General features: G+C 52.5%; 52 protein-coding genes and 1 pseudogene (2 of these 53 cut by a window edge). 43 read left to right on the plus strand and 10 right to left on the minus strand.

What is annotated here, in order from left to right:
• The 9 genes from NST96_RS07825 to nrdJ all read left to right on the plus strand — a co-directional run.
• On the plus strand, positions 1-2500 hold the 3' portion of the coding sequence (locus NST96_RS07825) for a DNA polymerase III subunit alpha (RefSeq protein WP_031932233.1). 929 nt of this gene lie to the left of the window's left edge; 2500 of the gene's 3429 nt are visible here — the last part of the coding sequence; its start codon lies beyond the left edge, outside the window; it ends in the stop codon at positions 2498-2500.
• A gap of 156 nt (positions 2501-2656) precedes the next feature.
• On the plus strand, positions 2657-3901 hold the full coding sequence (locus NST96_RS07830; RefSeq protein ID WP_003388007.1) for a malic enzyme-like NAD(P)-binding protein: 1245 nt from the start codon (positions 2657-2659) through the stop codon (positions 3899-3901).
• 91 nt (positions 3902-3992) lie between these two features.
• Positions 3993-4664: a FadR/GntR family transcriptional regulator gene (locus tag NST96_RS07835; protein WP_003388006.1), complete on the plus strand. Its 672-nt coding sequence runs from the start codon at positions 3993-3995 to the stop codon at positions 4662-4664.
• Positions 4665-4749: 85 nt separating this feature from the next.
• On the plus strand, positions 4750-4932 hold the full coding sequence (locus NST96_RS07840) for a hypothetical protein (protein ID WP_024983172.1): 183 nt from the start codon (positions 4750-4752) through the stop codon (positions 4930-4932).
• 21 nt (positions 4933-4953) lie between these two features.
• On the plus strand, positions 4954-5862 hold the full coding sequence (accD, locus tag NST96_RS07845; protein ID WP_003388003.1) for an acetyl-CoA carboxylase, carboxyltransferase subunit beta: 909 nt from the start codon (positions 4954-4956) through the stop codon (positions 5860-5862).
• Between the two features lie 2 nt (positions 5863-5864).
• Entirely contained in the window at positions 5865-6821 is a 957-nt protein-coding gene (accA, locus tag NST96_RS07850; RefSeq protein WP_024983173.1) for an acetyl-CoA carboxylase carboxyl transferase subunit alpha, read from the plus strand.
• Between the two features lie 220 nt (positions 6822-7041).
• Positions 7042-8001 carry a 6-phosphofructokinase gene (gene pfkA / locus NST96_RS07855; RefSeq protein WP_251237812.1) on the plus strand — a complete coding sequence of 320 codons (960 nt, stop codon included), beginning with the start codon at positions 7042-7044 and terminating at the stop codon, positions 7999-8001.
• Between the two features lie 31 nt (positions 8002-8032).
• Entirely contained in the window at positions 8033-9787 is a 1755-nt protein-coding gene (gene pyk / locus NST96_RS07860; RefSeq protein ID WP_003387999.1) for a pyruvate kinase, read from the plus strand.
• A gap of 459 nt (positions 9788-10246) precedes the next feature.
• A complete protein-coding gene (gene nrdJ / locus NST96_RS07865) occupies positions 10247-12502 on the plus strand; it encodes a ribonucleoside-triphosphate reductase, adenosylcobalamin-dependent (protein ID WP_003387997.1) in 2256 nt (751 codons plus the stop codon).
• A gap of 63 nt (positions 12503-12565) precedes the next feature.
• Here the strand turns inward: nrdJ and NST96_RS07870 are convergent, their stop codons facing one another.
• Together NST96_RS07870 and NST96_RS07875 are read right to left on the minus strand one after the other, a co-directional pair.
• Positions 12566-13054 carry an NUDIX hydrolase gene (locus NST96_RS07870; RefSeq protein ID WP_031932235.1) on the minus strand — a complete coding sequence of 163 codons (489 nt, stop codon included), beginning with the start codon at positions 13052-13054 and terminating at the stop codon, positions 12566-12568.
• A gap of 51 nt (positions 13055-13105) precedes the next feature.
• Positions 13106-13342: pseudogene (locus NST96_RS07875) on the minus strand (NIPSNAP family protein); the annotation flags it as partial.
• A gap of 194 nt (positions 13343-13536) precedes the next feature.
• Here NST96_RS07875 and NST96_RS07880 point away from each other — a divergent pair.
• Positions 13537-13968: a thioesterase family protein gene (locus NST96_RS07880; RefSeq protein WP_003387995.1), complete on the plus strand. Its 432-nt coding sequence runs from the start codon at positions 13537-13539 to the stop codon at positions 13966-13968.
• A gap of 2 nt (positions 13969-13970) precedes the next feature.
• Complete coding sequence (locus NST96_RS07885) at positions 13971-14369, plus strand: FxsA family protein (protein WP_003387993.1); 399 nt, start codon at positions 13971-13973, stop codon at positions 14367-14369.
• A 135-nt stretch (positions 14370-14504) separates the two neighbouring features.
• Here NST96_RS07885 and NST96_RS07890 read toward each other — a convergent pair.
• Positions 14505-15835, minus strand: a protein-coding gene (locus tag NST96_RS07890; protein ID WP_122958896.1) for an IS1182 family transposase whose coding sequence is annotated in 2 segments (ribosomal slippage) — positions 14505-15295 and positions 15295-15835 — 1332 coding nt in all. Because the reading frame shifts where the segments join, the coding sequence is not laid out codon by codon here.
• Between the two features lie 164 nt (positions 15836-15999).
• Positions 16000-17130 carry a sporulation integral membrane protein YtvI gene (gene ytvI, locus NST96_RS07895; protein WP_003387992.1) on the minus strand — a complete coding sequence of 377 codons (1131 nt, stop codon included), beginning with the start codon at positions 17128-17130 and terminating at the stop codon, positions 16000-16002.
• 422 nt (positions 17131-17552) lie between these two features.
• Here ytvI and citZ point away from each other — a divergent pair, with 422 nt between their 5' ends.
• From citZ to NST96_RS07975, 16 genes are all read left to right on the plus strand, one after another.
• Positions 17553-18665 carry a citrate synthase gene (citZ, locus tag NST96_RS07900; protein ID WP_003387990.1) on the plus strand — a complete coding sequence of 371 codons (1113 nt, stop codon included), beginning with the start codon at positions 17553-17555 and terminating at the stop codon, positions 18663-18665.
• A 152-nt stretch (positions 18666-18817) separates the two neighbouring features.
• Positions 18818-20101 carry an NADP-dependent isocitrate dehydrogenase gene (gene icd / locus NST96_RS07905; protein WP_003387989.1) on the plus strand — a complete coding sequence of 428 codons (1284 nt, stop codon included), beginning with the start codon at positions 18818-18820 and terminating at the stop codon, positions 20099-20101.
• A gap of 78 nt (positions 20102-20179) precedes the next feature.
• On the plus strand, positions 20180-21118 hold the full coding sequence (gene mdh / locus NST96_RS07910; RefSeq protein ID WP_003387988.1) for a malate dehydrogenase: 939 nt from the start codon (positions 20180-20182) through the stop codon (positions 21116-21118).
• 504 nt (positions 21119-21622) lie between these two features.
• Positions 21623-22318 carry a response regulator transcription factor gene (locus tag NST96_RS07915; protein ID WP_003387987.1) on the plus strand — a complete coding sequence of 232 codons (696 nt, stop codon included), beginning with the start codon at positions 21623-21625 and terminating at the stop codon, positions 22316-22318.
• Between the two features lie 16 nt (positions 22319-22334).
• Complete coding sequence (locus tag NST96_RS07920) at positions 22335-24098, plus strand: ATP-binding protein (RefSeq protein WP_024983175.1); 1764 nt, start codon at positions 22335-22337, stop codon at positions 24096-24098.
• A 102-nt stretch (positions 24099-24200) separates the two neighbouring features.
• Positions 24201-24857, plus strand: a complete 657-nt coding sequence (gene phoU / locus NST96_RS07925; protein WP_003387985.1) for a phosphate signaling complex protein PhoU — start codon at positions 24201-24203, stop codon at positions 24855-24857.
• 174 nt (positions 24858-25031) lie between these two features.
• The gene (locus NST96_RS07930) at positions 25032-26120 is read left to right on the plus strand and encodes a hypothetical protein (protein ID WP_122958643.1); all 1089 of its coding nucleotides are present in this window, start codon (positions 25032-25034) and stop codon (positions 26118-26120) included.
• Positions 26121-26228: 108 nt separating this feature from the next.
• On the plus strand, positions 26229-27185 hold the full coding sequence (locus NST96_RS07935; RefSeq protein WP_342405949.1) for a VanW family protein: 957 nt from the start codon (positions 26229-26231) through the stop codon (positions 27183-27185).
• 177 nt (positions 27186-27362) lie between these two features.
• Positions 27363-27788: a MarR family transcriptional regulator gene (locus NST96_RS07940; protein ID WP_003387981.1), complete on the plus strand. Its 426-nt coding sequence runs from the start codon at positions 27363-27365 to the stop codon at positions 27786-27788.
• A gap of 9 nt (positions 27789-27797) precedes the next feature.
• A complete protein-coding gene (locus NST96_RS07945; protein WP_024983178.1) occupies positions 27798-28457 on the plus strand; it encodes an efflux RND transporter periplasmic adaptor subunit in 660 nt (219 codons plus the stop codon).
• A gap of 4 nt (positions 28458-28461) precedes the next feature.
• Complete coding sequence (locus NST96_RS07950; RefSeq protein WP_024983179.1) at positions 28462-29694, plus strand: efflux RND transporter periplasmic adaptor subunit; 1233 nt, start codon at positions 28462-28464, stop codon at positions 29692-29694.
• Between the two features lie 14 nt (positions 29695-29708).
• Entirely contained in the window at positions 29709-31286 is a 1578-nt protein-coding gene (locus NST96_RS07955) for a DHA2 family efflux MFS transporter permease subunit (RefSeq protein WP_340701193.1), read from the plus strand.
• 178 nt (positions 31287-31464) lie between these two features.
• The gene (locus NST96_RS07960; protein ID WP_342405952.1) at positions 31465-32031 is read left to right on the plus strand and encodes a PadR family transcriptional regulator; all 567 of its coding nucleotides are present in this window, start codon (positions 31465-31467) and stop codon (positions 32029-32031) included.
• A gap of 75 nt (positions 32032-32106) precedes the next feature.
• Positions 32107-33309 carry a macrolide family glycosyltransferase gene (locus tag NST96_RS07965; RefSeq protein ID WP_338462050.1) on the plus strand — a complete coding sequence of 401 codons (1203 nt, stop codon included), beginning with the start codon at positions 32107-32109 and terminating at the stop codon, positions 33307-33309.
• A gap of 194 nt (positions 33310-33503) precedes the next feature.
• Positions 33504-34574 carry a branched-chain amino acid aminotransferase gene (locus NST96_RS07970; RefSeq protein WP_003387973.1) on the plus strand — a complete coding sequence of 357 codons (1071 nt, stop codon included), beginning with the start codon at positions 33504-33506 and terminating at the stop codon, positions 34572-34574.
• A gap of 176 nt (positions 34575-34750) precedes the next feature.
• Positions 34751-35245 (plus strand): metallophosphoesterase family protein, encoded by a 495-nt coding sequence (locus NST96_RS07975; RefSeq protein WP_003387972.1) that lies wholly within the window; start codon positions 34751-34753, stop codon positions 35243-35245.
• 15 nt (positions 35246-35260) lie between these two features.
• On the opposite strand, the gene NST96_RS07980 is transcribed toward NST96_RS07975, so the two are convergent.
• The gene (locus tag NST96_RS07980; RefSeq protein WP_155807931.1) at positions 35261-35401 is read right to left on the minus strand and encodes a hypothetical protein; all 141 of its coding nucleotides are present in this window, start codon (positions 35399-35401) and stop codon (positions 35261-35263) included.
• Positions 35364-36308 (minus strand): DMT family transporter, encoded by a 945-nt coding sequence (locus NST96_RS07985; RefSeq protein WP_003387971.1) that lies wholly within the window; start codon positions 36306-36308, stop codon positions 35364-35366. The genes NST96_RS07980 and NST96_RS07985 overlap by 38 nt, the downstream gene beginning before the upstream one ends.
• A gap of 125 nt (positions 36309-36433) precedes the next feature.
• Here NST96_RS07985 and NST96_RS07990 point away from each other — a divergent pair, with 125 nt between their 5' ends.
• A complete protein-coding gene (locus tag NST96_RS07990; protein ID WP_003387970.1) occupies positions 36434-37180 on the plus strand; it encodes an N-acetylmuramoyl-L-alanine amidase in 747 nt (248 codons plus the stop codon).
• Here NST96_RS07990 and NST96_RS07995 read toward each other — a convergent pair.
• Positions 37157-37990: a divergent polysaccharide deacetylase family protein gene (locus tag NST96_RS07995; RefSeq protein WP_342405958.1), complete on the minus strand. Its 834-nt coding sequence runs from the start codon at positions 37988-37990 to the stop codon at positions 37157-37159. The genes NST96_RS07990 and NST96_RS07995 overlap by 24 nt on opposite strands.
• A gap of 147 nt (positions 37991-38137) precedes the next feature.
• On the opposite strand from NST96_RS07995, the gene polA reads away from it, so the two are divergent.
• From polA to argH, 9 genes are all read left to right on the plus strand, one after another.
• Positions 38138-40786 (plus strand): DNA polymerase I, encoded by a 2649-nt coding sequence (gene polA / locus NST96_RS08000; RefSeq protein ID WP_003387968.1) that lies wholly within the window; start codon positions 38138-38140, stop codon positions 40784-40786.
• Positions 40787-40951: 165 nt separating this feature from the next.
• A complete protein-coding gene (mutM, locus tag NST96_RS08005; RefSeq protein ID WP_003387967.1) occupies positions 40952-41821 on the plus strand; it encodes a DNA-formamidopyrimidine glycosylase in 870 nt (289 codons plus the stop codon).
• A gap of 4 nt (positions 41822-41825) precedes the next feature.
• Entirely contained in the window at positions 41826-42428 is a 603-nt protein-coding gene (coaE, locus tag NST96_RS08010; RefSeq protein WP_003387965.1) for a dephospho-CoA kinase, read from the plus strand.
• Complete coding sequence (locus tag NST96_RS08015) at positions 42425-42988, plus strand: lytic transglycosylase domain-containing protein (RefSeq protein WP_003387964.1); 564 nt, start codon at positions 42425-42427, stop codon at positions 42986-42988. Before coaE ends, NST96_RS08015 begins: the two co-directional genes overlap by 4 nt.
• Positions 42989-43110: 122 nt before the next feature.
• Entirely contained in the window at positions 43111-44406 is a 1296-nt protein-coding gene (locus NST96_RS08020) for a hypothetical protein (protein ID WP_003387963.1), read from the plus strand.
• 229 nt (positions 44407-44635) lie between these two features.
• On the plus strand, positions 44636-45463 hold the full coding sequence (locus tag NST96_RS08025) for a transporter substrate-binding domain-containing protein (RefSeq protein ID WP_003387962.1): 828 nt from the start codon (positions 44636-44638) through the stop codon (positions 45461-45463).
• Positions 45464-45559: 96 nt separating this feature from the next.
• On the plus strand, positions 45560-46219 hold the full coding sequence (locus tag NST96_RS08030) for an amino acid ABC transporter permease (protein ID WP_003387961.1): 660 nt from the start codon (positions 45560-45562) through the stop codon (positions 46217-46219).
• A gap of 29 nt (positions 46220-46248) precedes the next feature.
• Positions 46249-46977 carry an amino acid ABC transporter ATP-binding protein gene (locus NST96_RS08035; RefSeq protein ID WP_024983183.1) on the plus strand — a complete coding sequence of 243 codons (729 nt, stop codon included), beginning with the start codon at positions 46249-46251 and terminating at the stop codon, positions 46975-46977.
• Positions 46978-47005: 28 nt separating this feature from the next.
• Entirely contained in the window at positions 47006-48424 is a 1419-nt protein-coding gene (gene argH / locus NST96_RS08040) for an argininosuccinate lyase (protein ID WP_024983184.1), read from the plus strand.
• Positions 48425-48698: 274 nt separating this feature from the next.
• Here argH and NST96_RS08045 read toward each other — a convergent pair whose 3' ends face one another.
• Positions 48699-49139, minus strand: coding sequence for a VOC family protein (locus NST96_RS08045; protein ID WP_024983185.1), 441 nt, complete (start codon positions 49137-49139; stop codon positions 48699-48701).
• 470 nt (positions 49140-49609) lie between these two features.
• On the opposite strand from NST96_RS08045, the gene NST96_RS08050 reads away from it, so the two are divergent.
• The 3 genes from NST96_RS08050 to NST96_RS08060 all read left to right on the plus strand — a co-directional run bounded on the left by NST96_RS08050 (position 49610) and on the right by NST96_RS08060 (position 52637).
• Positions 49610-50404 carry a transposase gene (locus tag NST96_RS08050; RefSeq protein ID WP_251873633.1) on the plus strand — a complete coding sequence of 265 codons (795 nt, stop codon included), beginning with the start codon at positions 49610-49612 and terminating at the stop codon, positions 50402-50404.
• A 1-nt stretch (position 50405) separates the two neighbouring features.
• Positions 50406-50969: a transposase gene (locus NST96_RS08055; RefSeq protein WP_171506468.1), complete on the plus strand. Its 564-nt coding sequence runs from the start codon at positions 50406-50408 to the stop codon at positions 50967-50969.
• Positions 50970-51590: 621 nt separating this feature from the next.
• Entirely contained in the window at positions 51591-52637 is a 1047-nt protein-coding gene (locus tag NST96_RS08060) for a glyceraldehyde-3-phosphate dehydrogenase (RefSeq protein WP_003387957.1), read from the plus strand.
• A 206-nt stretch (positions 52638-52843) separates the two neighbouring features.
• Here the strand turns inward: NST96_RS08060 and NST96_RS08065 are convergent, their stop codons facing one another.
• Positions 52844-53974 (minus strand): HD-GYP domain-containing protein, encoded by a 1131-nt coding sequence (locus tag NST96_RS08065; protein WP_003387956.1) that lies wholly within the window; start codon positions 53972-53974, stop codon positions 52844-52846.
• 136 nt (positions 53975-54110) lie between these two features.
• On the opposite strand from NST96_RS08065, the gene nrdR reads away from it, so the two are divergent.
• From nrdR to dnaI, 3 genes are all read left to right on the plus strand, one after another.
• The gene (nrdR, locus tag NST96_RS08070) at positions 54111-54584 is read left to right on the plus strand and encodes a transcriptional regulator NrdR (RefSeq protein WP_024983186.1); all 474 of its coding nucleotides are present in this window, start codon (positions 54111-54113) and stop codon (positions 54582-54584) included.
• A 228-nt stretch (positions 54585-54812) separates the two neighbouring features.
• Complete coding sequence (locus NST96_RS08075) at positions 54813-56291, plus strand: DnaD domain protein (protein WP_003387954.1); 1479 nt, start codon at positions 54813-54815, stop codon at positions 56289-56291.
• Between the two features lie 8 nt (positions 56292-56299).
• Complete coding sequence (gene dnaI, locus NST96_RS08080; RefSeq protein ID WP_003387953.1) at positions 56300-57241, plus strand: primosomal protein DnaI; 942 nt, start codon at positions 56300-56302, stop codon at positions 57239-57241.
• On the opposite strand, the gene NST96_RS08085 is transcribed toward dnaI, so the two are convergent.
• Positions 57242-57671, minus strand: partial view of a YdcF family protein gene (locus tag NST96_RS08085; RefSeq protein WP_051925436.1) — the 3' portion only. It continues 182 nt past the right edge of the window; only the last 430 of its 612 coding nucleotides appear in the window; its start codon lies beyond the right edge, outside the window; the stop codon is at positions 57242-57244. It abuts the gene before it with no gap.

The raw sequence follows: 57671 nt of genomic DNA on the forward strand, positions 1-57671 counted from the left end.
GACGATGACGGATGAAATCCGCGAACGGCTCGATCATGAGCTGTCCATCATTACCCGCACAGGCTTTACGGACTACTTTCTGATCGTGTGGGACTTCATGCGTTTTGCTCATGAAGCAGGAATCGCGACGGGACCGGGAAGGGGATCGGCGGCGGGCAGTCTGGTCGCCTACGCCCTCAAGATCACGAATGTCGACCCGATTGCGTTCAACCTCTTGTTTGAGCGGTTTCTCAATCCCGAGCGGGTCACGATGCCTGATATCGACATCGATTTTTCCGTGGAGCGGCGGGATGAAGTGATCCACTATGTAGCGGACAAATACGGACGTGACCGCGTTGCCCAGATCATTACCTTTGGAACGATGGCCGCCCGTGCAGCGGTCCGCGACACAGGCAGGGCGCTGGGCATGTCGCTGGCACTGGTAGACCGCGTGGCGAAAATGATCCCGCAGTCGCCGGGAATGACGATCGACAAAGCGTTCCAGCTCAATCCGGACCTCGGCAAGCTGTGTGCGGAAAATATCCAGGCACGCCAGTTGATCGAGACGGCCAAGGGAGTAGAGGGGCTGCCGCGTCACGCCTCCACGCATGCGGCGGGAGTGGTTATTGCCCCTGAACCGTTGACTGCGTATGTCCCGCTGCAGACAGGCAGTGAAGGCTTGGCCCTGACACAGTTTCCGATGGAGGATTTGGAGGAAATCGGGCTGTTGAAAATGGATTTTCTCGGCCTGCGCAACCTTACCATTATTCAGGAAGCGCTTCGGCATTTGCGCCAGGCTGGCGTAGACGTGGACCTGGAGAACATTCCGCCGGACGATCCGAAGACATTCCAGATGCTCAGCCGCGGAGAGACGACCGGTGTCTTTCAGTTGGAGTCGACCGGCTTTCGCAATGTTTTGCGGGACCTGAAGCCGACCGGACTCGATGACATCATCGCCGTACTGGCACTGTACCGTCCGGGGCCGATGGAGATTATCCCGCAGTACATCCGGGCCAAACACAAAGAGAGCTCCGTTCAGTATGCTCATCCCGATCTGGAGCCGATTCTGAGGGAAACGCATGGCTTCATGATCTACCAGGAGCAGATCATGCAGATTTCCTCCCGACTGGCTGGCTTTAGTCTGGGCGAAGCGGATATACTGCGGCGCGCCGTGGGCAAGAAAAAGCGGGAGCTGTTAAACGAGCAGCGGGAAAAGTTCGTCGCCGGCTGTATCCGCCAAGGCTACGGGGAGAAGCTTGGCCACGAGATTTACGATTTGATCGTCCGTTTTGCCGATTACGGATTCAATAAAGCCCATTCCGTCGCCTATGCGATGATTGCCTATCACATGGCCTATCTCAAGGCCAACTATCCGCTCGCGTTCATGGCTGCCCTCCTTTCGCTGTCCATCGGCAGCCAGACGAGAATTGCGGAGTACACGGAGGAGGCGCGCCGCCTGCATTTGCAGGTATTGCCGCCTGATGTAAATGAAAGCGAGGCTTACTTTACGGTTAGCCGCGATGCCATCCGCTTTGGCCTTGCAGCCGTCAAGAACGTCGGCTACGGAGCGATTGAATCGATTGTGCGGGAGCGGGCAAAACGGCCGTACCGCGACTTGTTTGACTTCTGTGCCCGGGTGGACGGACGACTGGTCAACAGGAGGGTCGTCGAATCATTGATCCTTTGCGGCGCGCTGGACTCGCTGCCGGGACACCGGAGCCAGTTGATGGTGCTCCTGGACGAGGCGATGGGCAAGGCGACAAGCAAGCGAAGCGAACGGGATGCCGACCAGCTCAACCTGTTTGCCGGAGACAGCGAAGCGGATTCCCTCCGTCAGCCGTCGGAATATCCGGAGGTGCCGCCTTTTTCCAGCAGCCAGCAGCTGAAGGAGGAGCGCGATCTGCTCGGCGTCTATCTGTCCGGCCATCCGCTGGATCAGTATTCGCATCTCTTCAACCGGCCAGAGGTGCACGCCGTATCGGCTCTGTCCGAATGTTCCCGGGAGCAGACCGTCAAGATCGTCGGCATGATTACGGAGGAAAAGCGCATCCAGACCAAAAAAGGGGAGCCGATGGCGTTTCTCATGCTAGAGGACAAGACAGCCCAGGTGGAGACCGTTGTCTTTCCAAAGGTGTATGCCAAATACGCGGAGCTGTTGAAAAAAGAGCAGGTCGTCGTAGCAGAGGCGCGGATCGATCATCAGGACGACATCGTGAAGCTGATTGCCAACCGCTTTTGGGATGCCGCCTCGCTGCCCAAGCCATCCATGGAACCCGTGTTGTTTGTCAAAATATCGGCAGAGCAGGAGCATGATTCGACGCTTCACAGCCTGCAGCGCCTTTTTGTCGAAAAAAGAGGTACGATTCCCGTCGTTCTGTACTACGAGGGGAAAAGACGGACAATTCGCCTTCCGGATGCCATTCGGGTAGAGGTGGACGAGTCATTTTTGGAGCAAGCGCGAGAAATTGTGGGACGTGACAGCGTAATTCAAAAAGAATTGCCCGTAAACGGGGGAGGATGACCAAAGTCCTCCCTTTTTTGCCGATTTCGAGAGGTTTACAGGAGAAACGGTTTTGCTATAATGAGAACATAATTTAAAAAAGTGGTCTGACCACTAAGCGCAGGTTCAGTATAGATAGCCCAAACATACATACAAATGAAGAATGGAGTGGTACTTGTGTCCAATTTACGAGAGGAAGCACTGGAACTTCACAGAAAACATCAGGGGAAACTGGAGGCTGTAACCAAGGTGCCGGTGCGCAATGCGCACGATCTGAGCCTGGCATATTCCCCAGGTGTTGCCGAGCCTTGCAAGGAGATTTTCGACGACCCGGCGAAAGTATACGAGTACACCATGAAGGGAAACCTCGTAGCCGTTGTCAGCGACGGTACAGCCGTACTCGGACTGGGCAATATCGGACCTGAGGCCGCTATGCCGGTTATGGAGGGCAAGGCGGTCCTGTTCAAGTCGTTCGCAGGCGTTGACGCGTTCCCGATCTGCCTGAATACAACCGACGTGGACAAAATCGTCGAAACTGTAAAAATGCTGGAGCCGACCTTTGGCGGGGTAAACCTGGAAGACATCGCGGCGCCTGCCTGCTTCGAGGTAGAAGAGCGCCTGAAGCGCGAGACCAATATCCCGATCTTCCACGATGACCAGCACGGTACGGCAATCGTTACTGCTGCCGGTCTGATCAATGCCCTGCGCGTTGTCGGCAAAAAGCTGGAAGAAATCCGTGTCGTAGCCAACGGGGCCGGGGCAGCGGGGATCGCCATCATCAAGCTTCTGTTGTCCATGGGCGTGAAGGAAGTCATCATGTGCGACACCAAAGGCATCGTGTACGAAGGCCGTACGTTCGGCATGAACCCGATCAAGGAAGAAATGGCGAAGATCACCAACCGCCAAAAGCTGGAAGGAAATCTGGCTGATGCGATGAAGGGCGCTGACGTATTCATCGGCGTTTCGGTAGCCGGCGCTGTCACGCCGGAAATGGTGAAATCGATGAACCGCGACGCGATCATCTTCGCGATGGCAAACCCGACTCCCGAGATCATGCCGGAAGAGGCGAAAGCGGCTGGGGCGGCTGTCGTCGGTACGGGCCGTTCCGACTTCCCGAACCAGGTAAACAACGTACTCGCATTCCCGGGCATTTTCCGCGGCGCGCTCGATACGCGCGCAACAGCAATCAACGAAGAGATGAAGCTGGCAGCCGTTTACGCCATCGCCGACCTCATCTCGGCCGAAGAGCTGTCTGCGGACAAGGTAATTCCGGCTCCGTTTGACCCGCGCGTGGCTCCACAGGTAGCTGCGGCCGTGGCAAAAGCGGCGATGGAGACAGGCGTAGCTCGCCTTTCCGTCGATCCGGAGGCGATCCGCCAAAAAACGGCGGCGCTGACAGCCATTTCCTATCAAAAAGCGTAAATTGCGGACGTCATGTGACTAACACCCTCCGGGACAAAGCGATCCTTGGAGGGTGCTTCACCGAAGGCAATCGGGGAGGAGGAGCGAAAGGATGCTTGATTCGCTACAGGAGAGAAAGGTATACGAAGGCATTCTCCTGCAAATCCATCAGATCGTTCAAGAAAAAAATTTGCGTCCTGGTGACAAGCTGCCCTCCGAGCGGGAGCTGTCCGAGCAGCTGGGTGCCGGCCGTTCGTCTGTACGCGAAGCGCTGCGGGCATTGGAACTGCTTGGCCTGATCGAAACCCGCAGGGGAGAAGGCACCTTTTTAAAGCATTACCGTCACAACCGCCTGATTGATATTCTCGGCTTTTTTATCCTCCGGGATTACAAAACGAAAAAAGATTTGATTGAGATGCGCCAGGTCCTGGAGCTGGATGCGGTTCGGATGGCTTGCCGCCGGGCTACCGCGAAGCACTTTGAAGAAATGGAGCGGATCCTCGCTGCGGCAGAGGAGCGGATCGAACAGGGAGAAATTCCGACTGAAGAGGATTACCAGTTCCACCGCGTTATCTGCCGCTCCAGCCGCAATTCCATCCTCCACCGGATTTGGGCGCCGCTTGTGGAATACAGCGATTCTGTCCGCAGTGAATCGCTCTCCCGTGAAGGACGGGCCAGATCAGCAGTAAACGAGCATCGTCAGATCATGGAAGCGATACGAGCAGGAGACGAGGAGCAGGCTGTAGAACGGATGAGAAAGCATCTGGAAAACTCCAAGCTCTGACTTCTCCCGGCCCGATTTGCGGCAGTTGCTGGGGCTGTGATATGATGATGCAGACCTGTATTGGACGATCAAGGAGGAAGCCACCATGTGGACGGTCATCTATATCGCTCCCAGCGAAAAAATCGCGGAACGGATACAGCAACGATTGACAGATGAAGGATTCCTGGTAAAGGTTCGCGAGGCGAAGGTCTCCAAACAGTACGAGATTCTCGTCCCCGGGAGCGAGGTACACGAAGTCCAGGAAGTACTCGGCACGATCCTTCACTGAAGGGAAAGGTGAGGTGTAACTGTGCTTAAGGATCTCTTTGGTAAAAAGCGCAAATTTGCTACAGTCCCCTCGGAAACAATATCGCGTGGAACTCCCCAGGCTGACGGCGCTGTCGAAGCCGTCACAAAAGGCAAGGAAGTTCCCGAGGGACTGATGAATAAGTGTCCGCATTGCGGAACGATTCACTACTCCAAGGACCTGGAGAAGAATCTCCGCGTTTGCAAGGGATGCCAGTTCCATTTTTCGATGTCGGCGCCGGAGCGCATTGCGGCATTGCTTGACGACGGCGTGCTGACCGAAGAATTCGACACGGATTTGGTGACAGCCAACCCGCTTGGCTTCCCAGGCTACCTGGAAAAAGTGGAAAAGGATATGGAAGCGACGAATCTGAAAGAGGCGATCATGACAGGCGAAGGGCTTCTGGATGGGCAGCGCGTCATTATCGGCGTAATGGATTCGCGTTTTCGCATGGCCAGCATGGGCTCGGTCGTCGGTGAAAAAATTACGAGGGCGATCGAACAGGCTGCAGAGCGCAAGCTCCCCTTTATCCTTTTTTCGGCTTCAGGCGGTGCGCGGATGCAGGAAGGCGTGCTCAGTCTGATGCAGATGGCGAAAACAAGCGCGGCATTGGCAAAGCTGGACCGGGAACGCCAGTTGTTCGTGTCTGTCCTGACCAACCCTACTTACGGGGGTGTCTCTGCCAGCTTTGCTTCCCTTGGCGATTACAATATTGCCGAGCCTGGAGCGATGATTGGCTTTGCCGGCAGACGCGTAATTGAGCAGACAATCCGTCAGGAGCTGCCAAAAGACTTTCAAACAGCCGAGTTCTTGCTGAATCACGGGCAACTCGATATGGTTGTGCATCGCAAGGACATGCGCTCGACGCTATCCAAGCTCGTTGAGATGCACACGATTCGGGAGGGAGTATAAAGATGGCGAACGAACTTCCCTTTGAAAAACCATTGGTGGAGTTGCAGGATAAAATCAAGGAATTGCGCAGGTTCACCGAAGAAAAAGGGATTGATTTTTCCGAAGAAGTAGCGCGGTTGGAGCAGAAGGCCAAGGATTTGGCCGAACAGATCTACGGAAGCCTGACGCCGTGGCAGCGCGTACAGCTCGCCCGTCACCCGGAGCGACCCACCACATTGGACTACATTGATCATATTTTTACTGATTTTCTGGAAGTGCACGGTGATCGTTTATTCGGAGACGACCTGGCGATTGTCGGGGGCATTGCCAAGCTGGACGGACGTCCGGTTACCATTGTCGGGCACCAAAAAGGCAAAGATACAAAGGACAACATCAAGCGCAATTTCGGTATGGCCCATCCCGAAGGCTACCGCAAAGCGCTCCGCATCATGCAGCAGGCCGACAAATTTGGCCGTCCGATCATCTGCTTCATCAACACCTCGGGGGCGTATCCGGGGAAAGCGGCGGAGGAGCGGGGGCAAAGCGAAGCGATTGCCCGCAACCTGTTGGAGATGGCGAGATTTCGCGTGCCGATCATCTGTGTCGTGATCGGTGAAGGCGGCAGCGGCGGAGCTTTGGCGATCGGAGTGGGGAACCGCGTCTATATGCTGGAGAATTCCTATTACTCCGTGATCGCACCGGAAAGCGCGGCGGCCATTCTGTGGAGAGATGCCAGTCTGGCGATGCGCGCGGCGGAAACGATGAAGATCACGGCTCCCGATCTGAAGGAGCTGGGAGTTATCGAGGACATCATCGAGGAGCCGTTTGGCGGCGCTCACCGCGATGTGATGCTGCAAGCTTCTCTCGTCAAGGCCAAGCTGCTGGAAGGGCTGAAACAGCTAGAACAGCTCAGTCCAGAAGAATTGATACAGGATCGTTACGAGAAATTTAAACAGATCGGTTCTTACGCCTCCCTCTAAAATGGGGGGCGCTTTTTGCTTTTTTCTGTCGATAAAATCTGATACAATCGTATTCGTAACCGGGACTTGTCAGATCTTTCTAAAAGTATAGCACATTGCTCCCGTGAGTGTAACAGATATGTCCTTGTGACTAATACAGCGTGTAAGAAAGGGAATATCGTACATACTGTTTTGGTTTCAAGGCATCCTAATGACGGAAAGAATGGATGAGGTGGTTTCCATGCAGAAAATTGCAGTTTTAACCAGCGGCGGGGATGCACCCGGCATGAACGCAGCCGTGCGCGCAGCAGTCAGGCGAGCCGCGTACCACGGGATTCAAATGTATGGCGTGTATCATGGCTACGAGGGTTTGATGTATGGCGATATACAGGAAATGACGCTGGGCTCGGTCGGTGATATCATCCACCGCGGCGGAACCATCCTCTATTCAGCGCGAAGTGAAGAATTCAAGACCGAAGTCGGGCAGCAAAAAGCGGTGGATCAACTGAACAGACGCGGAATCGAAGGATTGATCGTCATTGGCGGTGACGGTTCCTTCCGGGGGGCCCAGAAAATGTCCGAAAAGGGTGTCAGGACAATCGGTATTCCCGGCACAATCGACAACGATATCCCTTGCACGGACTTCACCATCGGTTTTGATACCGCATTGAATACAGTTGTCGAAGCCATTGACAAGATCAGGGACACAGCCACATCGCATGAGCGTACCTACATCATTGAAGTGATGGGCAGGGATGCCGGAGATATTGCCCTGTGGGCAGGTCTCGCAGCCGGGGCGGAGTCTATTTTGATCCCAGAAGCGGAGAATGATATCGAGGATATCGTAGAGCGGCTCGAATCGGGACACCGCCGCGGGAAAAAACATACGATCATCATCGTGGCAGAAGGCGTAGGCAGCGCGAATTATTACGCTGACGAGATCAAAAGGCTGACCGGCCTGGAGACGCGTGTAACCGTGCTTGGCCATATTCAGCGGGGAGGCTCGCCGACTGCATTTGACCGGATGCTCGCCAGCCGAATGGGAGCTGCAGCGGTCGATCTGCTGATCGAAGGAAAACGGGACCGCATGGTAGGCATTCGCAACAATGCGATCGTCGACGTCGATTTCCAGGAAGCACTTTCACAAAAGCATCAGCTTGACTTATCCATCTATCAATTGGCACGTACGCTCTCCATTTAATCGGGAGCACATAGCTTAGGAGGGACTTCTTGTGTTACGTAAAGCAAAAATCGTTTGTACCATTGGACCTGCCAGCGAATCAGTCGAGACGCTGAAAAAACTGATTCACGCAGGAATGAACGTAGCTCGGCTAAATTTTTCCCACGGCTCGCATGAAGAGCACGCCGCGCGCATCGTGAATATTCGCCGTGCGTGCGAGGAGACAGGCAAACAGGTAGCGATCCTGCTGGATACCAAAGGGCCGGAGATTCGGACAGGCACACTCGGTGTAGACTCTGTCGAGCTGGTCGAAGGGAATCGGATGATCCTGACGACAGAGGAAGTGGCAGGCACAGCCGAACGCGTCTCCATTACATATGCGGAGCTTCCCCGCGACGTAAAGGCTGGAGACACGATCCTGATCGACGACGGCTTGATCGGACTTTTTGTAGAAAAAGTAGAAGGCAACGAAATTGTGTGCGAGATCAAAAACGGCGGTACACTGAAGAGCAAAAAGGGTGTCAATGTGCCCGGCGTCAAGATCAATCTGCCGGGCATTACGGAGAAGGACGCACAGGATATTGTGTTCGGCATCGAGCAAGGCGTAGATTTTATCGCAGCTTCGTTTGTCCGCAAGGCATCGGACATTCTGGAAATCCGCGAGATTTTGGAGCGTCATCATGCCAAAATCGACATCATCGCCAAGATCGAGAACCAGGAAGGCGTAGACAATGTCGATGAAATTCTCGCTGTTGCCGACGGCTTGATGGTGGCGCGCGGCGACCTTGGCGTCGAGATTCCGGCAGAAGAAGTGCCGCTCGTACAGAAACAGCTGATCAAGAAATGCAACGATCTGGGGAAACCGGTGATTACCGCTACCCAAATGCTCGATTCCATGCAGCGGAACCCGCGTCCGACAAGGGCCGAGGCAAGCGATGTGGCGAACGCCATCTTTGACGGCACCGACGCGATCATGCTCTCCGGCGAAACGGCAGCAGGGAAGTATCCGGTCGAGTCTGTGGAGACGATGAACCGGATCGCGGTCAGAGCGGAACAAGAGCTGAACTACCGGGAAATTCTGTTTGCTCACGCGGTGCAAAAACAGGTGACGATCACGGACGCCATCAGCCAGGCGGTGTCAAATGCGGCGCTGGATCTGGACGCGGCAGCGGTGATTACGGCTACCGAAAGCGGACACACTGCCCGAATGGTGTCCAAATATCGTCCGAAGGCCCCGATCGTGGCGGTCACTCCGCATGAGAGCGTCATGCGCCGACTGGCCCTGGTCAACGGTGTGTATCCGGTGCTCGGAACAGTAGCCAATACAACGGATGAGATGCTGGAGCTGTCCGTGCAGAAATCACTGGAGGCCGGCTTCGTTCGCCACGGCGATTTGGTCGTGATTACGGCAGGCGTTCCGGTACGGGAGGTCGGAACCACCAATCTGATGAAAATCCACGTAATTGGCGACATTGTAGCGAAAGGGCAGGGAATCGGCCGCAAAATCGTGAGTGGCAAGGTTGTCGTTGCCCGTTCGGCTGCTGAAGCATTGGAAAAGACCGAAGCGGGGAGCGTTCTCGTGATGATCGGGACAGACTCCGATATGGTGCCTGCATTTGAAAAAGCGGGGGCAGTTATTACGGAAGAGGGAGGACTAACGTCCCATGCCGCAATCGTCGGGTTGAACCTCAACGTACCGGTCATCGTAGGCGTCAAAAAGGTTACGGACTTGCTGAAAGACGGTCAAACCGTGACTGTTGATGCAGAGCGTGGCCACATTTACACCGGACATGCACGCGTACTGTAGGAACTAGGCAAAAGTGTTTTCCATATAATGGGGAGAGGGTGCCGATATGTACCCTCTCTTTGTCGTGCTTGTTGTCTATCTTCCGCTGGTAGTCTATAGGAGAAAAGTATGGTTTGTTCGAGGCGGGAGTGAGTATTTTGTGTCGCACGCTTGTCCAATTAGGAATATGTTCCTATCGGACGAGGGGTGCCAATCACAATTTTATCTGGTAAAATTGGATTTTCGCCTGCTCTTGATCGTCTGTCAGCAAAAGCTTGTCAAGTCCTGTTTTTTGCGGAAAACACAATATATTGTGTTGTCGAAAAATCTTTCGCACAATATATAGAAAAATCTATTGTGTTTTTGGGGGAAACATAGTTAACTAGAAAGAGAGATTGCAAGACAAGATGTGGGCACAAGCGCGTAGCTACGGACAGGTACATCGGACGTAGTTTGGCTATATCAGAAGGAGGAACCGAAATGCTGGCAACAGAAACAAGAACCCGTTTTCTGCGGGATGATTTCCTGAATCAATACCCGGATTTTCCGTTACATATGAACCCGTTGGGGCAATTTGTCTACTATCGCACCTACTCCCGGTTTATCCCTGAGCTCGGCAGACGCGAGACGTGGAAAGAAACCTGCCGTCGTTCGATCGACTACAATATGAAGCTGGCTTACCAGCATATGATTAAAATCGGACTCACCCCTGATCTGCGTGAATTGGAGACAGAGGCCGAGGGTCTGTTTGACAACATGTTCAACCTGAAGCAATTCCTGTCCGGACGCACACTTTGGGTTGGCGGCGCGGAAAATGGCGTAGCCGATCTGTATCCGCTGGCCAATTTCAACTGCTCCTTCCTGAACATCAAATCCTGGGAAGATTTGTGCGACCTCTTTTACCTGCTGCTGGTGGGAACAGGAGTGGGCTTCAAGTGCACAAAGCAAATGGCTGAAGGCTTGGCTCCGATCCGGACGAATGTCACTCTGCTTTCTTCCGAGTACAAGCCGCTGCCGATGCATCAGCGACTGGAGCGCTCCGAGCTGAAGGTGCTGGGGAACGGATACGCCAAAATTTACGTTGGCGACAGCAAGGAAGGCTGGGTCGAATCGCTCCGCCACTATCTGCATATTTTGACCGACCCTGCATATGAGCAAATTCATACTGTCAAGATTTCCTATAACAGCGTACGGCCAAAAGGCGAGCGCCTGAAGCGTTTTGGCGGAACTGCCAGCGGCCATGAACCGCTTCGCGAAATGTTCGAAGGCATCGACAAGGTGCTGAAAAACCAGATTGACGCTTCCCTTGATCCGATCGAAGTCGACGAGAAAGGCTACGGCAAGATTCGCCCGATCCACGTCCTCGATATCGGCAATCTGATCGGCGCAAACGTCGTTGTGGGCGGCGTTCGCCGTACGGCAGAGATCTTCCTGTTCGACCACGATGACTATGAGTGCCTGTTTGCCAAATACGGCATCAACGGCTTCTGGACAGAGCAGCAGATCGCCCATCACCAAAAAGTGGGAGAGCTGCTCGGCGACAAAAAGCCTTCCTGGTTTGACAACATCCAAAAGGTGGGCGACGGCCGTTTCGGTCTGGATCACCGCCGCATGTCCAACAACTCGATCGCGTTCAACCAAATGCCGAGCCGCGAGTTCCTGCATCTCGTATTCACGATGATGCAGCTGGAGGGCGAACCGGGCTTCGTCAATCTGGAGGAAGCCAACCGCCGCCGTCCGAATGCGGAAGGCCTCAATCCTTGCGCCGAAATCCTGCTGGACTCTTACGGCGTGTGCAACCTGACGACTGTCAACCTGGTCCAATTTGTAAAAGAGAGTCCGGACGGCTCCAAATACCTCGATCTGGACGGACTTCTGGATGCACAGCGCAAATCGGCACGTGCCGGCCTGCGCATGACTCTGGTGACGCTCGAATTGCCTCACTGGGATGTCGTTCAACAGCGCGACAGACTGCTGGGAACCTCTCTGACAGGCGTCAAGGATGCGATCGCATCGCTGGGATATACGGAGGAACAAGAAGTCGAGCTGCTCCGCCTGCTCGGCAATGCAGCCCGCGAAGAGGCCGACCGTTATGCATATGAGCTGCGAGTCAACTCGCCGCTGCTGGTGACCACAGTAAAGCCGGAAGGAACGCTCTCCCAGGTAGCTGGAGGCGTGTCCAGCGGTCTGCACTGGTCGCATTCTCCGTACTACATTCGCCGGATTCGGATCAATGCCGAAGATCCATTGGCAAAAGCGGTTCAGACATTGGGCTGGACGGTTCATCCCGAGGTGGGGACGCCTGGGGAAACCCATGAGGAGCGCATGGCTAATGCCCGTACGCTGGTAATCGATTTCCCGGTTGCTTCCGGTGCGCGCGAGACGAAAAATGAAGTAAACGCCAAACGCCAGTTTGACACCTACTTCCGTTTCCAAAAAGAGTACACGGAGCACAACTCGTCCAACACCATTACCGTCCGTCCAGAGGAGTGGGACGAGGTAGAGGAGATCGTCTACAGCAATTGGGACAACTTCGTCGGGGTATCCTTCCTGCAGCTGGACGGAGGAACCTATCAACTGGCGCCTTACGAAGCGTGCACGAAAGAACAGTACGAAGCGCTCAAGGCGAGCATGAAGCCGTTTGATCCGGCGATTCTGCAAATGTTCGAAAGCGGGGGAGACTCCGATCTTTCGACGGCAGATTCTTGCGAGACAGGGGCTTGCCCGATTCGTTAATCGCATACATGGATATGAAGAAACCGGAGCCAGAACGGCGCAATCGTTCTGCTCCGGTTTTTGCTATTGCGGTGCGGCTGTCGGTTCTTCCATCCGGTAGATCAGCTCATAGGGGGACAGCCGAAACATCTCCAGGCAGATAGAGCCTTTTGTCAGGGCGTCGAGCGTACGGCTGGCCAGTTGGGGACGGGTGATGTATTCATGCAGGTTTTCCTCTGTCAGTTTGACAAAACGGACATCTGTGGTCTCCTCCGATGTCTGCAAGCAGCCCCCGATGGCGACTCCGCGAAAGCCGACAGCGACGATGGCGCTGCTTACGTTGTGATAGACTCCGGTGATGCCCGTGAGCCGGGCTTCGATGCCGGATTCCTCTCTGATTTCCCTGATGACAGCATCCAGCAGACTCTCGCCGACCTCTACCTGTCCGCCGGGCAGCTCCCATGTATCCTGACGATTTCGGGCCTTCACCAGGAGGACCTCGCCGTCGTCGTTCGTGATATAGCCGAAAGCTGCCACGATGTGCTTGGGCGGGTTGTAGGTGCTGGCAGGAATCAGGAAGTCCTGTTTGCATGACAGGTACAACGGTTCGAGGCTGTTGCGCTTTTCTTGAGCCAGGCGATGCAGTTCGTCAGACTTGACAGCGTTCTCGATTCTTTCATACGCTTCCATGCTGTCGTACTCCCAGATGGCAGTCACTTCGTCGCCGCGCTCTGTCGACCATCGTCCGACCAGCCGGGCACCGTGCTTGAGCTGGGCAGGGAGCAGGTATTCTTGGAAAAATGACTGAAATGCCGCTTGTCTGGCTGGATCAATTTGATAGGTACGTCGGCGGTACAGCATTTGATCCCTTCTCTCTTTTTCTATTTTTTCCAACTGTATGATAGACGCAACAGTGCAAAAACCGTTTCCCGGATGGAGCCGCCGGGTTGGGAAAGAAGCGGAATGACGAAAGGGCGACGCCGATAATCGAGTCGGCAAAAGAAGTAGAAAAGGTGTTGTCTGTGATACAATAAGGATAGAAAGGGGCGATCGCGTTGAACTCGACTGTTTATACGCATCGGATACGTGTTCGGTACAGTGAAACGGACCAGATGGGAGTGGTCTACCATGCGAACTACCTCAATTGGTTTGAAGTGGGACGGACTGAATTTATTCGCGAGACTGGCGTGACCTATCGGAGTCTGGAGGAAAAGGGAATCCTTTTGCCCGTTACAGACGTCTCGTTATCGTATAAGCAGCCGGCACGGTACGATGACTGGGTGGAAATCAGGACGCAGCTGGAGGAGCTGTCTATGGTCCGATTGACGTTCGGTTATGAAATATACCGGGTGGCTGACGAACAACTGCTCGTTGCAGGCAAGACCAAGCATGCGTTTACAACGATGGAGATGAAGCCGATCCGGCTGGCCCGCGTGGTGCCGGAGGTATACGCGCTGCTGGAAGAGCGGTGTGCTGGGGGGAAATAGCCATGCTTTTTCGCATATTGCTTGTTCTGTTTATCGTCGTTCCCGCGGTAGAGCTCTGGGGGCTGATCGCGGTCGGAAAGGTGATCGGTCCATGGTATACGATCGCGCTGGTGATTTTGACCGGCTTTGTCGGAGCGTGGCTGGCCAAGCAGCAGGGGCTGCAGGTCATGCGGATGCTCCAGCTGCAGCTCTCCCGAGGCCAAATGCCTACAGAGACCCTGATTGACGGAGCGCTGGTGCTCTCAGGCGGGATTATGCTCTTGATGCCAGGCTTCTTTTCCGATGTTGTCGGAGTCATTTTCCTTGTTCCCTATACACGGATGATTATTCGCCACTTCATAAAAAGATGGCTGTGGTCGCTGATCTCTTCCGGGCGGGTTCATTTCTTCTTCCGGCGCTGACATCATAAAAACAAGCAAAAAAGGAGGCCGTCGCCTCCTTCAGGCTGTCGAGAAACCCCACAATATGTTGGAGTTTCTTCTTTCATAACAATAAAATTGAGCACGAAGTGCTGGAAGTCTTAGATAGCACCACACCTAACATGCCTTTGCAAGGTGGAGTGCTATCTTTTTTATATTTTGAACGGTTGCTGTCAGCAACGCTTGCTCTTGGACATTTTCACGTCCGCGCAACCTACAATAGCGAAGTCCATGCAGTTCTTTGGCATCTGCAAAACTTCGCTCTATCGTTTGGTATCTCAACCTGTATAGGTATTTTCCTGACTTACTTAAGCGGTTCTGTCGAACCCATTCTTTACTCTCTTCCCATACATGCCTGGTTATCACCTTTTGGTGATTTTTTGACCGTGTACACATAGTGAGCATCGGACATGCCTTACATATTTCTTTATTTGACTTATACATTCTGTATCCGTTACGGTCAGTTGTCGAATAAGCAAGCTCATGTTTTTGGGGGCAAATATAGACATTCTTTTCGGGATCATATTTAAACCGCCATTTGGCGATAAGGCCTTTAACAGGTGAAAAAGCTCGATGGCCAATGACGGCAAAGATATTTAGATCGTGCAGAGCCTTGCAGATTGGAGTAGTTAAATAGCCAGCATCCAATGCAACGGCTTCAATGGTATCTGTAAACCCAAACTTCTCAATTTGGTGTTGTAGCCGATCTACATAAGGAACAGAATCATGAACGTTACCCGCAGTCACGTGTACATCAGTTATGATATTGTACTTATGATCGACTGTCCGATGATCGAGATAGAAAAAGCCTTCAGGCTTTCCGTCACGAACCATGTAACCACTGTCCGGATCAGTAGTACTCACCTTGATTTCCTTTTCTTCCTTCACATCCTCTCTAGGCTTCAATCCTTTTTTCCGTGTGCTTCACGGTCTTCATTAATGGCTGCTTCTAAATCACTAAGGTAGGCTCGACTAGATTTTTCAATAACATGCTTCTTAAATTTACGTTTGTTCGCATTTGCTTTCAGATGAGTGGAATCACTTATCAAAACACGTCCGCCAACCATGCGATGTTGGATAGCAAGGCGAACGATTTCATCAAAAATCTCTTGGAAAACATTTGTGTTTTTAAAACGAGTTCGACGATTCCAACTGATGGTAGTGTGGTCTGGAACTCGATCTGTTAGTGAAAGGCCAAGAAACCAGCGGTAAGCGATATTCGTCTGAATTTCCTTTTCGAGTTGTCTTTCTGACCGGATACCGTAAAGGTATCCAATGAAAATCATTTTAAATAAAACCACCGGATCAATGGCTGGTCTACCGTTATCTTCACAATAGTATTGGCGTACTTTTTCTCGGATGAAAGAGAAGTCTACATGCTTTTGAATAACTCGTAGCAAATGGTCCTCCGGGACCAACTCATCAAGGCATACAAATTCATATTGCATTTGTTGCTTTTTTTCATTAGAGGAAAGCACAATAATCACCCGCCAGTAAATGTAATTACAAGAATATTATAACGCATTAACGCGGTGTCGTCATAAAATACAGGGAAATAAAAATGGCTGTCGACTTTCTCGACAGCCTGAAGGAGGCCGTCGCCTCCTTTTTCTTACGTTTCGGTCCCTTTGATGTACCTCCAAATATCGGTAAATACTTTCGCCTTTACAAGCGCGTTGATCAACACCAGGGAAACAGGCCCGATGATGAGGCCGAGAAATCCGAAAATCTGCAAGCCGACGAACAGAGCGACCAGCGTTAGCAGCGGGTCCAATCCGACGTTTTCGGCAACGACCTTTGGCTCGATAATCTGCCGGAATATCAGCACGACTCCGTACAGGATCGACAAGCCGATGACCAGACTGTAGTTCCCTTTGAAAAACAGGTAAATGATCCACGGGATAAATACCGTCCCTGTGCCAAGGTACGGCAGCAGATCAACGAGACCGGTAATCAGTCCGATCGTGACTGCGTATTCGACCCGCAGGATCAAAAGGCCGATGATGACGATGGCAGCTGTCAACGAAATCAACGTAAGCTGGGCTTTGAGGAAGCCGAACAAAGCGGCTTTCAGATCCTTGAAAATCTCGTCAAGCCGGTTGTTGACGCCGTTTGGGAGAAGCTTTCTGAAGCGCTCTTCCCACAGGAAGAAATCCTTGGCAATGAAAAATGCGCCGAGCAAGGAAATCACGAACACTGTCGCCAGGTTCGGCAGCGACACGAGGAAGTTTTTCAAGCCATCGAGAAACTGCACAATGAGCTGCTGTCCAGCTTGCGTAATCGATGTAATTCCCTGTCTGATCGTGTTGTCCAATTTATCCTTGTACGCAAGGTCCAGATGCGAGTAGAACCATTGAATCTGCTCATACAGGCCGGTCAGAAAATCCTGGGAAATCGTCCGCTGCAGGTATTGAGCAAGCTCGTTGGAAAATCCGGGAAGCTTTCTCGCCAATTCTCCAATCTCTACGACTGTCTCGGTGATGACGAGCGTGACGACGCCGCCGGAAATCGCGATTAAAAGAAGGAGGGCGATCGTTACGGACAGCCACCGGGGGAACTTGGCCTTTCTGGTCAAAAACGTCACAGGCCGATGAATGACAAGTGCGATGACTAAGGAGATTAGAAATGGGTACAGTAAAGGTGATGCGAATACAATGAGCTTGAAGCCGAGATAAATGACAAGGCAAACCCATAAAAACCGAATGATTTGAAAGAGGCGTTCAACCCAGTTATGCCGGTTCAATAGTACTCTCCTTTCTATCCACGGAGGAATAGAGAGATGGATTCGTTGTTTTCATAAATGTTTCCAGGCGGCTGTCCCTCCGATCAGCGTGAAAAACGATCGTGACCGCTTTGTAACTATTATGCAGTATGCTGGTAGGTGCAAGCAAGCTTTGCCATATACACCGGCTTTTTTGCATCTTGTACATTTATCATTCACAAAATCGCAATAATCTTTTATAATTGTGTCGAATTATGGTTGGATTCTTTTTATAACCATGCAGCAGCAGGACCCGTGGGTCTCTCCTCCCTGATATACGCGTTTTTTATAAAAGCGAATGATTATGTAAGCCGATTTGTCAATCATTCATGTGCGGAGGGTGGTCGTAAAAGGAACCACCAGGACAATTTCATATAGCTTAGAGTGGAAAAGGAGAGAGTTACATGACAGCTACTCGCGGACTTGAAGGCGTGGTCGCCGCTCAATCTTCGATCTGTTCGATTGTCGATGGGGTACTTTGCTATGGAGGTATCAACATCGACGAGCTCGCTGAAAACGCTACCTTTGAAGAGGTTGTGTACCTGCTCTGGCATGGAGCCCTACCGAAGCGCGATCAGCTGGATGCTTTGAAAAAGCAACTGGGCGAAAATGCTGCGGTACCGAAAGAGGTAATCGACAGCATTCGCGCCTATCCAAAAGGCGTACACCCGATGGCGGCGTTGCGCACAGCTGTCTCTTCGCTAGCGCTCTACGACGCAGAAGCGCAGGACATGACTCCTGAGGCCAATTACCGGAAATCGATTCGCCTGATGGCTCAAACCCCAACCCTGATCGCAGCGTATGCACGTATGCGCAAGGGACTGGAACCTGTCGCTCCGAATCCGTCTTACGGGATTGCAAAAAACTTCCTGTACATGCTGACTGGTGCAGAGCCTACCGAAACCGCAGAAAAAGCATTTGACGTAGCATTGATTCTGCATGCGGACCACGAGTTCAACGCTTCTACGTTCGCAGCGCGTGTGACTGTAGCGACCTTGACCGATATCTATTCCGGTATCGTTTCGGCGATCGGCACATTGAAGGGCCCTCTGCACGGCGGAGCCAACGAAGCTGTAGCAGCCATGCTGGCAGAAATCGGTTCCATGGACAATGTGGAATCCTACATCCGTCAAAAGCTGGACAACAAGGACAAAATCATGGGCTTCGGACACCGCGTGTACAAAGACGGAGACCCGCGCGCGAAATGGCTGAAGCAAATGTCCAAAGCGCTCACCGCTCAAATCGGACGTCCAGAGCTGTATGAGATGTCCGTCAAGGTGGAAGAAATGGTGACTGGCGAAAAAGGCCTCAAGCCAAACGTCGATTTCTATTCCGCTTCCGTTTACACCGCTCTCGGACTGGAAAGCGATCTGTTCACGCCGATTTTTGCGATTAGCCGAATGTCCGGCTGGACTGCGCATATCATGGAGCAGTACGAAAACAATCGCCTGATCCGTCCGCGCGCCGACTACACTGGACCGGTCAACCAGCACTACGTGCCAATCGACCGCCGCTAATGACCCTTGCTATTCCGATCGTGGAGGAGGCGGCACCATAGCGGGCCCACACTCCTAAGCACCTGCTTGAGAACTACCACCGAGTGTGGTAGTTCTCCTACGTCTGGAAATATTTTTCTACCATTATTTTCCATATACTGGAGGGATTTCTTGTGTTTAAAAACTTGTCGCAGCCAACTTCTGGCCAAAAGATCACAGTAGATAACGGCAAACTGGTAGTACCGAACAACCCGATCATCCCGTTCATCGAAGGGGACGGTACGGGTCCTGATATTTGGAATGCATCTGTTCGCGTGTTGGATGCAGCCGTAGAAAAAGCATACAAAGGCGAAAAGAAAATCGCTTGGTTCGAAGTATTCGCAGGTGAAAAATCCTTCAACCAATACGGCGAGTGGCTGCCTGAGGATACCCTCACTGCTGTTCGCGAATACCTGATCGCAATCAAAGGCCCTCTGACTACACCAGTCGGCGGCGGAATCCGTTCCATCAACGTGGCGCTGCGCCAGGAGCTCGATCTGTACGCTTGCGTACGTCCTGTTCAATACTTCGATGGCGTTCCTTCTCCGGTAAAACATCCTGAATTGACAGATATGGTGATCTTCCGCGAAAACACCGAGGACATCTACGCTGGCGTAGAGTGGGCTGAAGGTACACCGGAAGTGAAAAAAGTAATCGACTTCCTGCAAAACGAAATGGGCGTGAAGAAAATCCGCTTCCCGGAAACATCCGGTATCGGCATCAAGCCTGTTTCCAAAGAAGGTACCGAGCGTCTGGTTCGCGCAGCGATCAACTACGCGATCGACAACAAGCGCAAATCCGTAACCCTCGTACACAAAGGCAACATCATGAAATTCACCGAAGGCGCGTTCAAAAACTGGGGCTATGCAGTAGCTGAAGCCGAATTCGGCGACAAAGTATTCACATGGGCGCAATACGACCGCATCAAAGCAGAAGGCGGCGACGCTGACAAAGCGCAAAAAGAAGCAGAAGCAGCAGGCAAAATCATCGTAAAAGACGTGATTGCCGATGCATTCCTGCAGCAAATCCTGACTCGTCCGGCTGAGTACGACGTAGTAGCTACACTGAACCTGAACGGCGACTACATCTCCGACGCGCTGGCTGCACAAGTAGGCGGTATCGGTATCGCTCCTGGCGCAAACATCAACTACCTGACTGGACACGCAATCTTCGAAGCGACTCACGGTACTGCTCCGAAATATGCCGGTCTGGACAAAGTGAACCCGTCTTCCGTCATCCTCTCCGGCGAAATGATGCTCCGTCACCTGGGCTGGAACGAAGCGGCAGATCTGATCATCAACTCCATGGAAAAAACAATTTCCGCGAAAACCGTAACCTACGATTTCGCACGTCTGATGGAAGGCGCAACCGAGCTGAAATGCTCCGAGTTCGCTGACGCCCTGATCAAAAACATGTAAGTGTAAAGTACCGAGCAAAAAGGCTTTCTGGGACCATTAGCAAACCAACAAAAAGCAATGCTATGGAGGCGACCTTATATGGCATTCCAACGCAAAAAAATCGCAGTGATCGGCAGCGGCTTCACTGGTGCAACGACAGCATTCATTCTGGCTCAAAAAGAACTGGGAGATGTCGTGCTGGTAGACATTCCGCAACTGGAAAACCCGACAAAAGGGAAAGCGCTCGATATGATGGAATCTTCTCCGGTCCTCGGTTTTGACTCCAGCATCACGGGCACAGCGGACTATGCGGAAATCAAGGATGCTGACCTTGTCATCATCACGGCTGGGATTGCCCGCAAGCCAGGCATGTCCCGCGACGATCTGGTCAACACCAACGCAGGCATCATGCGCTCCGTTGCAGAGCAAGTGAAAACGCACGCTCCGAACTCCATCGTGTTGGTTCTGTCCAACCCGGTAGATGCGATGACCTACACGTTCTTCAAAACGTCCGGTTTCCCGAAAGAGCGCGTAATCGGCCAATCCGGCGTGCTGGATACAGCCCGTTTCCGTACCTTTGTAGCGATGGAACTGAACGTGTCCGTAGAAGACGTTACCGGCTTTGTATTGGGGGGCCACGGCGACGACATGGTCCCGTTGGTACGCTACTCCTATGCGGGCGGTATACCGCTGGAAACGCTGATTCCAAAGGATCGCCTGGACGCGATCGTCGAGCGTACCCGCAAAGGCGGCGGAGAGATCGTCAACCTGCTGGGCAACGGCTCCGCTTACTATGCGCCGGCTGCTTCTCTCGTTCAAATGGCAGAAGCCATTCTGAAGGACAAAAAACGCATTCTGCCTTCCATCGCTTATCTGGAAGGCGAGTACGGCTACAATGACATCTACCTCGGCGTGCCAACCCTGCTCGGCGGAAAAGGCATCGAGAAAGTCATCGAGCTGGAACTGACGGCGGAAGAAAAAGCCGCCCTCGACAAATCCGCCGACTCCGTGCGCAATGTCATGAAGGTTTTGCAATAACAAAGTCCCGCAATAGCTATTACTAGTGAAAGACGCTCCCAAGGGGGCGTCTTTTGATTTTTCCTGAAAAAAGTTAACAATGATTCATGCCTGCTCATCTTCGAATCGCTTTCACCCTTATGCTTCCTGTATCTGCTAAAAACACCCCCTCCAACCACTATGGCTGTAGAGATGAAACAGGAGAAAACGGCAAAGGTCTTTGGGACACTACCCAGGCACCAAAGCAAAAGCGGAACACGCTTTCAGCGTCCAACTCTGAGAGACATCAATGAACCTGCTGCTTTTGGACGCGGTTCCGCTTTTGCTTTGGCGCCGGACACCCCCCCGCCCCCAGCAAGTGTCCCACCGAACCTGCAGCAGTTTTCTCCTGTTTCATCTCCTCCACCACAGCCCCAACAACATCTTTACAAAAAAATTACTTGTCTTACCTAAGCTGGATTTGGCAGACTGGAACGTGAGAACACTAGAGAAGAGCCGAGGACGGCAGCGTAGGGGGGAAACATAATGACAAAGATTTTAGTGGTAGACGACGAGGCGTCTATCGTCAAATTGCTGCAATTCAACCTGGAAAAAGCCGGTTTTCAAGTAATAACTGCCTGTGACGGAAAGCAGGCCCTGGATATGGCTCGCACGGAGCAGCCTGATTTTATTATTCTCGACTGGATGCTGCCCAAGATGGAAGGCATGGACGTCTGCAAAACATTGCGCCAGGAGCGCAACAACACGCCGATCCTGATGCTGACAGCCAAAGACGATGAACTGGACAAAATCCTTGGTCTCGAGCTGGGGGCGGATGATTACTTGACGAAGCCTTTCAGCCCCAGAGAAGTGATCGCCCGGGTAAAAGCGATTCTTCGCCGTACCCAGACATCTTCCGAGGCAGCGGCCGCCCCGGACGAGGTAGTATTGCAATTTGGGGAAATCAGGATTTATCCGGAAAAATACGAAGTGTTTCGAGGCAGTGAGAAGGTGGAGCTGACGCCAAAGGAATTTGAACTGCTCCATTATCTCGCCAGCCATCACGGCAGAGTCCTGACTCGGGACCAATTGCTGAATGCCGTCTGGAATTACGACTTCATCGGCGACTCGCGGATCGTCGACGTGCATGTCAGCCATTTGCGCGAAAAGCTGGAGGAAGACACGAAAAGTCCCCGTTATATCAAAACCGTTCGCGGCCTAGGCTACAAGCTGGAAGGATGACAGGGGGACTGATTCCTTGACGCGATTTCGGATCAAACTCACCCTCACGATTCTCGGACTGATTTCTCTTGTCTTATTATTGATGGGCATGTATTTTGCCAAGGTTTTGGAGCGTTCCTACCTGGAGACGTTGAGCGAGCTTCTGACCCGCGAATCCAAGCTGGTAGCGCAGGCGGTCCGCCCGGAAGTGCTCAGTGACGAAATTACACTGGCCAAGAGGGTGGAACAGGTGGCTCCGGGAGAAGAGGTGCGGCTTACCTTGATAGACCGTACAGGCCGCGTGCTGTTTGACAATACGTATGAACAGGAGCGAATGGAGAACCACGCCGACCGTCCCGAGTTTTCGGCCGCGCTTCGCGGGGAGACGGGCATAGACAGACATTACAGCGAGACGCTGGGCTACGAAATGATGTATGTCGCGGTTCCGATCGTTGTCGAAGATCAAATTATCGGTGCGGTCCGCTCGGCGATGTCGATGCAGGATATTACCGACACGGTACACAATCTGTGGTACAGCCTGGTGACGGGATTGCTCGTTACCCTGGTGCTCGGCTCGATCGTCGTTTCCCGCATTTCTTACAACATCACGAGGCCGATCGAAGAAATTACGCGGGTAGCGAGAAACATCACGCAGCGCGAGTACGAGAGCCGCGTCAGGATCAAGGCAAAAGATGAGATCGGGCAGTTGGCAACCGCGATCAATTTCATGGCGTCCAGCCTTGAGCAGCAGATGTACGAAATCTCGGAAAATCAGCAGAGACTCTCGGGTGTGCTGACCAATATGACAAGCGGTGTCATTTTTATTTCGGAACAGCGCCGGATTATGCTGGTGAACCCGGCGGTAGAGCGGCTGTTGGGAACCTCGGCCAACGACTTGATCGGGAAGCTCCACATCGAAGCGGGGAAAAGCTTCGGACTAAGCCAGTATATCGACCGCTGTCTGGACCGCGGAGAAAAGTTCCGGCAGGAAGTGCATATTTACTATCCGCAGGAGCGCATCCTTGAGGTCAATTTTGCTCCCTACATCAACTTTAAAGGGGAAGCCAAAGGAGTCGTTGTCGTCCTGCACGACTTTACCGAGGTACGCCGTCTGGAAAAGATGCGGAGCGATTTCGTGGCGAACGTCTCGCATGAGCTGCGGACGCCGATCACATCCATCAAGGGCTTTACGGAAACACTGCTGGACGGAGCGATGCAGGACGAAGAGACGTGCCGCAATTTCCTGCAGATCATCTCTGATGAGAGCGAGAGACTGTATCGGATGATCCGGGACATTCTCGACCTCTCCAAAATCGAGCAGAAGCGAATTTCCTTGAATTTGGTGCAGGTCAATGTTCAGGACCTGATCAGCTCGACCGTTGCGCTCCTGCAAGACCAGGCGCAGCGCAAGCAAATCTCGATCACATTGCCCAAAGCAGAGCCGCGAATCACGCTCACGACCGACAAGGACTGTCTGCAGCAGATTATTTTAAATCTCGTGACCAACGCTGTCGTCTACACGCCGGAGGGCGGGGCTATTACGCTTGAGCTTCGTCAGGACAGCAGGCACGTGCAAATCCAGGTGACAGACACGGGCATCGGCATCCCGGAACAGGATTTGCCGCGGATCTTTGAAAGGTTTTATCGGGTCGATAAAGCGCGCAGCCGCGACTCGGGCGGCACGGGATTGGGCCTTGCCATCGTCAAGCATCTGGTAGAAAGCCTCCACGGGCAAATCACGGTGAAGAGCGTGGAAGGAAAGGGCAGCACCTTTACAGTGACACTGCCGATCGAATGGTAGAGAGCTTTTGAAACATTTACACAAAGATAACACTCCCTTTACTCCCGGTATACATTCCCCTTGTACCATGGTCGTGACAGACAAATGAGGGGGAAACAGGGTATGACGCGACATGCTTTCGAAGAACAGCTTGACGGCTTGCATCGCAAGCTGATGTCGATGGGGACGCTAGTAGAGGAAGCTATTCATAAATCGATCAAAAGCCTGGTCGAGCGTGACGTTCAACTGGCCGAGCAAGTCATCGCCAGCGACCACCTGATCAACGAGCTGGAGCACGAGATCGAGGTCGGCTGCTTTCAGATGATCGCTTTGCAACAGCCGGTCGGCGGAGACCTCCGGCGGCTGGGGACGATGCTCAAGCTGGTGACCGATTTGGAGCGGATGGGCGATCACGCGGTCTCGATTGCGAAGACTACGCGGAGGTTGATGGCCGAGCCGTATGTGAAGCCGCTGATCGATATTCCGTTGATGGCGGATCATGTCAAGGCGATGGTGCGGGACAGCCTGAATGCCTATATCGGGATTGACAAGCAGGCGGCAGAAGAGATTGCGGCCCGCGACGACATTGTCGACAAATTGTTTTCGACGATTTTCCGGGATCTCATCGACGTGATGACCAAGAACGGACAGTCGATCTCGCAGGGCACGCATCTGTTGCTGGTGGCACAGTATCTGGAACGGATCGCGGATCATGTGACCAACATCTGCGAGTGGATTATTTACATGAGCACCGGAAAAATGACCGATCTGAACAATTAGAATAGAAGACTCGGGAAGAAGGCCGCTGACTGCATCGCAGAGCGGCCTTTTTGCTTGCCTGCAAGCTGTTACTGAACGCCGGCACGTCCGTATTGGTACAATCGCCTAATGGGCGGCTGCTGCATACGATATCGGGAAGCTGATTTTGCTTTTAGTTCTACAGGAGGGATTGCCATGAGCGTCAACGAGCGTCATATTTATGCAGGCGGAAATACAGCGAGAGGGTATCGGTCTTTTTTGAACGCGATACTGACCGGGATCGATCGGCGCATTGTTCTTACTGGCGATGCAGAGGGACTCGCCAGCAGGTTAATCGAAAAAATCGGAGAACAGGCGATTCGACTTGGCCAGCGGGTCGAATGGATTCACTCTCCTTTTGTGAATGGAGCCTTTGATGGCGTAGTGATACCGGAGTGGAGTGCAGCAGTAGTTGACGGCGGATACCCGCGCCAGTTCAAGCCCGAGGGACCCGGCTTGATCGAGACCTATGTCAATTTGCAAGATGCTGTGGATAAACAAAAGCTTGCGTCTCATCGCGAAGAAATCGTTTCTTTGCTCGAGCGGATCGAGGCAAGCACGCTGGAGGCGCACCAAGCGTTTGCGGAAGCGCTGCGGATTCACGATGAATGGGAGGGTATCTTTATCGCCCACCTCGACCGGGAAAAGGCGAATCAGGTGGGCGACGAAGTGATCCGCCTGTTTTTCGGTGAGGATACAGCGGCGAAGAGAGCCCGAGTCCGACGGATGTATTTGGGAGCAGCCACTTCTGCGGGTCCGAAGGATTTCGTCCCCAACCTGACAGCGGAAGTATCGAAGCGGTATTTGATAAAAGGAAGGCCGGGATCGGGCAAATCCACGATCTTGAAGCGCCTGGTCGCAGAAGCGCAGAGACGGGGATTTGATGCGGAGGTATACCACTGCGGCCTGGACCCGAACAGCCTGGATATGGTGGTCCTGCCGGAACGGGGTCTCGCCATCTTTGACAGTACAGCCCCGCATGAATACTTTCCGGAGCGGGAAACCGATGAGGTCATCGACATGTACGAGAGGGCAATCCAGCCAGGGACGGATGAGCGGTATCAAAGTCAAATCGCCACCTTCCAGAAGCGTTACAAGGAGGCGACGAAAAGAGGCACTGCCTGCTTGAAGGCGGCAGAGGAATGCCGGATCCGCTTGTCTCTGATCTATCAGGAAGCGACAGACGAAAGAAAACTCGCAGAGCTTGAGGCAGCGATCTCCAGCCAACTGGGGTCTGACAGATAGCCTGCTTGAAACTGACAGCCAGTCGGCCAGAGAGGCCGACTGGAGAACGGACCATTCGCATGAAACCCGTTTGACTGCTCATACTATGCCAAGGAGGTGAGCAGCCGGATGGGTTTTTCTTTTGTCATGGCACTGATGCTTCTTGTGCATCCCTTGGACGCAACCGATTTCCTCCGGATCGTCTGGCAGGGAACCCCGATTGCCTATCTGGATCGCGCCGATTACACATTGCCGCTTTCGGGCGTCCCTTTGATAGACGAGGCGAGGCTGGATGAGGTGCGAAAAAGTGTTGCGGCTCAAGTCTATCGGGCACCGGTAGATGCCGCTATCAATAAGCGAGGGCAGATTATCGCTGAACAGAGAGGACAAGCTCTGGATGAAAAGGCCTTTTGGGGCCAGGTGTATGCCTACTTTTACGGAAACGGCCCGGCCCAGATCACCCCTGTCCTGCGCGATGTGCTTCCGCGTGTGGACCGCGCTTTGCTGGAGCAGGTGCGCAAGCGCAGGATCGGTCAATACACGACGTATTTTAATCCGCGAAACCACAATCGCTCTCATAACATACAGCTGGCTACGAAAGCGATCAACAACTATGTCGTTCTGCCGGGAGAAACGTTTTCTTTCAATAAAGTGGTGGGCAAGCGAACGAAAAGCAGAGGCTATCTCGAAGCGCCGATTATCGTCAGAGGAGAACTGTCGGAGGGGATTGGCGGCGGGATTTGCCAGGTTTCTTCGACTCTGTTCAATGCAGTTGACAAAGCTGGCCTACATATCGTGAAAAGGTATTCGCACAGCCGCAACGTGCCGTATGTTCCTCCAGGCAGGGATGCTACCGTAAGCTGGTATGGCCCCGATTTCGTCTTCCAGAACAAATACGCATATCCGATCCTGATCCGTGCTTATTCCGCGAATGGAAGCATGATGGTGACGATTCACTCATTCCCGGAGATTGAATACGAACCGAGAAATGTGCCAAGCGTACAGTTTCAGCTTCCGGAAGAAGAGCCAGCCGGTCCTGTTTCGCATAAGGGTACGACAGTTGTCAGTTCGCAGCTTCCAGTTTAAGACAGCACCTGCTCCAGGGGGCTGTCTTCCTCGTTTTTAAAGAAAAAAATGTTCAACAGAAGACAGTTTTATTCAAATGCAATTCAAAAAAAGGTTGTAATCATAAACGAAAACACGTATAGTATTTCGTGTGATAAAATTTCGTGTGCGAAATAAATTGATCAGAAGGGGGAAGCCATGAACAAGCCAGTGGTCATCCGCGACCTTTTAAAACGCCTGAACAAGACGATCAACATGATTGCTGCCAGAGAATTGGAGAAAGTCGGATTGACCTATCCGCAGTTGATGGTTTTGCGGCATCTTAAAGATGAAATGCTCACCATCGGCCAGATCAGCAAGGCTGTCGATCTGTCTTACAGTACGGTTTCAGGCATCATTGATCGGTTGGAGAGAGAGCAGCTGGTAGAACGTCTAAGAGATGAAAAAGATCGCCGCGTTGTCTGGATTCGCTCGACGGATAAAGTGAGGGAGCAATTCGAAAAACTGCCGATCTTTTCTGAAGCGTACTACAGTACACTGTTTAGCGACTTTTCTGATGCAGAGCTGGGGCAAATCGTTCGCGCCTTGGAGACTCTGATCACCAAACTAGAGAAAGAAAGCTGAGGAGAAACCATGAAGCGAAAAATCATTTTGTATGTCATCTTGCTCCTGGTGGTGGCAGCGGGAGGAGGCATCGGCTATTACTACTGGTATCAAGGCAGTCATTACGTTACTACCGAAGACGCACGAATCAGCGGAGACATTTACCGCGTTATGCCGCGTATTGCCGGAAAGCTCCAGAAGCTTTCCATTGCGGATGGCGATACGGTCGTTGCCGATCAAATCGTAGGGCAACAGGATACGACCAATCTGACGACCAATCTTCTGGAAAATGCTCTTCTTCGCGCACCCATTACAGGTACGGTGATCAAAACGCTGGCAAAGGAAGGGGAGGTTGTTTCCCCGGGTCAATCCATCGCCATGGTCGTTGACGAATCCAAGCTGTACGTTTCTGCCAATGTGGAGGAAACAGAGCTCAACCGGCTGAAACTGGGACAAAAAGTGGACATTGTGCTGGATGCCTATCCGAAAACCAAGCTGCTTGGACACTTGATCGAGATCGGCCAAGCGACAAACTCCACTTTTTCGTTGATGCCTGCTGTTAGCACAAGCGGCAACTTTACCAAAGTCACCCAGCGCATTCCGATCAAAATCGCGATCGACGATACCGCTGGGCTTCATCTGGCCGCCGGACTGAACGCAGAAATCAAAGTGCACGTGAAGGAGATGTAAAAACATGAATAAAGCGAGACAATGGAAGACGCTGGGTACCGTATTGGCAGCCGTTTCGCTGATTGCGGCTGGATGCAGTGAGCCGTCTTCAGCCGGACCATCAGAAAGCGCTCCGGTTGTAAAGGTATGGAAAGCGGACATGGCCGGAACCAGTGCGATCTCCAACGGTAAAATAGCAGCAGCTGATGAAATTCAAGTCGTCTCCAAGCTGTCCGGAAAAGTAGCACAGGTCAATGTAAAGGAAGGCTCTGTCGTAAAAAAAGGCGATATCCTCGTAACGCTGGAGGCGACAGATTACCTGGAGCAAATGAAGCAAGCCGAAGCCGCGATCGCGAGCGCACAAGCGCGGCTGCATGACACCCAGGCAGGAGCGCGGACACAAGAGCTGCAACGCCTGGCAAGCGGTGTGGAGCAGGCAAAAGCTACGCTGCAGGTGGCTGAAAATACAGCCAACCGGATGAAGGCGTTGTTTGACTCGGGCGCGATTTCCCAAGCCGAGTACGAAAAGACTACACTCGATCTGGAAAAGGCAAGGACAGCCCTCGACCAGGCACAGGCCCAATACGATTTGGCCAAGGAGGGACCTACCTCCAATACAATAGCAGCCCTGCAGGCTGAGGTGAGCCGCCTGCAATCCAGCCTGGAGCTGGCGAAAAACACTTATCAAAACACGATGATCCAATCGCCGATTTCCGGTATCGTCGCCAAGAAAAACATCGATCCGGGTGAAATGGCACAGCCGGGCGCGCCGCTCCTCGTACTGGTCAACATGGACCGGGTAAAAGTGGAAGCGAGCGTTCCGCAAGAGCAGATTAACCAGATCAAGGTAGGCGCCCCGGTCGATGTGAAGGTTAACAGTCTTGGCGGAAAGGTGCTGAAGGGAACCGTAGAGTTCGTCAGCCCGATCTCTGACGCCAACAGCAGCTCTTTCCCAATCAAAGTAACGGTAGACAATAAAGACGGCGAGCTGCGCGCCGGCATGCTTGCCGAGGTGTACCTGCCGAATCAGGCAGAAGCATCCAACTCTTGGAAAGTGCCCGCTTCTTCTATCGTAACGAAAGACAATAAACATTACGTTTTCAAAGTAGACCAGGATGTCGTTCATCAGGTGGAAGTCTCTGTAGGAGAAACATCGGGCGAATGGACGAGTGTCACGCAAGGTGTGAACCAAAACGACCGTCTGGTGCTGACACCGACTGATTCATTGGCCGAAGGCAGCAAAGTAATCGTCAACTAGCGGAGGTGATAAAAATGGCGGAAGCAGCGACACAGCAAAAGGACGGCGGGAGTGGCGGAATGTGGATTACACTTCTGGCCATTCTCATGGGGACTTTCGTTGCTATCTTGAACAACAGTCTGATCAACGTCGCCTTGCCAACGCTGGTAAACGTATTCGGTTCAACCACTGATACGATCCAATGGGTATTGACGGGATACATGCTTGCCAACGCCGTTGTCATTCCCATGAGCGGTTCCCTCGGCGACAAATTCGGATACAAACGGGTCTTCCTGATCTCGCTGATCGCGTTTACGGCATCCTCCGTCTTGTGCGCGATGGCCTGGAGCGACACGAGTATGATCGCCTTCCGCATCATTCAAGGTCTGAGCGGGGGGTTGATCATGCCGATCGGGATGTCGATGATTTACATGATCGTCCCCCGGGAAAAAATCGGGATGGCGCTCGGTTTGTTCGGGATCGCTTCGATGGTGGCCCCTGCTGTAGGGCCGACGCTCGGCGGATATTTGATCCAATACCTCAACTGGCATTTTCTGTTCCTGGTCAGCGTCCCTGTGGGCATTTTCGCGATTATCATGAGCAGCGCCCTGTTGAAGGAAACGGAGAAGAAGCCTGATCTGAAGTTTGATTACCCGGGAGCGATTCTGTCGATCATCGCTTTTGGGACCCTGCTTCTGGCGCTCAGCAAAGGCCAGTCGGAAGGATGGAGATCCTTCTTCATTGTCAGCCTGTTTTTCATCGCTTTTTCCAGTCTGGCTCTGTTCGTATGGGTGGAGCTTGGCAAGGAGCAGCCACTGCTTGATCTGAGTCTGTTTAAAATACCGGTGTTTACGCTCAGCGTGATCACTTCAAGCTTCGTCATGATGGGGATGATGGGCGGGATCTTCATGATGCCGATCTTCCTGCAAAACATCCAGGGCATGTCGGCGATGGATTCAGGCTTGCTGCTCATGCCCCAATCAATCGCGATGGCCATCATGATGCCGATCAGCGGGAAGCTGTTTGACAAATACGGAATCGGTCCGATTGCCCTGGTAGGTTTGACAGTCATGGGGATCACGACATTTGAGCTGCACAATCTGGAGGCGGATACGCCGCACCACTGGCTCAATACGATCCTGACGATTCGCGGTCTGGGAATCGGATTGTGCATGATGACGCTGTCGACCGTAGGGATGAACGCCGTCCCCCGGATGATCGTAGGGAAAGCCTCGTCCTTGTCCAACGTGATCCGGCAGGTGATGAGCTCGTTCGGGATCGCGCTCTTGACGATGGTCATGACGACTCGGACGAACTTCCACTCTGCGACGATTTCCGAAAGCATTACCATCACATCTACGGCAGCTGCTGACTTTATCAGAGGCTTGACCGGCATGTTTACCCAGGCGGGCGTAGATGCGGCAACAGCGCAAGGCGGAGCCAGCTCCGTGCTGATGGGGATGATCATAAAGGAAGCAACCGTGCGCGGCATTGCCGACGCGATGCTGATTTCATCCATCCCCATTTTCTGCTCGATTCCGCTGATTTACTTCCTGCACAAAAAGCCGAAGAAACAAGGCGCCGCGGAAGAAAAGCAAAAAGCGGCAGCGTAATGGCTGGCATATTTCAAGAAGCGAGAGGTTGTTCTCAAAGCGTTTTTTCGTTTTGGGGACGCCTCTTTTTTTGTTCTTCTGCACCTCTTGGGCGTCTTTTATAACAAAAAAATATATTGTGATATTATATCTTTTAGATATAATGGAGGCAGATCAATCGATTAAGGAGGCCATAAGCTTGACCGAATTGTTCATACTAGGCGAATTGACGGGATCTCCGATGCATGGGTATTTGCTGCACACGATTTTGAACGGGATTATCGGACCTACGAGAAAAATCAGCTGGGGGGTGCTGTATCCGCTTATTCATAGCCTGGTTGCAGATGGGCTGATCGAGCAGGTCCCCGATGAACAGCAGGAAGGTGTCCGGCAGGGAAGAGGAAAGAAGAAAAAAATGTACAGAATAACGGAGGATGGCAGACGCCGCTTTTTTCAGCTAATGGAAGAACCGATTCCATACTCGCCGGATTATGAGCTGCATTTTTATACCAAGTTTTCAAATTTTGACATGATCAGCAGAGAACTGCAGTTCTTGATTTTGCACCAGTACAAGGATTACCTGCGGTTTGAGATCCGCCATGAAGAAGAACGGGTGGAGAGTGTGAGCAAAGACGAAATGATGCCCGATGCGGAACGACACTACAATTTGATCTGGTTCCGGCATAGGTTGGACAAACTCCGTTTTGACGAAGAGTGGGTTCTACAATTAATCAATAACCTTCGTATGGAGGGGATTGAGCGTTAGTGAATGTATAGTGGTGGCGACGACGCAAATGGTTTGCGCCTGGAGCTGTGTACTTCATGATGAAAGGTGATGACTATGGCACGCGTTTTGTTCATCAACGGAGGTTCGGAAGGACATATCAATCCAACCCTCGGCGTTGTTCAAGAACTTATCCGTCGAGGCGAAGAAGTGGTTTACTTTACAGCGGAACAATATCGTGATCGCGTAGAGCCAACGGGCGCAGAGGTGATCACGTTCGATGGAAACAAATTTGTAGAAGCGTTCCTTGCCGGGGGACGAAATCCTTGGGCCCGAGTGGGCGGGCTATTGCGCACCGCCGACATCGTCATTCCCAGTCTCCTTACTCAAACAAAAGGAGACCATTTTGATTACCTCATTCATGACTCGATGTTCGGCTGTGGGCGTTTGCTTGCACAAATACTCGACCTGCCGGCAATCAGCTCATGTAGCAGTTTTGCAATGCAGCAAGATAGCTTTGACCGTCTGCAAGATAACCTCTCACGCAAATTTCCAGAGAACGATATTAGACGTTCGCAACAGGAGTATCAAGAGCTGCGGAGTCATGTGCAAGCGAAATACAATGTGCAAGTTGGTGCTGCCTATGAGATTTTCTGCAATCCCGCGCCAATGACTATCATTTATACGTCGAAGCTTTTTCAACCGGATAAAGAACAATTCGACGAGACATACAACTTTGTTGGACCGTCTATCGTGCCCCGCCCACACGATCAATTTGACTTCTCCCCGATAAATACAGAACACCTGATTTATATTTCACTTGGCACCGTAATCAATCGAGCCGTGGATTTTTACAAACTTTGTTTTGCGGCCTTCGCCGAAACGAAGTACACCGTGATCCTGTCTGTTGGCAGACAAACCGATCTATTGGATTTGGGAGACATTCCGGCAAATTTTATTGTTCAGAGCTACGTGCCGCAGCTCGAAGTACTGCAACGCGCCAAATTGTTTGTCACGCATGGCGGCATGAACAGCACGAGTGAAGGCCTTTATTACGGTGTGCCGCTGATTGTCCTTCCACAAAGTGCTGACCAGCCTTATTTGGCTCGAAGGGTAGCTGAACTCGGGGCAGGCATCCACCTAAATCCAGAAGGCTTAACCGCAGGAGATCTCAGAGAGGCGGCGGAACGGGTGTTTAAGGATGCGTCCATGCGAAAGGTATGTGCAGAAATTGGCGATTCGTTCCGAGCTGCGGGTGGGTATCGTCGAGCCGTCGAGGAAATCTTCGCGTACAAACGAAGAGCAGGATTACATCATTAATGAAAGATTTGTATAGGCTACGCTGGTACTACCCCTTGCTGTGGCCGGAAATAGGGTTAGGGCATTTTCCTGTCGCCTGTGCTTCCCAAGGTTTGCCTTGTGGAAAGAAAGGTGCCGAAAGCAGAAAATTGTGTTTTAATTATCATGATAAAAGATTTTGACTTGTACTTCATAAAAAGGGAGATGCATGACCTATGGCCCTACAGCTTGAGGTTTCATTAGCCACTGAAAAAAAGGAAAAGCCCGATTTCAACAAGCTGGGCTTTGGCCAGATTTTCACCGATCACATGTTTGTAATGGACTATAGCGAAGGGAAGGGCTGGCATGATCCGCGTATCGTGCCGTATGCACCGCTCACGCTTGATCCGGCAGCCATGGTGTTTCACTACGGCCAGTCCGTTTTCGAAGGGTTAAAAGCGTATCGGACCCGGGAAAACAACATCCTTCTGTTCCGTCCGGACAAAAACATGCACAGAATGAATGTGTCCAACGAGCGCATCGACATGCCGCAGATCGATGAAGCTTTCGTCCTGGAGGCATTGCGGGAACTGATCAAGATTGACCAGGACTGGATTCCGTCCGCGCCGGGCACTTCTCTATACATCCGTCCGTTCATGATTGCCACAGAGCCGTATTTGGGTGTCCGTCCTTCTCATTCCTACAAGCTCGTCATCATCCTCTCGCCGGTAGGGGCTTACTACGCTGGAGGCATGAAGCCTGTTAAAATCCACGTAGAAAGCAAGTACGTGCGGGCTGTCAGAGGCGGGACCGGGAACGCCAAAACAGCAGGCAACTACGCGGCCAGCTTGAAGGCGCAGTCTGAAGCCAAGGTTCTGGGCTACGAGCAAGTACTGTGGCTGGACGGCGTCGAAGGCAAGTACATTGAAGAAGTCGGCGCGATGAACGTCTTCTTCAAAGTCAAAGGGGAAATCTGGACGCCCGCATTAAACGGCAGCATTCTCGACGGCGTAACGAGAAATTCCGTACTCCAGCTGCTCCGGGATTGGGGACTTCCCGTTCATGAAAAGCGCATCTCCATGGAGGAGCTGCAGCAGGCACACGCCAACGGCGAACTGGAAGAAGCATTCGGAACCGGTACCGCCGCTGTTATTTCCCCGATCGGAGAATTGAACTGGAACCAGCATCAAATGTTCATCAACGGTCAGGAAGTCGGCGAGCTGACGATGAAGCTGTACGACACGCTGACAGGCATTCAGTACGGCGAGGTTGAGGACAAGTTCGGTTGGACAGTGAAGGTTTTATAAAAAGAAGAAACACGGATTTGATCAATGGAATCTAGTGAAAAGCCGATGGCACGGAAGCTCCATTTACTGGACTTTTGTGCCTTCTTTTTTCATGTATGGAATGGAAATCCTGGGGCTAGAAAGAAGAATAGTCTTACTGAACGCTGCCAGTTGAGTGGCAGTGGAGGAGAAAGCAGATGAAAATCGGTGTCGTATCAGATACTCACCTCCCCAAACGGGGACACACGCTCCCAAAGCCGCTAATCGAAGGACTGCGCGGAGTGGAGCTCATTATCCATGCCGGCGACTGGAATACCCTCCAGGTTTACGAGGAGCTAAGCGAGATCGCCCACGTCGTCGGAGTATGGGGCAATACAGACGATGATCAAGTCAAAGCCCGGCTGAACCGGGTAGAAATCGTGGAAGCAAAAGGAAAGCGGATCGGCGTCGTCCACGGGGACGGAAAAGGAAAGACGACCCCGCAAAGGGCCGTCGATACATTCTCCGGTCAAACGGTCGATCTGATTATTTTCGGCCACTCCCACATTCCGCTATGGGAAGAGAGGAACGGCATCCTGCTGTTCAACCCCGGTTCTCCGACAGACAAGCGAAAACAGCCGCTCTATACGTATGGCATCGTGGAAATCGGGGCTGAAATAACGGCCAGGCATGAAGCTTACGAACAAAAGTAGGCAGCGGTCAAGCGATCAGGAAAACACCTTGATGATCCAGTACACGATACGGCCGACGATGTAGCCGAGAAAGATCGTCCAGCCGATCTTGGCCCAGACGCTTAACCCTTTGACGTACTCACGCAAGCTTTTTCGGCGGGGAGGCAGTTGGTTCACCGGATTCCACTCCTTTGGATGTTTGATTGTTGCGGATAAACAGGTAGATACCGGCCAGAATGATCAGACCGCCGACATACTGCGGCATGGTGACGACCTCTCCGAGGATAAAATAAGCGAGAATGGCAGTTCCGATCGGCTCGCCGAGAATGCCCATGGAGATCGTCGTCGTGTTCAGCCACTTGATGATCCAGTTCAGGATCGAGTGGCCAAGCAAGGTAGGGAACAGCGCCAGGCAGAAGAACCAGCCCCAATTCGCTGCAGAATAGCCCGTGAGCGAATACCCGAATGCCAGATCGTACGCCACCAGGATGACGCTCGTGATCGAGTAGACGACCAATGTATAGCTGAAGGAAGAAAGGTATTGGCGAATATACTGGGCGATCAGCCAGTAGCCGGTAACAGTAGCGGCTCCGGCCAAAGCGAGGATGTCTCCCCACAGGGCCATGCCCCCGACGCGAAAGTCGCCCCAGCCGATGACGAAGCTGCCGGCGATGGCGAGCAGGCCGCCTGTCAGCGCGAGCGGGCGCAGCTTTTCCCCAAAGAAGAAGTACCCGCCGATAAAGGCGAACAGCGGCTGCAAGGTTACCAGGACAGTCGAGCTGGCTACGGATGTATAGTTGAGCGATTCGAACCAGAGCAAAAAATGGCTGGCCAAAAATGCGCCGGACAGTGCGCAAAGCAACCACTGCTTTCGCGGCATTCGCACAATTTCCGCTATGGCTCCCCGATTCCAGAACAGCAGCGGAAGGGTCAAGACGACCGAGAAAACGAGTCGGTAGGTCGCAATGATCGGCGAAGGCGCGTCAGACAGCTTGACGAAAATGGCAGATGTCGATATCGCTAAAACTCCGAAAAATAAGGCCAAATACGGAGGAAATAAAGGCTTGTCTAACGGCTTGTTCATGGGAAGCACCTCTTGTCATAATCGCTCGCATGAATCTTATTGTACCTGCCTTGCGGAAAATTCACAATCGTTGTACGATGCCAGATCAAGGATAGAATGGCCGGGTGAGAGGCAATTCTAACACTATGAGAAAACGATGGCTGTTTTTGATGCTGAGCGCTTTCCTTCTTTTGCTGCCGGAGCCCGCTGCCGCAGTGCCGCTAACCAATGTCCAGGTCTTGATCGATGTGGGGCACGGAGGTGTGGATTCGGGAACATCTCACGGCACGATTTTCGAAAAAGAGATTAATCTGGAGGTGGGCAAACGCTTATATCGGATTTTGACCGAACAGGGGTACAGAGCAGTCCTCAATCGGGATCGGGACGTTGCCTTGAGCGATGAAAATCAATGGTTGAACAATCCCTCCAGACATATCCGCGATTTGGCCCAACGACGACAGTTGGCCAAAGAGATCAGGCCACAGCTGATGATCAGTCTGCATGTCAATTGGTCTTCCGACGGCAGAAGACGGGGACCGGTGGTCATTTACCAGCAAAATGAACAAAGCTACTGGCTCGCCTCCCTGCTTCAGGATGCGATGAATCAGATGGCGAAGACAAACAGCCGACCCGTAAAGGGAAGGACGTACTATCTGCTTCGCCACGACTATTGTCCGACTGTCATTGTGGAGATGGGGTTCATTAGCAATTACGCTGACCGCACCATGCTGACCAATCCCGAGCAGCAGGAAAAGCTGGCCCGGGTGATCAGCGACGCTGTTGGCGAATACCTACTCCTGACGGGCGAGCTCGCCGGAGATGGCAGCCGTGCATCAATGGGAGAGCAAAAGCGCACCTGGTGGGAACGTTTATGGCATCCCGTTCGAAATTAACATGGAAATCGTTACAAACGACGCCTCCTTCTGTATCCGCGGTATGTACTCGGACAGGACGGAGGCCGTCTTTTTTCCCGGAGGCCCTACGTGGCCGATCGCAATATGCACAGGTCCGGCTTTGCTGTCGATCCGTTTGCACAGCCGCTCCATCTGCCGGGTGATGTGCGACAAGGTGTAGACGTCATCCAGAAATATTCCGTTTTCCAGATAAGGAACGCCCAGCTCCTTTGCGATCTTTTGCGCCACGCTGCGTGCCGTGGTTTTGCTGTCCAGGTAAATGAGGCCGCGTTCCTTGCAAACCTGCAGGACAATTCGCATCACGCGCTCGTCTGCGGTCGCCTTGGAGCCCATGTGATTATTCATGCCGATTGCATGAGGAACGTCGTCAATCGCATTTTCCACACGCTTGCGAATCTCCTCGTTGCTCATTTTCGTGGTAATCCCTCCTGGCCCCATCCAGGACGCCTTTCCTTTCATCGGCTCCATGGGCAAATGGACAAACACATCATGCCCCTTTTCATGGGCAAGCTCCGCGTCCCGCTTGGTGCTCGGCAGAAAGGGCATGACAGCCACCGTCAAAGGCACGGGCAAAGCCAGGATCTCTTCTGTTCCCTCCATGTTGTTGCCAAAGTCATCGATGACAAACGCGACCTGATTGGCTTTTGGCCCAGAAATCGGCTTGAGCGGGGGACGTTCAATGACATCCTGAGCACTTGTCGTTCCCGCCAACATACTGATGGACACGATCATGCTTGCAATCGTGAACGCGAGTGCTTTTTGCAGGCTTCCCCGTTTATCGAGTGTCATGTGCATCGCCAGCCTTTCTTTTTCCTCTTAGTGTGTGTCAGCCAGCCGCCGATTACCCGACTTGCTTGGCAACACCTGAGCTTTGCCGTTATCCGACCCCTATGGTAAGATGAAGGATAGCGAAAAAAGTGAGAGGGTGCGGACAAAATGAGCCATTTGGTGTTGATAGACGGGAACAGTATCGCCAACCGGGCGTTTTACGCTTTGCCGCTTTTGTCCACATCAGCGGGATTGCACACAAATGCGGTACTGGGCTTTACCACCATGCTGCTCAAGGTGCTGGACGAAATGAAGCCGACCCATGTGCTGGTTGCGTTTGATGCGGGCAAGGTGGTGTTTCGCCACAGCGAGTTTGCCGAGTACAAGGGTGGCCGGAGCAAAACGCCTCCGGAATTGTCGGAGCAGTTCCCGCTGATACGCGAGCTGCTGGACGCATTTTCGATCCAGCGGTTTGAGCTGGAAGGGTATGAAGCGGATGACATCATCGGCACCCTGACGCTCCGAGCGGACGAAAACAATTGGAAAACGACGGTTATCACCGGGGACAAGGACATGCTGCAGCTTGTTTCCGACAACGTCTCGGTCGCCTTGACGCGCAAAGGCGTGAGCGAGATCGAGATGTACACACCACAGGAAATCTCCGAGAAATACGGCCTGAAGCCGCTGCAGATCATCGATCTGAAGGGACTGATGGGGGACAGCTCGGACAACATACCGGGCGTGCCCGGGGTGGGTGAAAAAACAGCGCTGAAGCTGCTGCACGAATACGGTTCGGTCGAATCGGTGCTGGAGAATATTGATAAGGTGTCGGGCAAAAAGCTGCAAGAAAACCTGCGGGAAAACGTCGACAAGGCCAAGCTGAGCAAGGCGTTGGCAACGATCATGCGCGACGCTCCGGTGGAAGTGGATGTGGAAGAGACCGCCTACGCCGGCTATACAGCCGATTCGGTTATTGAATTCTTTAAAAAAATGGAGTTCAAATCCCTTTTGCCCAAAGTAAAAGGAACAAGCAATGCGGTTGAGGGCGAGCAGCGGGATGCCGCTCCGTTTGCCTTCGATGTGGTCTACAGCGGGGATGCGGAACGCTTTGAGGACAAGCTGACCTCGCCGATGGCGGTCTGCGTGGAGATGGACGGAGAAAATTACCACCGAGCGCCGATTTTGGGCTTCGGTCTTGCTGCAAAAGGCGTTTCGCTCTACATTCCTTTTGATGTAGCCAAGGAATGGTCCGCTTTCCGCCAGTGGCTGGCAGATGAAACGAAGGAAAAGTGGGTATTTGACGGGAAGCGCGACACGGTCGGATTGGCATGGCACGGACTGGACATGGCCGGCATCGGCTTTGACATTTATTTGGCTTCTTACCTGCTCAATGCGGCAGAGAGCAGTCCGCAGGTGTCGGATATTGCCGTTCACTATGCGGATGTGCGGGTAATGCCGGACGAAGAGGTCTACGGCAAAGGAGCAAAGCGGCTCGTCCCGGAAACGGATGTACTGAGCGAACACGTGGCATTGAAGGCCGCCGCCATGTACCAGAGCGTACCGAAGATCAAAGAAGAGATGGGCGCAAGCAAGCTGGATGAATTGCTTGACCAGATGGAAGGACCGCTCAGCCTCGTTTTGGCCACGATGGAAAAACAGGGGGTCAAGGTAAACGAGCAGCGGCTGCAGCAAATGGGTGAAGAACTGGACGCCCAGTTGGAGAAGCTGACCGGACAAATCTATGAATTGGCCGGCACGTCTTTTAATATCAACTCGCCGAAGCAGCTGGGGGAAATCCTGTTCGACAAGCTGGCCCTTCCGGTGTTGAAAAAAACAAAGACGGGGCCGTCCACCAGCGCCGACGTTTTGGAAAAACTGGCCCCTTACCATCCGATCATTGAGTCGATCCTTCACTTCCGTCAGCTCGGCAAGCTGCGCTCGACGTATATCGAAGGGCTGACAAAGGAAATCCATCCAGGCACGGGCAAGGTTCACACCATTTTCAACCAGGCGACGACAGCGACTGGCCGCTTGTCCAGTACGGACCCCAACCTGCAGAACATCCCGATCCGTCTGGAGGAAGGACGGAAAATACGGGAGGCGTTTATCCCGTCCGAGGAAGGATGGTTCATGCTGGCGGCGGACTACTCCCAGATCGAGCTGCGGGTGCTGGCTCACATCTCGGGGGATGAGAATCTGATCGACGCTTTCCAAAAAGGAATGGACATTCACACGCGGACGGCGATGGATGTGTTTGACGTTTCCGAGGACGAGGTCACTTCTCTCATGCGGCGCCAAGCAAAGGCCGTCAACTTCGGTATTGTTTACGGCATCAGCGACTACGGCTTGTCTCAGAATTTGAATATTACCCGCAAAGAAGCCGGAGAGTTTATCGAGCGTTACTTCGCCGTTTTCTCCGGGGTCAAGCGATACATGGAAGACATCGTCAAGCAGGCCAAGGAAGACGGGTTCGTCACGACGCTGCTGAATCGCAGACGGTATCTCCCGGACATCAAGAGCAGCAACTTCAACCTGCGTTCCTTTGCAGAGCGGACAGCGATGAACACGCCGATCCAGGGTACGGCGGCTGACATTATCAAGCTGGCGATGATCCGCATGCAGGAGAGCTTGCAGGAAAAAGGCCTGAAGAGCCGCATGCTGCTTCAGGTGCATGACGAACTGATTTTTGAAGTGCCGACAGAGGAATTGGACATCATGCAGCAGCTCGTCCCCGATGTGATGGAAAACGCCCTGAAGCTGGAGGTTCCGCTGAAGGTGGATGTCAACTACGGGCGAAGCTGGTACGAAGCCAAGTAACGAGCAAGGAACGAACAAGGAACGAGGCGGAAGTGCCCAGGGCAACTGCAAGCCGGCAAGCCGAGGCCACTGCTGACACGGCAAGCCGGGTTCACTGCATAAGAGACAAGCTGTGCTTTTGCTTTGCGCAGGCATGACAAACAGACAACAGGAGGAGGGAGAGCCATGCCGGAATTGCCAGAGGTGGAGACGGTGGTGCGTACGCTGCGCCAACTCGTCTTGGGAAAAACAATCGGGAGCGTCAGCGTACTGCTGCCGCGAATCATCCGCAGACCGGACGATATGGAAGAGTTCAAAGCGATGCTCGTCGGGCAGACGATCCATGAGATCAAGCGTCGCGCCAAATTTATCCAGTTCATACTGGATCGGGACGTGCTGATCTCTCACCTGCGGATGGAGGGGCGCTACGGTCTTTACCGCTCGGATGAGCCCGTCGAAAAACATACACATGTGATCTTCCATTTTACCGATGGAACAGAGCTGCGGTATCGCGACGTCCGGCAGTTCGGGACGATGGATCTCTTTCCGCTCGGCAAGGAGACCGTAGAAGGTCCGCTTGCCAAGCTCGGTGTCGAGCCATTGGCAGAGGAGTTTACGCCAGAGGTGCTGCGCAGTCTGCTCAAGGGGCGGACAACAAAAATCAAGCCGCTTCTGCTGAACCAGGAATGTATCGTCGGTTTGGGGAATATTTATGTGGACGAGTCCCTCTTTCGGGCGCGGATACATCCCGAGCGTCCCGCCGGAAAGCTGACCGCCCAGCAGGTAGCGAAGCTGCACGAGGCGATTGTAGCCACGCTCTCCGAAGCTGTCGAGCAAGGAGGCAGTTCGGTCAAGTCTTACGTAAACGGACAAGGCGAGATGGGCATGTTCCAGCAATCGCTACTGGTTTACGGACGCAAGGGAGAGCCATGCGTAAACTGCGGTACGGAAATCATCCGCTTTGTCGTTGGCGGAAGGGGGACGCATATTTGTCCCGCTTGTCAAAAGACGGCGGTCACGCGAAAAAAAGGGGCTCAGCAGCCAAAAGGAGGGTGAGCGGATGATTCTTGGACTGACAGGAGGCATAGCCACTGGAAAAAGCACGGTTACGGCTATGCTTCGGGAGCAAGGAATACCTGTCATCGATGCGGATCAAATTGCCCGTGAAGTGGTTGAGCTGGGCAAACCGGCTTATGAAGCCATTGTTCGCCACTTCGGAAAAGAGATTTTGCTCCCAGGGGGACAGATCGATCGAAAAAAGCTGGGGGAAATTGTTTTCTCGGATGAAGCGGAGCGTCAAAAGCTGAATGCGATCGTTCACCCTGAAGTCCGCCGCGTCATGCGCGAGGAGGCGGAGGCAGCGGAGAAAAACGGCGCCAAGATTGTGTTTATGGACATTCCGCTGCTTTTTGAAAGCAAGCTGCAGCATATGGTGGACAAGATTGTCGTCGTCTACGCCCCCGCCCATCTGCAATTGGCCCGGATGATGGAACGCGACGAATTTGAGGAAGAACAGGCGCAAAAGCGTTTGCGTGCGCAATTGCCGATTGAGCAAAAACGGGCTGATGCCGACTTTGTCATCGACAATACCGGTTCACGGGAAGAGACCGAGAAACAAGTAATCCAGCTGCTGGGCCGGTTAAAGGCGGAAACGGCTCCATGAAAAGGAGCAAGCGAGCGGCAGTCTTTCTGTTTTTTTTGATGGCTGTTTTCTTCCTGATCAATTCACCGATTGTCTGGAAATGGATGTACCCGATCAAATACCAAAAGGAGATCCTGGAGGCGTCCAGCCGCTATCAGGTAGACCCGTACCTGATCTTGGCAGTGATCCGCTCCGAAAGCGGTTTTGAGACGGACAGAGTATCGAGGAAGGGCGCCATCGGACTGATGCAGGTGATGCCTGATACGGCGGAGTGGATCGCGGAACAAGCCGGTCTGGGGCCAGCGGATGAAAGGTATTTGTACGACCCGGTGACAAATATCAACATGGGCACGTGGTATCTCTCTTTTTTGGAGAAGCGGTATGAGGGAGACGTCGTGAAAGTGATCGCAGCCTACAATGCCGGACCGGGCAAGGTGAGCAGCTGGCTCATGCGGGAACAGTGGGACGGCAAGCGTGAGACGATCGAAGACATTCCGTTCGGGGAAACACGCCAGTACGTCCAGCGAGTCCTTTACTACCATGATCGATATCGGAGCATCTATACGGATCAATTGCAATAAGCCGCTCTCTTGTCAAAAGGAGAAGCGGCTTTTGCTTTTTGTCTCAAACGGAGGTTTAGCGAAATCGAGCGCGATCGATTATACTTAGTGTACTTTTACGAAACTGGGAAAGTAGGTATCGTATGCACAGGATCGGAGTCGTCGGGCCGCAGCCATCTGTGGAACGGATGATTGATATGGGCAAGGCATTTGAGAAGGACATGCGTTTTTATCCCTATCCCTACGAGAGGTTTCAAGAAACGCGCGAGCTGGTGAAGGCCAACGATCATCAGGTGGATGTATGGCTGTTCTCGGGGAAGCTGTCGTATATGATCGCCAGACAGGAGCTTGGCAGTGCGGAAAATATGGTGCATGTCCAGCATACGGAAGCGAGTCTCTACAAATGTTTTTTGATGATGGCAAAAGAACAGGGAAGATTTCTGGAGCGGGTCAGCATTGACGAGCTGGAAAAGACGCAGCTGGATTATGCGCTGCAGCAGCTGGAGATGGAGCATCGCGACGTTTACCTGAAAATTTACGACGTAGATACCAATCCGGAGGAGCTGCTCGACTTTCATTTGCAGATGTGGAGAGAAGGCAAAACGGACGGGGCCATCACCTGTTTCGAAGGGATTTACAGAGGTCTGAAAGCGGCGGGAGTGCCGGTTTACTGGTTTACCCCGACACGACTGGAGATTTTGCAAACGTTTCGGATCGTGGCCGAAAAAGTGCGGACCCTGTATTTCAAGGATACGCAGATCGGGGTCGAAATCATCGAGATCGAGCATTTTGACAGGGTCGCGGAGAAAGCGAAAAGCCCCTATCACCTGCAGCATCTGGAGCTGCGCCTGAAGGAAGCGCTGCTGCATTTGTGCGAAAAGCTCAACGGTTCGCTTTTGGAAAAAGGGAATGGACGCTACGTTGTGTTCAGCTCCCGGGGAGCGATTGAACGGGAGATTGACATTTTGCGTGAGACGATCAGGCAGTTGTCGCTCGTCTCGGAGTCGATGGTAGCGGTCGGCGTCGGATTTGGGGAGACGGTGTTTACAGCGGAAGTCAACGCTCGCCGCGCGATTGGGCAGTCAAAGGAAAAAGCCGAGCGGGGAATTGTCATCGTCCAGGAGGATGGCACCGTGATCGAAGCGGCTGGCCTGGAATCGGAGCTTGCGTATTCATACCGCATGCAGGACCAAGAGTTTCTGGAAAAGCTGAAGAAGGGAAATATCAGCGTCAGAACGTACAACAAGATCGAGGCATTGATCCGGAGAATGGGGTGGAGCGAGTTTACGACCAAGGATCTCGCACTGCACCTCCATCTGGACGAGCGGAATGCACGGAGAATTGTCGCATATTTATGCGAAGTGGACCTCGCGGAATGCATAGGCGAAGAATCAGTATCCACACGCGGAAGGCCGAGCAAAATCTATCGATTGAAATAAATGAACAAGCACCTGTCTCTTGTACCGCCCAAATAAAAAGGGCGGTTATTTTTTTCGTCATATGGAAAAAAATTCGTACATGATTTATATTTATTCAGTATTATGTTTTTTTAATCGAGGTGAAAAAAGTGTTGAAATACTCAAAGTATTCCTTATAATACTTATATCAGGGTATTTACCCTTAAATAACCCTAAAATTGATCGCTTGATGCCGGAAAGGAATGTTTCTATGAAAAAAGTACTTATCGTTCTGTTGTCTCTGCTTTTGGTCGTACTTGCCGCCGGGTGTTCTGGGGAAACTGCTGCACCGGGTCAGCAGGTCCCTTCCACCCTTGACCGGGTGAAAGAGAAAAAGAAGCTGGTCATCGGTACCGGTGTCGCCTATCTGCCGTTTGAAATGAAAGACAAGGATGGGAACTTTGTCGGTTATGACATCGACATGGGGAATGCCATCGGGAAGGCGCTGGGCGTAGAGGTAGAATTCAAGCAAATGAAATTCAGCGGGTTGATTCCGGCCCTGCAGACAGGTGACATCGATATGGCCATTGCCGCCATGACGATCCGCGGCGACCGCGCGCTGTCTGTCAGCTTCTCGGACCCTTACTATTCCACCGGACAAATCATCATGGTACCGAAAGCGGACAACGTGACAAAATCCTGGCAGGACCTCGATCAGCCAGGCAAAAAAATCGCCGTATCGCAAGGCACGACAGGAGCCCTTTTGGCTAAGCAAATTTTCAAGCAAGCCCAGGTCATGGACTTTGAAAACGTCGCTTCCGCTGCGCTGGCGCTGAATCAGGGACAAGCAGACGGGGTCGTGACAGAAGAAGTGGTGGTTCGCGAATACGAAGCGCAAAAAGACTACAGCGTCAAAGGCATCTATGACCTGATCTCTGCGGAAAATCTGGGGATTGCCGTTCAACTGAATGATTTTGCCACCTTGCAATGGCTGAATACATTCCTGGCTGCCTACAAAAACAGCCCGGAAGACAAGGCATCCATCGATAAATGGTTTAACTCCAGCGATTGGAGAAGCAATGTGGAGCAGAAGAAATAGGAGCACGGGTTTGTCCTCGCCGGGAAGAGCCGATCGTCTGGTTCTTCCCGCCTCTGTCTTATCAAGAAAAAATGTTGCAAGTGGGAGGGTGAGCATGTGAATTACCAGATGGACTGGAGCGTCATCACCGATAATTTCGACATTTTCATGGAAGGATTATTGGTTACCTTGAAAATCTCCGCGCTGTCGCTTGCGATCAGCATACCGATCGGGATCATAGCCGGTTTGTGCCGGATCTCCCGCAATCGTGTCCTCTCGTTTTTGGCGGCAAGCTATGTAGAGGTCATCCGGGGGATTCCGCTTTTGGTGCTGCTTCTGTGGATTTTCTTTGTTCTCGGCAAATTTATGAAGCTCGGCTCGTTTTGGTCGGCGGTTATCGGTCTTGCGGTGTTCTCCGGCGCCTTCGTGGCGGAAATTGTACGGGCTGGAATTCAGTCTGTGCCGCGCGGGCAGATGGAAGCGGCGCGTTCTTCGGGGATGAATTACTTTCAGGCGATGAAGCTGATCATTTTGCCGCAGGCCTTGCGAAAGGTGCTGCCGCCGCTCGCTTCCCAATTCATCATCCTGATCAAAGATTCGTCGCTTGCCTCTGTCATCGCCGTCGTCGATCTCAGTCTGGTCGGACACAATCTGGTTGCGACGACATTCCGCGTACTGGAGGTATGGACGTTTATCGCCGCGGTGTACTTCGTCATTACATTCAGCCTTTCGCAGATCATTCGTTACTTTGAGCGGAAGTACCGCGTGCTGGAATAACTTTTGACAAGGAGAAGGAGGACTGCTTCATGATTTCCATCCGGAACGTCTCCAAAAGCTACGGGCAGGTAAAGGTCCTGCACGATATTGATCTGGAGATTCCGCAGTCGCAGGTGTTTGCCCTGATCGGACCGAGCGGAGCGGGGAAAAGTACGCTGATCCGCACGATCAATGCCCTGGAGGATATCCAGGAAGGGGAAATTTTGATCGACGGCGTCTCTGTCCATGACAAAAAAACGGATATCAACAAGCTTCGTGCCAACATCGGATTCGTCTTTCAGTCGTTCAACCTGTATCCGCATTTGACAGCTCTCGAGAATGTCACGATCGCTCCGGTCAATGTGAAAAGCACGAATAAAAAGGAAGCGGAAGAAAAAGGAAAGGAACTGCTGGCTTCTCTCGGGCTGGGGGACAAATTCGCCTCCTATCCGGGTCAGTTATCCGGTGGACAGCAGCAGCGCGTGGCGATTGCCAGAGCGCTGGCGATGGACCCGAAGGTCATGCTGTTCGACGAGCCCACATCGGCGCTCGATCCGGAAATGGTCAAGGAAGTGCTGGATGCCATCCGCAAGCTGGCAGCGACGGGTATGACGATGGCCGTCGTGACCCACGAGATGGGCTTTGCCAAGGAAATATGCAATCAAATCGTCTTTATGGCGGAAGGAAAGATTGTTGAAGTGGCGGAGCCAAAGGAATTTTTCAGCAACCCGAAAACGGACCGGGCGCAAGACTTCCTGGCGAAGGTGCTCAACCACTGATCGATTGAACCAAAAGGAGAGAAGCAGGATGAAACTATGGGGCGGACGTTTTACCAAGCCGACGGACAAGCTGGTCGAGGAATTTACCGCTTCGATCGGCTTTGACCAAAAGATGGCGGCAGATGATATCCGTGGCTCGCTGGCCCATGTCAAGATGCTGGGCGCTTGCGGCATTATACCGCAGGAGGACGCTGACACGATCTCTGAAGGGCTGCGGGGCATTCTCCAGGATGTCCGGGAAGGACGGTTTGTGTTCTCCGTCGAAAACGAAGACGTCCACATGAACATTGAAAAAAGCCTGATCGAACGGATTGGTCCCGTGGGCGGCAAGCTGCATACCGGCCGATCCAGGAACGACCAGGTGGCGACAGATATTCACCTCTATCTGCGCCGTGAAACGAAACAGATCATCGCGCTGGTGACAGAGCTGCTGCAAGCCTTGACGGATTCAGCGAGGGAGCATCAGGACGTGATTATTCCCGGCTACACTCATCTGCAGCGGGCCCAGCCAGTGCTCCTGGCCCATCACCTGCTCGCGTATTTCGGCATGTTTGCCCGCGATGCGGAAAGGCTGCAGGATGCGCTCAAACGGATTGACATCCTGCCGCTGGGAGCCGGGGCATTGGCCGGCACGACGTTTCCGATCGACCGGGAGCTCGTCGCCAAAGAACTGGGCTTTGCCCGCATGTACGACAACTCGATGGATGCCGTGAGCGACCGGGATTTCGTCCTGGAATTCCTCGGAGCTTCCTCCATTTTGATGATGCACCTGTCCCGCTTCTGCGAAGAGATGGTGCTCTGGTCGTCCACCGAATTCGGCTTCGTCGAGCTGGACGACGCGTACTGCACAGGCTCCTCGATCATGCCGCAGAAGAAAAATCCCGATGTGGCCGAGCTCTTGCGCGGAAAAACCGGCAGAGTGTACGGCAATCTGTTCGGCCTTTTGACCGTGCTCAAAGGCTTGCCGCTCACCTACAACAAGGATCTGCAGGAAGACAAGGAAGGCATGTTTGACACCGTAGAGACGGTAAAAGGAGCGCTGGCCCTGTTCGCGGGGATGGTCCGCACGATGGAAGTCCGCCGGGAGCGGCTCGCGCAGGCAGTCAAGGAGGATTTCTCCAACGCGACAGACCTGGCAGACTACCTGGTGCGAAAAGGCATGCCGTTCCGCCAGGCGCACGAGGTGATCGGAAAGCTGGTCTTGTATTGCATCACCCAGGGCAAATTCCTCGCCGACCTCACACTGGAGGAGTACCAGGAGCACAGCCCGCATTTTGAGCAGGACGTGTATGCAGCCATCGACGTGAGGACAGTGGTCGACGCCCGCGACGTCTTCGGCGGCACCGGCAGCAAGCGCGTGCAAGCGGCCATCGAGCGTGCCGACAAAGCCATCTCCGAGCTAAAGGACTGGGTGGACGAGGCCATGAAAGTCGAGCCGCTGGACTAAGCGGCGAAGAATTTTGAAACAATGAAAAAGAACAATGCAAAACACGGGTCGCCTACACAGGGGCCCGTGTTTTTTTATAAGCGATAACTTTTAACTTTTAATTTTAAGCACTCGACTGAATAAAATACGAGAGCTCAAGCGGTCAGGATTGCTGGCCAAGCGGCTTCCTTGCTTGCTGACAGTATTCACTGTCAGGAAATCTCCTGCAGAGCAATGCTATCCGGCAAACTCACGATTGCCGCCTACTATAGTTCACGTTATAAACTGCTTCTGTTTAGGACAAACCTTCTCCCCGCTTCATTCTTTGAGAAATGGGGTGATCATCTTTTAGTTCCAGCAAATCCCACAGGTTCCCGTACAGATCCTTAAATACCGCAACCATTCCATATGGTTGCTCTTTGGGTTCTCTCACAAATTCGATACCTCTGGAAACCATTTTATGATAATCTCTCCAAAAATCATCTGTATGCAAGAAGAGAAAAACTCTGCCGCCTGTCTGATTTCCGACAAAGGGCTCTTGTTCAGGCTTGGATGCCCTTGCAAGCAACAACGTCGTGCCAGCCGAACCGGGGGGAGATACTACGACCCACCGCTTATCTTGCTCTGGTTGGTAGATGTCCTCTACTAATGTGAAATTCAGCTTTTTCGTATAAAACTCGATTGCCTCATCATAATCCTTCACAACGAGAGCGATATGAACGATTGACTGTACCATGTTTGGAACGCCTCCAATTATTTTGACTTGCTTCAATCACACTTGCGAGCACATCCAAATGAATATGTTGAAGTATCTATGAAAGTAATTATCACATAACATTTCCTATCCAACACCTGATCTTCCAATAAACAATAGTAGATTCTTTTTTTTTCTACGACTGACCAATTAACTAACAAGGATTTCCAAGACCTCTGTCGAAGTTAGTCATTAGCCTATTTGACGGAGGTCTTCTCATGCCTTTACCCAAGAATCGTGTCATTCCTGAAAAGAAAATATACTTTCGGCCAGAGATACAGCATTGCCCGCACTGTGGCACGAAACTCAGGCGACATCATACCGCATGGAAAAAGAATGTCATCACACTTGCCGGTGTTATCCAAGCTTGGAGTATGGCTTATGCTTGCAGCAACGCAGATTGCTCATACCCCAGAACCTATTACAAATCCGCTGAAGCTGAGCTTCTCAGCATGAAACACACTTCCTACGGTTTTGACGTGCTAGCGTTGGTTGGTCAGCTTCGGTTTAAGCAACATATGACAATCGGCGAAATTACGGAAACGTTGAATCAGCGCGGGGTAACCACGTCAGAACGCAATTCTCAGCGGTTGTACGAACGTTATCTTACCTTGCTCCGCGCTAGCGTGACGGATCACGTCAAGCAAGCACTCAAGCAAGTTGTTCAGGACCGTGGCGGTATCATGATTTCCATGGACGGTGTTCAGCCCGAGAAAGGCAATGAGACGCTCTATGTCATACGAGAAGTATTCAGCGGAACGATCCTGTCTGCACAAAATCTAAAGAGTAGCTCCGCAGAAGAACTTAAGAAACTCATCCTGCCTGTTATCGAACTGGGATTTCCCATCATCGGGATCGTTACGGATGGTCAACAATCCATCCGAATGGCCATGGAATCGTTACTGCCGGACGTGCCGTACCAATACTGCCAATACCACTATCTAAAGGACATTGCAAAGCCTGTTGTCGATTTAGACCGCAAGCTCAAGACAGGAATCAAGAAGAGCCTCCGTGGTATTCGCGAAGTCGAGAAGCGAATCGAAAACGATGCCTCTACAGAAGCAGAGGTGGCAAAAGATTACGTGGCGGCCATTCGTTCTGTGCTCCTCGAAGACGGCAATCCCCCACTCGATCTACCGGGCATACGTGTTTATGAAAATGCTAGAGCCATTCAGGCTTCCCTCGAACGATGCCTGAGTAAAAAAGGGGCCCTCTCTGCTCAAAAACCTAATCAGAATTTTCGATAAATTGGATGATTTTGAAGAGCAATATGCTACCGTGATGCGCTGGTCCAAACCGATTCACCACGTTGCCGGGATCTTGAATCCAAGCATAGATAAACGAAGTGAAACGGTTCGATTTCATATGCAGCATCTGTTAGATTGGGTTGAACAGACGTACACCAGCAAAGACGACTTGCCAATGGTTGCAAATCTGAAAAGCTACTCCCGAGGGTTTTGGAAAGGCCTGTTTACGTGTTACGACCATCCGCATGTCCCACGAACGAACAACGACCATGAGCGTTTCTTCCGCCAGACGAAGACCCGGCATCGACGGATGACGGGTCTGAGAAGTTGGAACGAATATATCCTCCGAAGTGGTGAAATGGTCGTATTTGTCGATGACGCACTTCACCAGAGTAATGTGTTAAGTAGACTTCAGTCTGTAAACTACCTTGATTTTAAAAATGAACGCCTGCGTTGGTCTGCTCGTTTGAGTGAAGCTACCAAACGCAGACGATTCCGAACGAATCCAAGTGTGTACCTGGAACAGGCCGAAAATGCTTACTGTATGTTAATTGGTCAGTCGTAGTTTTTTTTTGACTTTATCTTCTGCAATCGTGGAATCAACCGATAAGCGTCCCCAAACATAGCTGCCGTTGGCGAATCACCGCCAGCCAAATCCAGTTATTTGGGCAAACAGCAAACCACCATGATTCGCTCTCAAAAAAAGACGGCCAAAGAAAAAAGCTGTAGAGATGAAAAAGGGAGAAAACAGCGAAGGTCTTTGGGACACGACCCAGGCCGACTTCCAAAAGCGAAACACGTTTTTAGCGTCCAACCTCTGAGTTGCCCCCTGAATATACTGCTTTTGGACGCGGTTTCGCTTTTGGAAGCCGGCCGGACAGAGTAGCTTCCATGCAGTGTCCCACCGAACCTTGAGCCGTTTTCTCCCTTTTTCATCTCCTCCACTAAAGCCCCTCAATGAGTTTTTATAGGCCTCTCCAAATAGCCAAAAGCAGGCAAAAATCAGGCCGAAGAGAGGCCCGAAACCAGGGAACGTCAGGACAAATCAGCGGAAATTCAGGACAATCGCATCAGGCAAATCGTCCAAATATTTATTTTTCAGTAAAACACATTGATAATTGTGTCATACTTATTATAATAAGAGTAACGGATAAGTGTAACTCAATAAGGGAAGGGGTTTCTAAATATGACTATCAAAATAGGTATTAATGGTTTCGGCCGAATTGGGCGCATGGTATTTCGCCGCGCCGTTCAGGACCCCAACATCGAAATCGTCGCTATCAACGCAAGCTATCCGCCCGAAACACTCGCACACCTGTTGAAATACGACACCATTCATGGACGGTTTAACCATAAAGTGGAAGTACAAGACAACAAAATCATCGTAGACGGAAAACCGACCGTTGTCCTTTCTGACCGCGATCCGCTCAAGCTGCCTTGGGGAGAGCTCGGCGTGGAAATCGTGGTGGAAGCAACCGGAAAGTTCAAGGACCGCGAAGGGGCAGGCAAGCATCTTGCGAGCGGTGCGAAAAAAGTAGTGATCACAGCTCCCGCCAAAGAAGAAGACGCAACCATCGTTATGGGGGTCAACCACGATATTTACGATCATGAGAAGCACCACATCGTCTCCAACGCATCCTGCACGACCAACTGTCTGGCACCGGTTGCCAAGGTGCTGCATGAGGCATTTGGCATCGAGCAGGGCCTGATGACGACGGTACACTCCATCACCAACGACCAGGTAAACATCGACAATCCGCATAAAGACTTGCGCCGGGCTCGTGCAGCTGGCGAATCGATCATCCCTACAACGACTGGTGCAGCTCGTGCCGTAGGAAAAGTATTGCCAGAATTGAATGGCAAGCTGAACGGTTTTGCATTGCGCGTACCGACGCCAAACGTTTCCGTGGTCGATCTGGTGATCAATACCAAAAAGCAAGTCACTGTAGAGGAAGTAAACCGCGTGTTGCGTGAGGCGGCGGACGGCAGCATGAAGGGGTACATCGAATTTTGCGATGAGCCGCTCGTGTCCAGCGACTTCAACGGCAATGACCACTCTTCTATTATCGACGGTCTTTCCACTCTCGTAATGGGTACCAACCAAGTCAAAGTAATCGCCTGGTATGACAACGAGTGGGGCTACTCCTGCCGCGTAGTCGATTTGGTTCGCCACGTCTCCGAAGACCACAATCAGGCTCGCCAAGAGGCAAAGGCAGCAGTCGCAGCGAAGTAATGCAGAAGCTTAGAGAATGGAAACACAGAATCAATGAGCGGAATGAAACAATAAATTGCGAAAACCCCCAACTGCTTGGGGGTTTTTTGTGTACCATACTTACGCTCCCGTTACAAAAGCCACGCACAAAAAAGACGCAGATACAATTTCTGCGTCCTGTCTTCGAAATCACAACTCCTGGCAGAGGGAATTCCCAAGTAATGGAATTACGTCGTCTTGCTCTCCGACAATCCTCCGAGGGAGAAGAGCTGATCGTCCTCAAATCCGACGATAAACAGCTTGATATTCGTCTTCAGATCCAGATCATAGCTTGCCCGCACGTCATTCCCGCGCCCGTCCTTCAGGATTCGGACGGTCGGACGATGGCAGTACTCCGGATCGACGCGGCAGACGACGCCTACCTCGCCCGTGTTGAGCACCACGCTGCTTCCGATCGGAAAAATCGCGATGTGGCTGCGGAAGGCATTGATCAGCCGATGTTCAAACAAATGGCCGCCTGAGCCGAGGAGATATTCGAGAGCATCCTGCGGCATGTAGCGCTTGCGCCATGGACGCGGAGAAGTAAGCGAGTCGTAAATATCGCAAATGCCAACAATTTGTGCATATTCGTGAATATTCTTACCCTTTAGGCCCTGTGGATATCCGCTGCCGTCCAGCCGTTCGTGGTGCTGCAGGCAGACGTGCGCAGAGAGAAGTGAAATATCGTGCTGTTTGCGCAATATATTGAATCCCAGAATGCAGTGCTGTTTGGCAGCTTCCATTTCTTCCTGATTCCAGCGCTCGGTCTTTTTCAGCATCTCGGCGGGCAATTCCACCTTGCCAATATCGTGCAGCATTGCCCCAATCCCGAGCTCCATCAACTGGTTGCGATTGTAGCCAAGCGACATTCCCACGGCGGTAGACAGCACCGCGACATTGACGGAATGATGGTACAGAGATGGGGAGTGAGTAGATATATTGGCCAGATGCATGACGATTTGTCTGTTTTGCATCAGGTCGTCCAAGATGGAGCCGAATGCTTGTTGAAAGTGCAGCCCCATTTCCTTGAGCGAAATTTTGCGGGCCAATTTATTGGAATTGGTGATCTGTTTGACGGTTTTCTCAATGGTTTCGACAGCAACCTGACGGGTCTCCGGACGAATGACATCCTCCACCACAATATCGGCCGTGCGCGGATCGTCTATGTACAGAGAGTCAATACCGGATCGCTGCAATCCCTGGATCAGGCGATCGGTAAGCGTCATTCCAACGCCGAGCAAAACCTTGCCGTCTTCCGTAAAGATCGTGCGTCCCACTTTCATCCCGGGTTGCACATGTCTGATTGAAACTAATCTCATACGAATCCCTCCAGCTTGTACCATTATTGTACTCCAATAGTCAGGTGCATGAAATAGGTAGAAGGATTGACTTGACTTTGGCTGTCAAATTGAGGGACACTATTAAAAGTATTGACAGTATTGGAGTTGATTTCGGATGCGATGTCCGTTTTGCGAGTATAACGGGACTAGAGTCCTAGATTCCCGCCCTTTTAACAATAACAAGTCAATCCGACGTCGACGCGAATGTGAAGAATGCGAGCGCCGTTTCACCACGTTTGAAGTGGTCGAGGAAACGCCGCTGCTGATCATTAAAAAGGATGGAACACGAGAAGAGTTTAGCCGGGAGAAGGTACTGCGCGGGTTGGTCCGGGCATGCGAGAAACGGCCTGTCACGCTCGAAGTCTTGGAAAATGTGGTAAATGAGATTGAAAGAGAGCTCCGCAGCTGCGGTCAAGCCGAAATACCAAGCAAGGATGTCGGGGAGAAGGTCATGGAGCGTTTGTACCATGTGGATGAAGTGGCATATGTCCGCTTCGCCTCGGTCTACCGCCAGTTCAAAGACATCAATGTTTTCATGAAAGAACTGGAGGAGCTGCTGTCCCAGGCTCGCGGCAACACGGAATCATAAAAAGCCACTGCGGTCACCATAAATTTTTCTGGGTACTTAGTCTCAGGCGACAGGCGCTTCAGCCTCCGCCTTTTTTGGCATACAGACGAAAGGCAGCCCATATTCGACGGACCGAGACGGCATGCTTTGCAGCCGCTTTGGCTCCCGGCTTCCAGTCACTCTCGTATCTAACACCAGTCAGACATGCTATAATAGGAGAACCAGAATGGACAGGAAGGAACAAGATACATGCGCCGTCTCGTTTGGAACGAACTGATGCCCAAAGATCGTTGCGTGGTCCGAATGATGAGACCTCTCAGCTTCGCCGAGCTGGGCTACGTCACGCAGCTATATTTGCCGATCATCGGTTCAGATTCGTTTTCCCTCTATCAACTGCTCGTTCACGAGGTGCAGGAGGTAAGCGGGGCCGCAGCTGAAAGCACACACCGCAATCTGATGCTGATGAGCGGACTTACACTGGATCGACTGCTCTTGGCCCGTGAGCGGCTGGAAGCACTCGGCCTCGTCACAGTCCGGCGCAGGGAAAACCTGCAGCGAGACTACTTTTACGAGTACATGGTGAAGCCTCCGCTGACACCGAATGAATTTTTTGCGGATTACGTATTGTCGCTCATGTTGTTAAACAAGATTGAAAATATTCGTTACCAGCAGCTCAGACAAAAATATGCGGATCACTTGGGAGCGGCTTTGGATCAGGAATATACGATCACCGAAGATGTGACCAAGGATTTTCACGAAGTGTTTCAATCATTGAAAGCTTCCGAGCTGGAAGTGCATCGGGGCTCGGAGCGGGAGCAGTTCCTCTCGGAGATGGAAAAGAGCTATCCTCCCGCACCGATGCAGGCCGGGTTTGAGCCTGCCGTGGACCATCCGCTCAGCCTGTCTTCGCTGCGTCACTACCTTCCGGACAACGCCAAGTCCGACAAGGTGTTTTCCAAAGAAGGCGTCGAGGTTCTGTACAGGCTGCAACATTTCTACCAGTTGGACAGTTGGGGACTGGGCCAGGAGCTCAGAGACTGGACGCTGTACAAGCCGGACGGCTCGCTGGACAGCGAGGTGCTCCGCAAACGGCTGATTCAACGCTATACCGACGACAAGCTCGTGCGGATAGCGCCGAGCGCGGTTCCCGGTGAAGAGGAATGGGGGCCGGGCCAGCTTCCTCAGCCAGGCAGCGAAATGTTCGTCCGGGTCTGCCGCCAGCTCTCTCCGCTGACGCTGCTTGAAAAGGTCGTCGGAGGCCGCGTGAGCAAAGTATTTCTGGAGCGGGCGGAGAGCCTGCTGTTCAACGACGGGATGACGGTCGAGGTGGTCAATGCGCTGCTGCTCCATACGCTCAGCAGCATGCAGATGGAGCTGCCAAAGGCTTACATGGAGACAATCCGCGACAGCTGGAAGGCAAAGCGGATTACGACAGTGGACGAAGCCGTCCGCCAGATACTGGAGCGGGCCGACCAAAAGGCTCAGCATGCGGAGAAAACAAGACAAACAAAAACGGGCAAGGATACACCGGTCCGCCGAAATGGCCGCGCCGTTTTGCAGGACAAGCTGCCTGCCTCGGTAGAATGGCAGCTTTCCCAGGAGCAGCAGCGGGAACAAAGCGATCAGGAGACGCCACAAGCAAAGCCGGAGCGGGTCAAGACGATCGAGGATGATCCGGAACTGAAAAAGATGCTCGAATCCCTCAGGAAGCGGCAGAGAGGAGTGTAAAAAGGCAGATGGAATCAATCGGAGAATTTATGCAAGAGCTGGCCAAACGGACGCCTCGGCAGCTACTGACGCCTGACCAGCAGCTGGACAAAATGTTCCGTTCATCCGGGTACCTCCAGGCGTTTCAGCAGGCACATCCCGAGCTTGGCCGCGATGACTATCTCAAAGCGCTCTCCAGCGTCTATACAGCCGTAAAGGAGCAATACTGGTGCGAGCGCTGTCCAGGATTGGAGAAATGCCCGAACCTGGTCAAGGGACACAGGAGCAAACTCGAAGTGACTCAAGGTTCCATCGTCAGTCCGATTACGCCTTGTGAAAAGCAGCAAGTGTACGAGGAAGACCAGCGCCGCCGCCGGCTGATGCGCAGCTACTATATTTCCGAAGAGACGATGCAGGCCAGCTTTGAAAAACTGGAGCTGGATGCGGAGAATCGGGCCGCTGTCGCAGCGGGGATTTTATTCAGCGAGCGGGCAGGAACAGGGGAAAAGCTGAAAGGCTTGTACCTGCACGGACCGTTTGGAGTCGGAAAAAGCTACCTGATGGGGGCGATTGCCCGCGAGCTTTCCGAACGGAACGTGCCTTCGCTGATGGTCTATGTGCCGGATTTCATCCGGGAGATGAAAGACTCGCTGGCTGACCATTCCCATTCGGCGAAGCTGGAGGTCTTGAAGGAAGTGCCCGTGCTCATCCTCGATGACATCGGGGCGGAAAACCTGACGCCATGGGTGAGAGACGAGATTATCGGCGTCATCTTGAACCATCGCGTCAACAATCACCTGCCTACCTTGTTTACTTCCAACTACTCGCTGGAAGAGCTGGAGGAGCACATGTCCATCTCCAACGGCAACCGGATCGAACGAACAAAGGCGGCTCGCGTCATGGAGCGAATCCGCCATTATGTCGATGTATATCCGATTATGCGAAAAAACCAGCGGATCGAAGGAAAATAGTCAAAACGGATGAGAGAGGTGCCATTTGGTGAGAGCCAGCACCTCTCTTGCTTTATGGTAAGGGCCGTACAGGACGTGGGATTTCACTCCGACGGGCGAAGCGTCTATTTCCATCGACTCGGCCATGTCGACCGCTCGCGCCAGGTGGTAATCGTGACTGACCACGAGAGCTTGCGACAGCCCGTGCTGCTGCATGATTTCCTTGCTGAAAAGCAGGTTTTCGTAGGTGTCCCGGGCTTGATGCTCCATGAAGATCCGATCCTCGGGCACCCCCTGTTCAACCAGATAGTTCCGCATGACGGCAGCTTCCGTGGACGTTTTCCCTTCGCCAAGCCCCCCCGTAACCAAGAGGTATGGTACATACCCCTCCCGATAAAGCTCCAGCGCCTGGTCCAGCCGCTCCCGCAGTCCCGGACTCGGACGGTCACCC

The sequence above is a fragment of the Brevibacillus sp. FSL K6-2834 genome, assembly GCF_038592925.1.
GTDB lineage: Bacteria > Bacillota > Bacilli > Brevibacillales > Brevibacillaceae > Brevibacillus > Brevibacillus borstelensis.

Coding starts and splice junctions, on each gene's coding strand:
- NST96_RS07835 (WP_003388006.1), top strand. CDS start 3,993: ATGCTTGATTCGCTACAGGAGAGAAAGGTATACGAAGGCATTCTCCTG.
- NST96_RS07840 (WP_024983172.1), top strand. CDS start 4,750: ATGTGGACGGTCATCTATATCGCTCCCAGCGAAAAAATCGCGGAACGG.
- accA (WP_024983173.1), top strand. CDS start 5,865: ATGGCGAACGAACTTCCCTTTGAAAAACCATTGGTGGAGTTGCAGGAT.
- pfkA (WP_251237812.1), top strand. CDS start 7,042: ATGCAGAAAATTGCAGTTTTAACCAGCGGCGGGGATGCACCCGGCATG.
- nrdJ (WP_003387997.1), top strand. CDS start 10,247: ATGCTGGCAACAGAAACAAGAACCCGTTTTCTGCGGGATGATTTCCTG.
- NST96_RS07885 (WP_003387993.1), top strand. CDS start 13,971: ATGCTTTTTCGCATATTGCTTGTTCTGTTTATCGTCGTTCCCGCGGTA.
- citZ (WP_003387990.1), top strand. CDS start 17,553: ATGACAGCTACTCGCGGACTTGAAGGCGTGGTCGCCGCTCAATCTTCG.
- mdh (WP_003387988.1), top strand. CDS start 20,180: ATGGCATTCCAACGCAAAAAAATCGCAGTGATCGGCAGCGGCTTCACT.
- NST96_RS07915 (WP_003387987.1), top strand. CDS start 21,623: ATGACAAAGATTTTAGTGGTAGACGACGAGGCGTCTATCGTCAAATTG.
- phoU (WP_003387985.1), top strand. CDS start 24,201: ATGACGCGACATGCTTTCGAAGAACAGCTTGACGGCTTGCATCGCAAG.
- NST96_RS07930 (WP_122958643.1), top strand. CDS start 25,032: ATGAGCGTCAACGAGCGTCATATTTATGCAGGCGGAAATACAGCGAGA.
- NST96_RS07935 (WP_342405949.1), top strand. CDS start 26,229: ATGGGTTTTTCTTTTGTCATGGCACTGATGCTTCTTGTGCATCCCTTG.
- NST96_RS07940 (WP_003387981.1), top strand. CDS start 27,363: ATGAACAAGCCAGTGGTCATCCGCGACCTTTTAAAACGCCTGAACAAG.
- NST96_RS07945 (WP_024983178.1), top strand. CDS start 27,798: ATGAAGCGAAAAATCATTTTGTATGTCATCTTGCTCCTGGTGGTGGCA.
- NST96_RS07950 (WP_024983179.1), top strand. CDS start 28,462: ATGAATAAAGCGAGACAATGGAAGACGCTGGGTACCGTATTGGCAGCC.
- NST96_RS07955 (WP_340701193.1), top strand. CDS start 29,709: ATGGCGGAAGCAGCGACACAGCAAAAGGACGGCGGGAGTGGCGGAATG.
- NST96_RS07965 (WP_338462050.1), top strand. CDS start 32,107: ATGGCACGCGTTTTGTTCATCAACGGAGGTTCGGAAGGACATATCAAT.
- NST96_RS07970 (WP_003387973.1), top strand. CDS start 33,504: ATGGCCCTACAGCTTGAGGTTTCATTAGCCACTGAAAAAAAGGAAAAG.
- NST96_RS07975 (WP_003387972.1), top strand. CDS start 34,751: ATGAAAATCGGTGTCGTATCAGATACTCACCTCCCCAAACGGGGACAC.
- NST96_RS07985 (WP_003387971.1), bottom strand. CDS start 36,308: ATGAACAAGCCGTTAGACAAGCCTTTATTTCCTCCGTATTTGGCCTTA.
- NST96_RS07990 (WP_003387970.1), top strand. CDS start 36,434: ATGAGAAAACGATGGCTGTTTTTGATGCTGAGCGCTTTCCTTCTTTTG.
- NST96_RS07995 (WP_342405958.1), bottom strand. CDS start 37,990: ATGACACTCGATAAACGGGGAAGCCTGCAAAAAGCACTCGCGTTCACG.
- polA (WP_003387968.1), top strand. CDS start 38,138: ATGAGCCATTTGGTGTTGATAGACGGGAACAGTATCGCCAACCGGGCG.
- mutM (WP_003387967.1), top strand. CDS start 40,952: ATGCCGGAATTGCCAGAGGTGGAGACGGTGGTGCGTACGCTGCGCCAA.
- coaE (WP_003387965.1), top strand. CDS start 41,826: ATGATTCTTGGACTGACAGGAGGCATAGCCACTGGAAAAAGCACGGTT.
- NST96_RS08015 (WP_003387964.1), top strand. CDS start 42,425: ATGAAAAGGAGCAAGCGAGCGGCAGTCTTTCTGTTTTTTTTGATGGCT.
- NST96_RS08020 (WP_003387963.1), top strand. CDS start 43,111: ATGCACAGGATCGGAGTCGTCGGGCCGCAGCCATCTGTGGAACGGATG.
- NST96_RS08025 (WP_003387962.1), top strand. CDS start 44,636: ATGAAAAAAGTACTTATCGTTCTGTTGTCTCTGCTTTTGGTCGTACTT.
- NST96_RS08035 (WP_024983183.1), top strand. CDS start 46,249: ATGATTTCCATCCGGAACGTCTCCAAAAGCTACGGGCAGGTAAAGGTC.
- argH (WP_024983184.1), top strand. CDS start 47,006: ATGAAACTATGGGGCGGACGTTTTACCAAGCCGACGGACAAGCTGGTC.
- NST96_RS08045 (WP_024983185.1), bottom strand. CDS start 49,139: ATGGTACAGTCAATCGTTCATATCGCTCTCGTTGTGAAGGATTATGAT.
- NST96_RS08050 (WP_251873633.1), top strand. CDS start 49,610: ATGAAACACACTTCCTACGGTTTTGACGTGCTAGCGTTGGTTGGTCAG.
- NST96_RS08060 (WP_003387957.1), top strand. CDS start 51,591: ATGACTATCAAAATAGGTATTAATGGTTTCGGCCGAATTGGGCGCATG.
- NST96_RS08065 (WP_003387956.1), bottom strand. CDS start 53,974: ATGAGATTAGTTTCAATCAGACATGTGCAACCCGGGATGAAAGTGGGA.
- nrdR (WP_024983186.1), top strand. CDS start 54,111: ATGCGATGTCCGTTTTGCGAGTATAACGGGACTAGAGTCCTAGATTCC.
- NST96_RS08075 (WP_003387954.1), top strand. CDS start 54,813: ATGCGCCGTCTCGTTTGGAACGAACTGATGCCCAAAGATCGTTGCGTG.
- dnaI (WP_003387953.1), top strand. CDS start 56,300: ATGGAATCAATCGGAGAATTTATGCAAGAGCTGGCCAAACGGACGCCT.